This window comes from Arthrobacter sp. OV608, assembly GCA_900110595.1.
Lineage (GTDB): Bacteria > Actinomycetota > Actinomycetes > Actinomycetales > Micrococcaceae > Arthrobacter.
In genome coordinates, this window is sequence record FOEZ01000001.1 from 399,349 (window position 1) to 457,019 (window position 57,671).

Here is a 57,671-nt window from a genome sequence, read left to right on the forward strand (position 1 = left end):
GTGTCCGCCTCGAGAAGGACAGCCGGATTCTGGTGCTGGACCCCGGAACATTTTCTGAATCGGCGGAGGCGCTGGCCGGTGCCGACGCCGTGCTGGTCACGCACGAACATAACGACCATATCGACGTCCCGGCAGTGGTGAACGCTTTGAAGGAGAACGCGAACCTGGCGGTTTTCGCCCCGGCGGGTGTGGCGGAGAACCTGCGCAATGAAACCCCGGACGCGGCGGCCCGGATCAACACGGTGGAGCCGGGTTCATCGTTTGAAGCGGCAGGCTTCGACGTCCGGAGCTTTGGCGGCCAGCACGCCCTGATCCATCCGCAGATCCCGGTGGTGGCCAATATCGGCTATCTCCTGGACGGGAACGTCTACCACCCTGGTGATTCCTTCGTGATTCCTGACGGCATCGACGTGCAGACGCTGCTGGTGCCCCTGCATGCACCCTGGAGCAAAGCGGCAGAGGTGGTGGACTTCGTGATCGGCGTCCGCGCGCCGCGCGCATTCCAGATTCACGACGGCCTGCTCAATGACAACGGCCTGAAGATAGTGGAAGGCCATGTCCAGCGACTGGGCGCAAAGTACGGAACGGAGTACCGCCACCTGGCGGCGGGGGAGCAGGTAGAAGTCTAAACCGCGTCCCCGGCCCAAACACCCGTATCGAAAAAGCGATTGATCACCGCTTCATACGGAGCCGGATCCAGGCCCTTGGATGCCAGCCAGGCCGGGTTGTAGTAATTGCCGGCGTAGCGCTCTCCGCCGTCGCACATCAACGACACGATGCTGCCCCTGCGGCCCTCGGCGATCATCGCCGCGACGAGCTGCCAGACTCCCCAAAGGTTCGTTCCCGTGGAGGGGCCGGCGTGGAGTCCGGCGAGCGTGCGGAGGTGGCGCATGGCAGCGACGGACGCCGCGTCCGGAACCTGGACCATGTGGTCGATCACTGAGGGCACAAAGCTGGGCTCCATGCGGGGCCGGCCGATGCCCTCGATCCTCGAGGGCAGGCCCGTGGCAGGACCGGACGTGCTGCCGCGCCAGCTGGGAAGGAAGGCCGAGTTCTCCGGATCCACCACCAGCAACCGGGTGGGGTGGCTGTGGTAACGGAGATACCGGCCGATGGTGGCACTGGTGCCGCCGGTTCCCGCGCCCACCACGATCCACTCCGGTACGGGGTGCTCCTCCAATGCCAGCTGGCCGAAGATCGACTCGGCGATGTTGTTGTTCCCGCGCCAGTCCGTGGCGCGCTCGGCGTAGGTGAACTGGTCCATGTAGTGCCCGCCGCTGGTGGCGGCCACCTCCTCCGCCGTCGCGTAAACCTCGGAGGCATGGTCCACGAGCAGACAGGAGCCGCCGAACTGCTCAATCAGGTCAATCTTTTCCTGGCTGGTGCTGCGTGCCATGACCGCGATGAACGGCAGCCCCAGGAGCTGGGCAAAGTACGCCTCGGACACCGCGGTGCTCCCGCTGGACGCCTCAACGATGGTGGTGTCCTCCCGGATCCACCCGTTCACCAGTCCGAACAGGAACAACGAGCGCGCCAGCCGGTGCTTGAGGCTGCCGGTGCGATGCGTTGATTCATCCTTGAGGTAGAGCTGGACGCCCCAGTGCTCGGGCAGCGGCACCAAGTAGAGATGGGTGTCGGCGGAGCGGTTGTTTTCTGCCGTGATTTTCCGGATGGCTTCGTCCGCCCAGGCCCGGCCCGCGCTGCGCTCGATCTTCACCGCACCAGCCTACCTGCGGCTCCGCGGGCTGCCGTTAGAGTGGAAACGTTGTCCGCCTGACCGAAGGAGCACCGTGAAGCCACTGCTGGATGTCGCAGCCCTGGAGGAGCGCCGTGTCCGGGGCCTGCGCACGGTGCTGCTGGATGTGCGCTGGGCGCTGGGCGATCCGCACGGGCACGATCACTACCTGCAGGGGCACCTGCCTGGGGCCGTGTTTGTTGACCTGGCTACCGAGCTCGCGGACCCCGCGGTGCCGGAGCGCGGCCGGCACCCGCTGCCGTCGCCGCTCAGATTCGAGGATGCTGCGCGGCGCTGGGGTATCAACACCGGCGATGTTGTGGTGGCCTACGACGACAGCGGCAACATGGCCGCAGCCCGTGCGTGGTGGATGCTGCGGAACGCCGGCCACACCGAGGTTTACCTGCTCGACGGCGGCCTGACGGCTTGGCGCGCGGCACGCCTGCCGCTTGAGCAGGGTGAGGTCCTGCCTCCTGCCGGAAATGTGACACTGGCCGACGGGCAGATGCCGGTCCTGGACGCGGCCGCCGTGACCGGGTGGATGGAGAATCAAAACGTCCCGGACGGTGCCCGACCGGACAGGATCCTCCTCGATGCGCGCGCCTCGGAAAGGTACCGCGGCGAGATCGAACCTGTTGATCCGCGGGCCGGCCACATCCCCGGTGCGGTCAGCGCGCCCACTTCACAGAACATTGACGGCAACGGCCAGTTCCTGCCTTCGGCCGAGCTGCGCCGCCGCTTCGAAGCGCTGGGCATCAGCGACGACGTCGAGGTGGGGGTCTATTGCGGCTCCGGGGTCACCGCTGCGCACCAGGTGGCTGCCCTGGAACTGGCCGGTTTCCGCGCTGCACTGTACCCGGGCTCCTTCTCGGAGTGGTCCAACAACCCCCACTTGCCTGTGGCGACCGGTCCAGACCCCCGCGGTGAACGGGCTGTGGAGTGGAAAGACCAGGGCGGGCAAGGGTAGCGTCGCAGTATGACTCCTGGACGTCCTGTGCCGCCGCCCCTTGCCAACCCTGTCGCCCCCGGCGGCATCACCGCCGGATCCAGTGATTCCGACGGCGGCGTCCTGGCCGCCGCGTACGGCGCCACGTCCGCGGACAGCGGCCTGGTCCCGCTGACTCTTGCGCGGCGCACACCCAAACCCGACGACGTCGAAATTGCCATTGAATTCTGCGGGCTGTGCCATTCAGACGTCCACGCAGTGCGCGGGGAGTGGGGCGGCCAGGCCTATCCGCTGGTCCCCGGCCACGAGATTGTTGGAACGGTAAGCCGCGTCGGTTCCGGTGTCACCGACTTCGCCCCGGGGGACCGGGTGGGGGTGGGTTGCATCGTGGACTCCTGCCGCGAATGCGAGAGCTGCCTGGACGGCCTGGAACAGTACTGCGAGAACGGAATGACCGGCACCTATGGTGCCATTGACCGCCGGAACGGCGATGCGATCACCCAGGGCGGCTATTCCTCCACGGTGGTGGTGGACCGCCGCTATGTCCTTCGCGTGCCGGAATCCCTGGACCCGGCCGCCGTCGCCCCGCTGCTGTGCGCCGGCGTCACCACCTTCTCGCCGCTGCGGCACTTCGACGTCGAAGAGGGCGATGTTGTGGGAGTCGTGGGGCTCGGCGGGCTCGGCCACATGGCCGTCAAGCTTGCCAAGGCCATGGGCGCGAAAGTGGTGGTGTTCACCACCTCGGAGTCCAAGGTGCCGGCCGCCCTGGAACTGGGCGCGGACGAAGTTGTCCTGTCCCGGGACGAAGCGGCGATGGAGGCGGCAAACCGCACCATCGACCTGATCATCGACACCGTGGCAGCACCCCACGACCTGAACCCCCTGTTCCGCACCCTCCGGGTGGACGGTGCGCTCTTCCAGCTCGGACTGCCGTCCGAGGCAATGCCGCCGGTCAACCCGCGGGCACTGATCCGGCGCCGCATCGCCTACGCCGGCTCGCTGATCGGCGGGATTGCGGAAACCCAGGAAATGCTGGACTTCTGCGCGGAACACGGCGTGGTGGCGGACATCGAAATGGTCCGCGCGGACCAGCTGAATGAGGCCTATGACCGGATGGTCGCAGGCGATGTGAAATACCGGTTTGTGCTGGACACCAGCACCCTGCAGGCACCCGCCGAGGAGGCAGACGCATGAGCACGCTATTCACCAGGATCCTGAACGGCGAAATCCCCGGCCGGTTTGTGTGGCGCGAAGACGACGTTTCCGCGTTCCTCACCACGGGTCCGCTGGCGGACGGGCACACGCTGGTGGTCCCCACTGAGGAAGTGGACCGCTGGACCGATGCTTCCCCGGAAACCTTGGCGAAAGTCATGGAAGTGGCCCGCCGCATCGGCGCCGTCCAGGTGGACATCTTTGACGCGCCGCGCGCCGGGCTCATTGTGGCCGGCTACGAGATCAACCATCTCCACGTCCACGTGTGGCCGTCCCGGAGCATGGCCGACTTCAACTTTGCGTCCGCTGACCAGAATCCCGACCCCGAAGTCCTGGATGCCAATGCCGAAAAACTGCGGCAGGGCCTCCGGGACGCCGGGTACGGCGAGTTCGTCCCGGCATAGGCCGCCAGCCGGGACCGGTTGCCTGGATAGTTCGCCCCGGCCGTTTAGGCCGGGGCGAGCGCTTTGTTGAGCACGGCACGGATCCGCTTCTCGGACACTGAATAGGCGGTTCCCAGCTCGACGGCGAAAAGGCTCACCCGGAGCTCCTCGATCATCCACCGGACCTGCGCGAGCTCGCCCCCGGCCCGCCGGCCGGGAAGCAGGGCGGACACGGCGTCGTCGTAGTCATCCTCCAGCCGCTGCACCGCTGCCATGTTCAGGGCGTCGCGCTGGACGTTGCCGGGCAGGCGCTCCAAGCGTTTTTCAATGGCGGCGAGGTAGCGGGGGAGCTGGCTGAGCTGTGCGTAGCCGGTGCGGGCCACGAAGCCGGGGTAGACCAGTTGCTCCAGCTGGCTCTTGATGTCATTGAGCGCGCTAATGAGGGCCAGGCTGGTGGTGCCCTTGAGCTGCTTTTCGATCCGCCTGGTGCTGGCGAGGATGCGCTCCACCACCGCCGTCACGCTGAACACGGTATCGATCAGCTCGGCCCGGACCACTTCATACAGCGCGTCGAAGGACTTCCGGTCCCAGGGGAGTTCGGCCGGCGTGAGCTTGTCGATGGCGGCGAGGGCGCAGTCTGCGATCAGGGCCGAAACGGACCCATGCGGGTTCTGGCTGAACGTCAGCTTCTCGGTGTTGCTCAGGTGCTCCAGGACGTAGCGGTCCGGAGCTGGAACCCGCAAGGCCAGCAGCCTGATCACGCCGCCGCGCATGGCATCCTGCTGCTCGTCAGCGGTCTGGAAAACCCGCAGTGCCACGGACTTGCCTTCGTCCACCAGGGCCGGGTAGCCGGTGACCGTGTGGCCCTTGACGATGTTGCTGACCTGGCGCTGGATGGTTCCGAAGCTCCACTCAGTCAGGCCCTCCTGCTCCCGGAATCCGGCAGGGGCTGAGCCTGCCGGCACCTGGGCGGGGGCCTGCGAACGTGAAGCGCCGCCGTCGTCGGACGTTCCTGCGGCGCGACCCGCCTTGCCGCGGGGAGCTGTAGAAGCAGGCGTGGCACCCAGGGATTCGGCAATGGCGCGGCGGGTGGCTGGCGCCAGCTCCTCCTGCAGCGCCGCGAGGTTCTTGCCCTCACCAAGGACCCTGCCCTTGCTGTCCACAACCTTGAAGGTGACGCGCAAATGCGGGGGCACGGCGTCCCAGTTCCAGGAACCGGGCGGAATGATGTGCCCACGGATCCGGCGGAGCGCCAGCTCAAGGGATGGTTCGAGGTCGTCGGAGGCCGGGTCAAAATCGGACTCCAGCACAGCCACTGCCTGGCGCGCCACATCCGGGGCCGGCACGAAGTTCTTGCGGATCTGCTTCGGCAGGGACTTTATCAGGGCCGTCACCAGCTCCACACGCTGCCCGGGGATCAACCAGCGGAACGCCTTGTCATCCAGCTGATTGAGGAACAGGACCGGCACTTCGGCCGTGACGCCGTCGGACGGATCCGGCGGTGACCCCGGAGCGACCGGATGGAACTCGTAGGTCAGCGGGAGCTCAAAGCCCTTGTGCAGCCAGGTCTTCGGGTACGCCGAAACATCCAGGTTGTCCGCGTCATCGCTCAGGAGCAGGGACTTGTCGTAATCGAGGAGGTCCGGGTTCGCCTGCCGGGCTTCCTTCCACCACTTGTCAAAGTGCCGCTCCGACACCACATCCGGGCCGAGCCGGGCGTCGTAGAACTCGAAGAGCGTCTCGTCGTCCACCAGCAGGTCGCGGCGGCGCATCCTTGCTTCCAGCTCCTCAACTTCCTGCAGGAGGGCGCGGTTGCGGTGGAAGAACTTGTGGTGCGTTTTCCAGTCACCCTCCACCAAGGCATGCCGGATGAAAAGCTCCCTGGCGACGACGGGATCGACCCTGCCGTAATTGATCCTGCGCTGGGCGATGATAGGCACACCGTAGAGGGTGACCTTCTCGTAGGCCATCACTGCGCCTTGGCGCGTGGACCAGTGCGGTTCGCTGTAGCTGCGCTTCACGAGGTCCGGGGCCACCTGCTCCGCCCAGACCGGATCAAATTTTGCCGCCACCCTGGCCCAGAGCCGGCTGGTTTCCACCAGCTCCGCCGCCATCACGAACGTGGGTGACTTCTTGAACAATGCCGAGCCAGGGAAAATGGCAAACCGGGTGCCGCGGGCGCCGGCGTATTCGCGCTTGCGTTCGTCCAGGATGCCGATGTGGCTGAGCAGGCCGGACAGCAGGCTGATGTGGACGCCATCGTGGTTGCCCACGGGGTCCGCGAGGCGCTTGTTGTCCAGGCTGATGCCCAGCGGCCGGGCAAGCTGGCGCAGCTGGGCAAACAGGTCCTGCCACTCGCGCACCCGCAGGTAGTTGATGAACTCTGCCCGGCACAGCCTCCTGAAGGCCGAGGAGGAAAGTTCCTGCTGCTTTTCCTGCAGGTAGTTCCAGAGGTTCAGGAAGCCGGTGAAGTCCGAGTTCTCGTCCTTAAACCGGTTGTGCTTTTCGGCCGCGAGCTGCTGCTTGTCCGTGGGGCGCTCGCGGGGGTCCTGGATGGTGAGGGCCGCCGCCAGGATCATCACTTCCCGGACGCAGCCGCGTTTGCCCGCTTCCACGATCATGCGGCCCAGCCGGGGATCCACCGGCAGCTGGGCAAGCTTTTGTCCGACGGCGGTGAGGCCGCCGCCGCTCTTGGGGCCGCCTTTTCCGTTTTGCGGCGTGGCCGATGCCAGGGCGCCGAGTTCGCGCAGGAGCGTGACGCCGTCGTTAATTGCCCGTGTTTCCGGCGGCTCCACGAACGGGAAGTCCTCCACATCCTTGGGCCCGCGCGCCACTCCCATGGCGGTCATCTGAAGAATAACGGCGGCAAGGTTGGTGCGCAGGATTTCCGGATCGGTAAACAGGGGCCGGGACTCGAAGTCTTCCTCAGAGTACAGGCGGATGGCGATGCCGTCCGAGACGCGGCCGCAACGCCCGGACCGCTGGTTCGCCGACGCCTGCGATACACGCTCGATGGGCAGGCGCTGCACCTTGGTGCGGTGGGAGTAGCGGGAAATGCGGGCCGTGCCCGTGTCGATGACGTACTTGATGCCCGGCACAGTCAGCGATGTTTCCGCCACGTTGGTGGCGAGAACGATGCGCCGCTTGTTGCCGGGATGGAACACCTTGTGCTGTTCCTGCAGGCTGAGACGGGCGAACAGGGGGAGCACTTCGGTCCCGGCAAGCCTCCGGTTGGACTGGATGCGTGCGTTGAGAGCCTCGGCGGCATCGCGGATTTCGCGCTCCCCGGAAAAGAACACCAGGATGTCCCCGGGTGCTTCCAGGGCAAGTTCGTCGACGGCGTCACAGACGGCGTCGAGCGGGTCGCGGTCTTCCTTGAGTTCGTCGTCAGAGGCGTCCTCTTCGTCCGCGCCGGCCGGCGGCTGCGACAGCGGGCGGTAGCGGATTTCCACGGGATACGTACGGCCGGACACTTCAATGATGGGAGCGGGTTTTTCGGGCGTGCCGAAGTGGTTGGCGAACCGCTGGGGATCGATGGTGGCGGAAGTGATGATCACCTTCAGGTCCGGCCGCTGCGGCAGGATGCGCTTGAGGTACCCGAGGATGAAGTCGATGTTGAGGCTGCGCTCGTGAGCCTCGTCGATGATGATGGCGTTGTACCTGCGCAGCAGCTTGTCGCGCTGGATTTCCGCCAGCAAGATGCCGTCGGTCATCAGCTTTACCTTGGTGGCGCGGCTGACCTCGCCGGTGAAGCGGACCTGGAAGCCCACCTCCTGGCCAATGTCCACGCCCAGTTCCTCTGCGATGCGCTCGGCAACCGTGCGGGCTGCCAGCCGGCGCGGCTGGGTGTGGCCGATCAGGCCGTTCTCGCCCAGGCCGAGTTCAAGGCACATTTTGGGGATCTGGGTGGTCTTACCGGAGCCGGTCTCGCCGGCGATGATGGTGACCTGGTTCGCTGCGATGGCTGCCATCAGGTCTTCGCGGCGCTCGGAGACCGGCAGCTCGGCAGGATAGGAAATGTGAAGTGTCATAGCTGCTGCAAGTCTACTGCGGGAGCCCGGGCTTCCCGTTTCGACCCTATGCAGCTGTTCGACCCCGAGGGCTTGGTGGTGCGGTGGTTCGGTGGGTGGTTCTAGAAAATGCGGAGTGTGTAGTTGGAGCTGGGAAGGTCCAGGGCGGACCAGGCTTCGTGGGATTCCACGGGAGGTGTATGTCCCCGGCCGTCGCGCAGGAGCGCTGAAACGGTGGCGGCGAGGACAACGAGCAGGAGGACGATGAGGAGGGTTATGAGGATTTCCATGCCTCCATGCTTCTCCTGTCCAGGACCAAGAAAAAGTGGCAGAAATGCCCAAACAGCTATAATTCCTGCCACAATGGACGCATGCTGAAATCAGTAGCAGTCATCGTGGTTCCCAACTTCTCGATGTTCGAATTCGGCACTGCATGTGAAGTGTTCGGAATCGACAGATCTGGCCGGGGGAGTGGCGTCCCCGCCTTTGACTTCCGCGTGTGTACGCCCAATCCCGGCAGCGTGCGGCTCAAGAACGGCCTGTCCATGAACGTGGAGCTTGGCCTCGAAGCCACCGCCGACGCCGACCTGGTCATCATGGCGCCGTACGGCAGGGACGATGAGCTCCCTGAATCGGTCCTGGAAGCCCTGCGCGCTGCCGATGCCAGGGGAGCGTGGGTGATGTCCATCTGCTCCGGAGCTTTTGCCCTTGCCCGCGCCGGGCTCCTGGACGGCAGGCGCTGCACCACGCACTGGCACTATTCAGGCCAGCTGGCCGCCCAGTACCCGCAGGTGCAGGTGGACGAAAACGTCCTCTATGTACAGGACGGCAACATCATCTCCTCTGCCGGCACTGCCGCCGGGATCGACGCCTGCCTGCACCTGGTCCGTGTGGAACTGGGTGCGCAGGTGGCCGCCGCCATTGCCCGTGACATGGTGGTTCCGCCGCACCGGGACGGCGGCCAGGCCCAGTTCATTGACCGGCCCATGCCCACCTGTGGCTCGGCACCGATGGAGGAACTCCTTCGGTGGATGGTGGAGCATCTGGACCGTGAGCACACTGTAAATGAGTTGGCGGCCCGGGTGCACATGTCCGCCCGGACGTTTGCCAGGAAGTTCAGGTCCGAAACCGGCGCAACCCCGGCGGCCTGGCTTAATTCCCAACGGGTGCTTCGGGCCCAGGAGCTGCTCGAATCGAGCGACCTGAATATCGAGGAAATCGCACGGGAGGCCGGCTTCGGCCATCCGGTGCTGCTGCGCCACCACTTCGCCAAAGTCCTGGACACCAGCCCGCAGTCCTACCGCAGGGCTTTCCGTGGCCAGCTGGAGGAAGCGGTTTAGCCGTTCCGCTCCTCGGCGGCAACCTTCACTGGTCTCCTGCCCGCAATTCCTCAGCGGCAGCCCTGGTGCTGTCCACCAGCACGCGCCATGGGCCGGTGACCGCCTGCTCAGGAAGGGCGGCCCGACGCTGGCCCGCGCGGATGGAGTAGATGAACCGGTCCGGCTGGGCTCCGGAGAATTCTGCTGCGGCTGCCCTCGGTGTCCGCGGGACGGCGTCCCACGGACATGCTTCCACAATGGGCTGCCACTGGTTCCTTGCCGTCTCGGACTCAGCGTTGACAGTCCAAACCCGGGTCATCGCCGCGATGCCGCCGGTGCGTTCCACACTGATCTTCATGGCCTGGTTCCTGGGTGGTGCCTCGGGCCTGGTGGCCCGAAGAACGGCACAGCCAGGCAACCCGTTAAAGCTTGACCTTCACAGTTTCCCACGCGTTCCGCACGGCGTCATGCTCTTTTGATCCGGAACCGAAAAGCTCGGTGGCAGCAGCCGCAGTGGCGCGGGCGAAGACGGTGAAGGTGGCGCCGGAGGGCAGAGAACCTCCGGTGAGCGTCTCGTACCAGATGCGCCCTGGGGTGTCCCACGCGTTGCCGCCCAGCTGTTCGGCCAGCACGCAAAACGCGCGGTTGGGGATGCCGGAATTGATGTGAACGCCGCCGTTGTCGGCGCTTGTCTTTACGTACGAGTCCATGGAATCCGGCTGCGGATCCTTGCCCAGCACGTCGTCGTCGTACGCAGTTCCCGGAGCCTTCATAGAGCGCAACGCCTGTCCCTGAACCTGCGAGGTAAAGAGGCCCTCACCAATCAACCAGCTGGCTTCGGCGGTTGACTGGTTCCTGACATACTGCTCCACGAGGGCGCCGAACACGTCCGACATCGATTCGTTGAGCGCACCGGCCTGGTTCCGGTACAACAGCCCGGCTGAATACTGGGTGACCCCGTGCGCAAGCTCGTGACCGATGACAGTGAGGGACTTGGTGAAGCGCTCAAAAACTTCGCCGTCACCGTCACCGAAGACCATCTGCGTGCCGTCCCAAAAAGCGTTGTCGTACAGCTTGCCGAAGTGAACGGTGGCGTTCAACGGCAATCCCCGGCCATCGATCGAGTTCCTGCCGAAGACGTCCGCATACAGCCGGTGCGTATGGCCGAGCCCGTCATAGGCTTCGTCCGCTGCCGGATCTCCGGTAGCGGGCTCGCCTTCCTTGCGGACGAGTTTGCCGGGAAGGACTTCTGAACCCGCGGCGTCGAAAACGGTGCGGTTCGATGGTCCCGGTTTTGCCTGGCGCACTCCCGCGGGGGCCTCGGGAGCAGCCTGGGTACGTGCTGCCTGGACCGAGCGGACATGACCCAGTGCTTCCCTGGCTGCCCTCGCTGCCGCGGAGAATTCGGGCGCGTCCTGCCTGGCAAGACGACGCAACAGGTAGGGCGGAATGATGGAGCAGTACATGTGAGACCCCTTTGCTTCTGTTGGTGTGAACAGCCTACGAGGGGGCACCGACAAAGCGGTGGAGCAGGCAGGGCCACGCCGACAATGCATCTGCACACTGCGTCGGAGTCTGCCGCCTGCAAGTGTTTGCTGGCCGGTTTCATCGGGCGCACAGAGGCGTCTGGTTTTGTCAGACCCCCTCACGATGATGGGGCTATGGAAACGAACTCGGCGGTGGTGCAGGTGGAGGAGGTCGCTGGTGCGCTCGCTGCGTGTTCGGAGGCGTCTGGTTTTGTCAGACCCTCGCAGGATGATGGGGGTATGGAAACGAACTCGGCGGTGGTGCAGGCGGAGGCGGTGGTTGATGCTTCGGTCGCTGCGTTTATGGCTGCACTGAGAGGTCAGGATACTGCTGGGTCCGGCCCGGATGCTGCGAGGTCCTGCCCGGATACCTCCGGCGCTGTTGGTGGCACCGCTGGTGTTGAGCCGTTGGGGTTTGATGATCCGGTGCAGCGGTTGGCTGATGCGGCGGTGGATGTTCTCGCGGCGCTGGGCCGGTCGGAGGCGAAGATCGCGGCGGTGAAGGCGCTGGCGGTTGCAGTCCTTGCCGGGGCCACGAAGGCGTTGAACGGTCCGGCGTCGTCTCCTTATGAGGCGTCGGCGCAGGAGCGGAGCCTGGTGGCTGAGGTCGGGTGTGCGCTGGCGATCGGCGACCGGGCCGCGGGTGCGCTGCTGGCAGAGTCCCACGCGTTGACCACGTCGTTGCCGCGGGCGTTGGCGGCGTTGCAGGCCGGGACGATGTCTTGGGCGCACGCCCGGACCATGGTGGAGCAGACCTCCTGCCTGGACCCTGCTGCGGCGGCGGCGTTGGAGGCCCATTTCTTGGACCCGGATGCGCCGGGCGCGGCCCGCGGGTGCCCGGTCGGGGAAATGCCGGCGTACCGGTTCAAGGCCAGGGCCAGGACCTGGCGGGAACGCCACCACCCTGAAAGCCTGGAAAAACGCCACGCCAAGGGTGTGGCGGACCGGCGGGTGGAGTACTGGCCGGACAACGACGGGATGGCCTGGGTCGCTGCACTCCTGCCAGCAGACCATGCCTCAGCAATCTGGAACCGGCTCACCGCCATCGCCCGCGGCAAGCAAGGCCCCACCGAGCCCCGCAGCCTGCCCGAGATTAAAGCCGACACCTTCACCGAATCGCTCCTGAACACCGGCACCACAGCCGGCGACAATGGCGGCGGCGGCCGCGGGGCTGGCGATGACATCAGCGCAAGCGGTGTCAGCGATGGTGCTGACAGGACCGGCGGGCACGCCAGTGCCGGGAACGACGAGACGGACAATACTGGCGGCGACAGCAGTGTCGGCAGTTGCGGGGCTAACGACGCGGGTGGCGGCGAATTTGCCGGTGATGGAAGCGGTGCAGGAACAGCGTCCGGCCCATTCTCGGGGATCCGGGCGCAGGTGCTGGTCACGGTGCCGGTGTGCTCGCTGATGGGAATGACCGACGAGCCGGCGGTGCTGGACGGGCACGGACCCATCCCGCCTTCGATGGCACGCAGGCTCGTCGCCGATGGCGCGGCCTCGTTCTACCGGGTTCTGGTGGATCGGCGGGATGGGGCGCCGCTGGAGATCGGCCGCACGAACTACCGGGTGAGCAAGGCGATGCGGAACTGGCTTCGGTTGCGGGACGGCAAATGCCCGTTCCCCGGCTGCAACAACAACTCGCTCGACAACGAGGCTGACCATATCCTGGCCTGGCATCAGGGCGGCAGCACCGGGATCAGCAACCTGGGACAGCCCTGCCCGAAACATCACAAGCTGCGCCACACGAGCGGCTGGAAACCCACCCCGGCCAGCAAAACCGAACCACCCGGCTGGACCTCACCCACCGGCAGGCACTACAAAAGCGAACACCAGGACTGGGAACCACCCCACTGGCCAGACTCCGCCGTGCCGGAAAGCATCCGCGCCTTCGATGACCTCCTCGACCAATGGGAACCGGCCGATGACCTTGCCGGAGTACCGATACCGCCGGAGGACCCTTCCGAAGTCTGTCCTCCGCCGGACGAACCACCTTTCCCCCATGAACTTTTTCAAGATGAGATTCCAGAAGAGACCTTCGCGGACTGGTTCCTGTCGGGAGACAGCCCGCCCAACGACCCGCTATCACCCCTGCTAACCCAACCCTGTAGGCCGGCCACCTGGGGTTAGCGGATTAGGGGTTAGCGGGTTAGCCGCCATCTGATACGGAAAACAAAGAAGCACCCCGGCCGTGTGGCCAGGGTGCTTCAGATGGTGCCCTCGATAGGATTCGAACCTACGACCTTCTGCTCCGGAGGCAGACGCTCTATCCCCTGAGCTACGAGGGCAATCCGGGGTTCCTGCCGTTGCTGGCGGGACGTCCTAGAGCTTAGCAGTAAGGTGGCCCGCAAGGGAAAATCGCCCCCGCCGCGAGTCCTTCAAAGCCAGCCCAGGCCAGCAACTGCAGCCTGCAAAGGCCAGCTATCAAGACCACGAGGCTTCGGACATCAGTACCCGGAGAACGAGTCCACATGCACGCGCCGCGCGCCGGCCTGGCGCGCCGCCCGCCGCAAAGAGGCGACGCTGGCCGGGGAACCCGAAATATACACATCGCGCTCGGCCACATCCGGGACCGCGGCCTTGAGGGCTTCCCCCTTCAGCGCGGATCCGTCCGCCGGGAAGGCAGAGATGTGCGCGGGGGGCTCCGAGCCATCCGCGATCCGGGCGACCACGCGAACGCCTGCCGCGATCAGCTCGTCAGCGTAGGCAAGCTCGTCGGCACTCCTGGCGAGCAGGACGAGGACGGCGTCGCGGTCCCGCAGTCCGCCGGAGGAGATATGCGAAAGGAACGGCGTGATGCCGATCCCGGCAGCAATCAGAAGCACTGGCTTCCGGGGATCGCGGGGGAGCACAAAGTCGCCGCCCACCGATGTGGCTGTCACCGCATCGCCGTGCTTCAAGGAAAGCAGGACCTTCTTGGCGGCGGACACGGGCTCGGCTGTCCGCACGTCAAACTTCACCAGGCGATCACCCGGGGAACCGGTCAAACTGAACACCCGTCGTCGTCCCTTTCCGTCCGCCTTCGCGTGCGGAAGGTCCAGCTCCATGTACTGTCCTGGCAGGAAGCGGACCGGGCGGGAGGGCTCGAAGGAGAATTCGGTGGTGCTGGGCGTCAGTGGCCTGGACCCGGCGAACGTCAGCCTCACGCCGCCCCGCTGGCCCACCAAAAAGGCCAACAGATTGCCCAGCAACAGCGCAGCCTCGGGTGAATTCGCGAGGAACCCGAAATTGTAGGGAACCGCAAAGGCCACGCCCACCACAGCAGCCAACCCCAGTTGCTGCGACCTGCGGGGCGGCAAGGTCAGCGGCTCGGTAAGCATGAACCCCACAAAGAACAGCAGCGGCCGCTGGGCAAGAGCCTGCCACAAGGCCATTCCTGCCGACATGCCGGCCTGCAGCAGTTCCTGGCTGATGATGGCGATAGCCACCACGAGGAACACCGTGGCCATCAGGAACTTCCGGGTGCGGTACAGGACCAGGAGGACGCCGGGAACCAGCAGCCACAGCATGGCCGGTGTAGCCGCCCACCACGTTGCGATGTTGAGCCCCGTGAGGCCTGCCACGAAGGCGCCTGCAGCCGCGGGATTGAAGACGTGCCGCCCGCGCCAGGCGAGCGCGTACTTCGACGCCGACGCCAGCACGCATGCCAGCGCGATGCCGGCCACATCGGTGGGCACAAAAGACGGCCAGAACAGGAAGTACAGCAACAGGCCGGTGATCAGCGAGGACTCCGAGTGCGGCCGTACACCGAACAGCGCGGCCAGGGCCCTGTTCGAGGCGTAAGTCAAGCCAAGGCACAAAACCAGGTGGCCCAGCATCTCGGGGATACCAAAAGTCAGCCAGCCCAGGACATTGAGCAACAGGCTGTAGGCGGCAAGCGTCGCGAGGACCAGGAGGATCAGCCGGTACATCGTGAAGCGGCCCAGGATGGTATCCAGCCGTCCTGCCACGGAGGGGACCGATCCGGCTTTTGGTGTTTCAACAGGGCTCATGTGAACAGTGTCCCTTCAAAGTCGGCGGAGCGGGCCGCGCTGCCGTCGGAAAACACAGTGAGCCAGGAGAAATCGAATTCCTCCTGGAGCTGGTCTCCCGGGACAAAGAACAGGGCAGTGGCCAGTGCGTCCGCCAGCATCGCGGTGTCCGCCAGGGCCCAGGTGGCGACGGCGGTCCTGACTGATTGCCCGGTGGTGCCGTCCAGCATGTGGTGCAGTCCGTCACCCCAGGCACGGCGGTTGGAAGCAGAAGCACACAGGGCCCGGTCCGCCAAGGGAACGATTCCAATGGCCTGTGCAGGATTGTAGGGATGCTCCAACGCCACCTCGGTGGGCAGTGGACCGCACGCAAGCAAATCGCCGCTGGCATCGATGATGAATGCATCCAGCCCTTCGGCAAGAAGCTCGTCCGCGAGCAGGTCAACCAGCAGGCCTTTACCCGCAGCCCCGATATCCAGCACCACCGGGGCAGTGGTGGTGATGGTGGTACCTGCCCACTCCAGGACCGCGTCCCAGGGCGGCGCCGCCAAAGGGGAGCCCGAGGGCTTAAGGGAATATCCGGCGTCGTACCCCAGCCGCTCAAGGGAAGCGCCGATCAGCGGGGTCATCGCGCCGTCGGTCATGCCGTACAGGGTCCTGTACAGGGCACCCAGCCGAACGGCCTCATCCGCAAACTCATAACTTCCCGGCCTGCGGGCGAGGGCGCTGACGCGGGAATCGGAACGGAAACGGGACCACTCGGCGTCGAAACGCTCCACCCGTTCCGCCAGGCGCGCCCTGACCGGCCCGCTCAGCGGAACGGGCGTGGAAATCTCCCACTGCGTCCCGATCCCTTCGAACGCAAAATCCTCCCAGTCCGCATCCGGCACAGGCTACTGCGCCTCCTGCTTGATCTTGTCCACTGCCTGGTTGAACCCGCCGCTGGTCAGCGAAGAACCGGCCACTTTGGAGACATTAAGTTCGTCGATGTTCTTGCCCACGATCTGCGCCGCAATGCCGCCGGCGAATTGCCCCTGGAACTTGCGGGTGTTCGGGTTGGACGGGTGCTGGGTGATGTTGACGCCCGTGACGGTGTCACCGGCCAGGGTAAGTTCCACCCCCACCGTCTCCGTTCCATTGGGGGAAACGTAATTTCCATCAGCGCTGTAGGTTCCGTCCTTGTACGTGGAACCGCTGCTGGCCAGCGAGGACGTCCCGCCTGACGGGGTTGCGGCGGAAGTCTCCGCGGCGTTGCCTCCGGGGGCGGCGGGTGTGCTCTCGGCGGCGGAAGGCGCGCATCCGGCTACGGTTCCAGCGAGGGACAGGCCGGCGATTCCGGCGAAAACACTCTTGCGGACTGACGGTCTCATCAAGGCTCTCATTTCGTTTAAGTGTTCGTGGCAGTGTTTACGGAGGTGTCAACGTCAAACCCAGCGTATTGGTTCACCTTGTAGCTGGCTTGTGTATTTCCTGTGGAATGCCTGTCACGGCGCTGAACGTCCCAATTCTTTTGCTGTCACCAGCCCCGGTAGGCTAGAGGGGTGACTCCCGAAGAACTCTCCCTCGCCATATCCGCCTGCCTGAAAGACGCCGTCGCCGCCGGCGAGATCGCCCTTTCAGCATCAGCAGTGCCAGACGAGGTACGCGTGGAGCGGCCCAAGAACCGCGAGCACGGAGACTGGGCCACCAACATTGCCCTGCAGCTTGCCAAGCAGGCCGGCACCAACCCGCGCGAGTTTGCCACTATGCTGAGCGCGCGGCTTAAATCGATCGACGGCGTTTCCGCGGTGGATATCGCCGGGCCGGGCTTCCTGAACATCACCGTGGATGCTGCCACGGCCGGCGCGCTCGCCAAGGTCATCGTTGAGGCCGGCAAGCAGTACGGAACCAACACGGCGCTCGCCGGGCACACGGTGAATATGGAGTTCGTCTCCGCCAACCCCACCGGCCCCCTGCACATCGGCCATACGCGCTGGGCCGCGTTAGGCGACGCCATTGCGCGCGTGCTTCGCGCCTCCGGAGCGGACGTCACGGCCGAGTACTACATCAACGACGCCGGCTCGCAGATGAACACCTTTGCCACCTCCGTGTACTCCCGCCTGCACGGCCTCCCCGTGCCCGACGGCGGATACCCCGGACAGTACATCGCTGACCTTGGCCACGAGGTGCTCACCGCACACCCGGACATCCGCGAACTCACCGAAGTTGCCGCGCTGCCGGTCATCCGCACGGCCGCGTATGAAGCCCAGATGAAGGACATCAAGGACACCCTGGCGGACTTCGGCGTCGAGTTCGATGTGTTCTTCTCGGAGCAGGAACTGCACGACGCCGGCGCTATCGAAAGTGCCGTTGCCCGCCTTCGCGAGCAGGGCCACGTGTTCGACGACGGCGGTGCCGTCTGGCTGCGGACCACGGACTTTGGCGACGACAAGGACCGCGTGATGATCCGGGCCAACGGCGAACCCACCTACTTTGCCGCTGACGCTGCCTACTACCTTTCCAAGAAGGACCGCGGCTTCACCGAGAAGATCTACCTGCTCGGCGCGGACCACCACGGGTACATCAACCGCCTCAAGGCCATCGCTGCCGCTGCCGGAGACGACCCCGAGGTGAACATCGAGGTGCTGATCGGCCAGCTCGTGTCCGTGAACGGCGCCAAGCTTTCCAAGCGCGCCGGCAACATCATCGAACTCAAGGACCTCATCGACTGGCTCGGCAAGGATGCTGTCCGCTACTCGCTGGCACGCTTCCCGGCCGATTCGCCGCTGACGCTGGACCCCGAGCTGCTGAAGAAGCACAGCAACGAAAACCCGGTGTTCTACGTGCAGTACGCCCATGCCCGCTCCCGCGGCGCCGCCCGCAACGCGGTGGCTGCCGGGGTGGAGCGCCAGGTGGACGGCAAAGACAGCTTCGACGCCGCGCTCCTGGACCACGCTACCGAGAACGAACTGCTCTCCTACCTGGGCAGCTACCCTTCCATCGTGGCCAAGGCCGCCGAACTGCGCGAGCCGCACCGCGTGGCGCGACACCTCGAAGCGATCGCCGGCGCCTACCACCGCTGGTACGACGCCTGCCGCATTGCGCCGATGGGCGAGGAACCGGTGACCGACGTGAACCGCACCCGGCTATGGCTCAACGATGCCACCAGCCAGGTACTGGCGAACGGCCTGGACCTGCTCGGCGTTTCGGCGCCGGAACGGATGTGACGGAAATGTCTGTACAGACCGGCAACACTGCGTCCCCCTTGGCGCCCGAATGGCTTGCAGTCCCCGAGGACCTGAATGCCCTGCAGGAACCGATGTGGGCCAGGACCGTTGAACGGAACGACGACGGCGGCCTGGCAGTTGCCGGCGTTTCCGTTGCCGCCCTGAAGGAACAGTTCGGCACTCCATTGTTCGTGATGGACGAGTCGGACTTCCGTTCCCGGGCACGCGCGTTCAAGGATTCGTTCGATGCAGCCTTCGCGGACATTTGCGGCGGCGTGGACGTTTACTACGCCGGTAAATCGTTCCTGTGCACCGCTGTGGTGAAGTGGGTGGAGGAGGAAGGGCTGCGCCTGGACACCGCCTCCGGCGGCGAACTGGCCGTGGCCGCCCGAGCCGGGATCCGGGGGGAGCGCGTCGCCCTGCACGGCAACAACAAGTCCGACGCCGAGATCAACCGTGCGCTGGACATGAAGCTGGGCCGCATTGTGGTGGACAGCCTGGCCGAGCTGGAACGGGTCGGGGCCATCGCCCAGGCCCGTGGTGACCGGGCAAAGGTCATGCTGCGGCTCACTCCCGGCGTGCATGCCCACACCCACGAGTTCATCGCCACCGCCCACGAGGACCAGAAGTTCGGCCTCTCCATGGCGGAGGACACCACCGGGCAGGCAGGCCTGTCAGCCGCGGAGGAAGCCGTTGCGGCAGCGTCCGCCCACCCGGGCATCGAACTGCTGGGACTGCACTGCCACATCGGCTCCCAGATCTTCGAACCGGACGGCTTCGCCATGGCCGCCGAGAAGCTGCTCCGTTTCCTCGCCGCCATGCAGGAAAAGTACTCCATCGTGATGCCGGAACTTGATCTCGGCGGCGGCTACGGCATCGCCTACACCCCGGTGGACACCCCCCGCCCTGCCGCAGAGATCGCGACGGCGATGGCCGCCGTCGTGCGCTCCACCTGCGCTGAGCTGGGCATTGAGGCCCCCCGCATCTCCATTGAGCCGGGACGCGCCATCGTGGGCAGCACCACCTTCACCCTGTATGAGGTGGGAACCCTGAAGACCGTGCGTGTGGATGCGCCCGGAACTGCCAGTGACGGCGGCAACAACGTTACGTATCCGCGCCGGTATGTTTCGGTGGATGGCGGCATGAGCGATAACGCCCGTCCGGTGCTGTACGACGCGGATTATTCGGCCGTCCTGGCCTCCCGCACGTCCTCCGCCGCGCCCCAGCTGTCCCGCGTGGTGGGCAAACATTGCGAGAGCGGCGACATAGTTGTTAGAGATGTATATCTGCCCGAGGACGTGGCAGCCGGTGATCTGCTTGCTGTACCGGGGACCGGCGCCTACTGCTGGGCCCTGTCAAGCAACTACAACTATCTGGCCCGGCCGGGCGTTGTCGCGGTGCGCGACGGATCTGCCCGGCTGATTGTCCGCGGGGAAACCGAAGAAGATCTGCTGAACCGCGACATGGGAGCCTGAATGACGGAAATGCGAACCCTGAAAGTAGCCCTGCTGGGCTGTGGCAACGTTGGGGCCCAGGTTGCGCGGATTCTCATTGAGGATGCCGACGCCCTTGCCGCCCGCACCGGTGCCCGCCTGCAGCTCAGCGGGATTGCGGTGCGCAACGTCAACTCCCGCCGCGACGTGGACCTGCCCCAGGAACTGTTCACCACGGACGCCGAGACCCTGGTCAAGGACGCGGACCTGGTGATCGAACTGATGGGCGGCATCGAGCCTGCCCGCACGTTGATCCTCTCCGCGCTGCGCAACGGCGCCTGCGTGGTCACCGGCAACAAGGCACTCCTCGCCCAGGATGGCCCCACGCTCTACGAAGAGGCTGACAAGGCCCACGTCCAGCTGTCCTACGAAGCAGCCGTGGCCGGCGCCATTCCCATCCTGCGCCCCATCCGCGACAGCCTGTCCGGTGACCGGATCACCCGCGTGCTGGGCATCGTCAACGGCACCACCAACTACATCCTGGACCAGATGGACTCCACCGGGGCCCAGTTCGCCGACGCCCTGGCCGAAGCGCAGCGCCTTGGCTACGCGGAAGCGGACCCCACTGCCGACATCGAGGGCCACGACGCCGCCGCGAAGGCCGCGATCCTCGCGTCACTTTCGTTCCACACCCGGTTCGCCCTCGAGAATGTGCACTGCGAAGGCATCACCTCCGTCAGTGCCGCGGACATCGCCGCTGCCAAGGATGCGGGTTTCGTCATCAAGCTGCTGGCGATTGCAGAGAAGCTCAGTGATGCCGAAGGCGGCGAGGGCGTGTCCGTCCGCGTCCACCCCACGCTCCTGCCGCGCGAGCACCCGCTGGCCGCCGTCCGCGGGGCCTTTAACGCCGTATTCATCGAGGCGGAAAACGCCGGCGAGCTGATGTTCTACGGCCAGGGCGCCGGCGGAACCCCCACGGCATCTGCCGTACTGGGCGACCTCGTTTCCGCTGCCCGCCGCCTGGTCCTCGGTGGCCCGGGACGCACCGAAACCACCACCGGCCATGTACCTGCGCTGCCCATCGACGCGGCCGTCACCAGCTACTACATCGGCCTCGACGTTGCGGATGAGCCGGGCGTCCTGGCAAGGATCGCCCAGCTGTTTGCCGAGCACGGCGTGTCCATTGAAATCATGCGGCAGACCATCCACCGCGACGCCGAGTCCAACGTTGAGTCGGCCGAACTGCGGATCGTTACGCACCGCGCGTCAGAGGCTGCCCTTGCAGCCACCGTCGAGGCCGTGAAGGGCCTGGACGTCATCAATTCAGTTACATCCGTTCTGCGGGTAGAAGGAGTCTAAGTGGCTCACCAATGGCGCGGTGTCATCCGCGAATACGCTGACCGTCTGCCCGTGACGGAATCCACCAGGGTCATCACCCTGGGTGAAGGCGGCACCCCGCTGGTGCACGCGCAGAAGCTTTCAGAGCTCACGGGCTCGGAGGTGTACCTGAAGGTGGAAGGCATGAACCCCACGGGCTCCTTCAAGGACCGCGGCATGACCATGGCCATGACCGCCGCCGTGGCCGCCGGGGCCAAGGCCGTTGTGTGCGCCTCCACCGGCAACACCTCCGCCTCAGCCGCAGCATACGCAACCGCGGCCGGCCTGAAGTGCGCTGTGCTGGTGCCCGAAGGCAAGATCTCCATGGGCAAGCTCAGCCAGGCGATCGCGCACGGCGCCACGCTGCTCCAGGTGGACGGCAACTTCGACAACTGCCTGGACATCGCCCGGAAGCTGGGGGAGTCCTACCCTGTCTTCCTGGTCAACTCCGTCAACCCCGCCCGCATCCAGGGCCAAAAGACCGGTGCCTTCGAGATCGTGGACGCCCTGGGCGACGCCCCGGACATCCACGTCCTGCCGGTCGGCAACGCCGGTAACATCACCGCCTACTGGAAGGGCTACAAGGAGTACTCCGCTCCCTTCGAGTCCGAGACTGCCGGCACCCTGCCCGCCGTCTCCACCAAAACTCCCGCGATGTGGGGTTTCCAGGCAGCCGGGGCCGCGCCGTTCGTTGCCGGCCACCCCATCACGGAACCGGACACCATCGCCACCGCCATCCGGATCGGCAACCCAGCTTCCTGGGACGGCGCCATCGCTGCCCGCGATGAGTCCGGCGGATTCATCGACGCCGTCACGGACGAGGAAATCCTCAACGCCCACCGCTGGCTGTCCGCACGCGAAGGCGTCTTCGTGGAGCCCGGTTCCGCGGCCGGCGTCGCAGGCCTGCTCAAGAAGCACGCCGCCGGCGAGGTGCCGTCCGGCAAAACCATCGTCATCACGGTCACCGGCCACGGCCTGAAGGACCCCCAGTGGGCCCTGCGCACCGAGGACGGCAGCGACGTCCAGCCGGTCAAGGTCTCCAACGACGTTGTCACCGTTGCTGCTGAACTGGGACTGGAAGAAAAATAGCCTTGGACACCACCCCGCAGGCCACCGTCGGCGTGCAGCTCATTGAAGCCGGACAGAGCGTCACCGTGCGCGTTCCGGCCACCACCGCCAACCTGGGCCCGGGCTACGACAGCCTGGGCCTGGCCCTGGCGCTGCACGACACCCTGACGGTGGAGAGCCTCGAATCCGAGGAACTCCTGTTCGACCTCGCCGGCGAAGGCGCAGAAACGCTGCCCCGGGACGCCAGCCACCTGGTCATCCGTGCGATGGAAGCTGCCTTCGAACGGCTGGGCTTCCGGCACGGCGGGATCAAGGTGACAGCGGAAAACGTTGTTCCGCACGGCCGCGGCCTGGGTTCCTCAGCGTCGGCGGTGGTGGCAGCAATTTCGGCAGCCAACGCGCTGGTACCGGCGGCAAGCCGCCGTGGAAAGGACTGGATCCTCCAGCTCACCAGCGAACTCGAGGGCCACCCGGACAACGTGGCACCAGCCATTTTCGGCGGACTGGCGCTGTCGTGGCAGGACAGTGACCAGTACAGCAGCACCAGTGCGGCCGTGTCCGGGTCTGTGGTGCCGGTGGTCGCGGTTCCGGACTTCGAGCTGTCCACGGAAACGGCACGGGCGCTGCTGCCGGCATCTGTGGGGCACCACGCTGCAGCCATGAACGCCGGGCGCGCCGCCCTGCTGATCCACGCGCTCACCACCAAACCGGAATTCCTGCTTGCCGGTACCGAGGACTACCTCCACCAGAGTTACCGCGCAGAGGCCATGCGCCCCAGCGCCGCCCTCATCTCGGCGCTCCGCACGGCCGGCCACGCAGCAGTTGTCTCAGGCGCCGGGCCGACGGTGCTGGTCCTGGCCGACGGACAGGCTGAAGCGGCCGCCGTCGTTGCTTTCATCGAAGAGTTCACCGAAGCGAACACGCCGGACATCCGATGGCGTGTTCTGAAGCTGGCAGTGGACGTTGAAGGTGCTAAGGTGGAGTTGCACCGGCGGTAATTGACGCCTATCTGATCTGCTTCTGCACTTAGTTGCAACCTGATCTCCTACTGCGCAATCTATTCCGGTGCCACCTGCTTGGTCTGTCGCAGGAATCTGCAGCATTCGAAACTGCCCCTGAAACGTCAGTCCACAGTTCCACCTTGGGCGGAGCGCAGCGTGAATCAGTATCCGGCCCTGCTGGCCGATATTTCATCCGGCAAGGCCGTACAATCCCGGCTGCAGATCTGAACTGCAGCCCAGATCAAATCATCGCGCCCAGCTCCTCGTCTGGACGCCGTCGAGGGGGAAGGATCCTTCGTGACCGAAACCACTGAGCTGTCGCCAGCTGTGGAACTATCATCTTCTGCTGCCGATTCGGCAGCACCCGCCAAGAGCAGCGGCCTTGCCGGCCTGAAGCTCGCCCAGCTGCAGGCACTCGCCAGCCAGCTCGGGATCTCCGGCGGTTCCCGGATGCGCAAGGGGGACCTGGTTGCGGCCATCTCCGCCCACCGCGCCGGTACTCCCGTGACTAAGGCCCCGGCCAAGTCAGCCGCAAAGCGCACCGAAAGCGTCGCCGCACCGGCAGCTACCGCTGTTGCTGCACCTGCAGCCGCCGCGCCGGCCGAAACCACGGAAGCGCCCGCCGAAGGCACCCGTGCCCGGGGCCGCGGCCGCAGCCGCCGTGCCGTCAGCGACGGAGTTGTGGCACCGGCAGCTGCTGATGCAGCCGCCGAAGCCCCGGCCGCTCCGGTTGAGGCTCCCGCCGCCGCGGAAGCTCCCGAAGCAACTGAAGGCGCTGCCGAACGCCGCCAGCCCCGCACCCGCAACCGCCGCCGCGGCGAAGCAGTTGTGGCAGCACCGCAGGCGGCAGAAGCCGCCGAGGCACCTGCAGAGCAGGCCGACGCCGAGCAGCGCACAGCTGAACAGCGGACTGGTGAAGCGCGCACCACCGAGCAGCGTACGGCGGAGCCGCGCACAGAGCAGCGCACTGCCGACCGCACTGAAACCGAAGAAGCCGGCCAGCGCACCGACCGCCGCGAAGGCGGCCGCGGACGTGGCCGGGACACCCGTGACGGCGACAGCGGCCGGGACAACGCCGGCAGCCGCGAGGCAGGCCAGCGCGAAGGCGCCCGCCGCGAGGATGCCCGCGACACCCGCGACAGCGATGATTCCGACGGCGGCAGCCGCCGCAACCGCCGCAACCGCCGCGACCGGAACGACCGCAACGACCGCTCCGGTGGCCAGGACCGGGACAACAGCTCCCGCAACGACCGCTTCCGCGACCGCAACGACCGCCGCCGCGGACGCGCCCAGGGACCGGACGTCGACGACGTCGAGGTCACCGAGGACGACGTCCTGCTGCCCGTTGCAGGCATCCTCGACGTCCTCGAGAACTACGCCTTCATCCGTACTTCCGGCTACCTGCCCGGCCCCAACGACGTTTACGTCTCCCTGGCCCAGGTCAAGAAGTACAACCTCCGCAAGGGCGACGCCGTCGTAGGCGCCATCCGTGCCCCGCGTGACGGCGAAGACCGCAGCCAGCAGTCCGCCCGCCAGAAGTTCAACGCCCTCGTCCGCGTCACCTCCGTCAACGGCAAGACCGCCGAAGAGCTCAAGGACCGCGTCGAGTTCGCCAAGCTGGTCCCGTTGTACCCGTCCGAGCGGCTGCGCCTGGAGACCGATCCCAAGAAGATCGGCCCCCGCGTCATCGACCTCGTCGCCCCGATCGGCAAGGGCCAGCGTGGCCTGATCGTTTCGCCGCCGAAGGCCGGCAAGACGCTCATCCTGCAGTCCATCGCCAACGCGATCACCACCAACAATCCTGAGGTCCACCTCATGATGGTGCTCGTTGACGAACGGCCTGAAGAGGTCACGGACATGCAGCGCACCGTCAAGGGTGAGGTCATTGCCTCTACCTTCGACCGTCCCGCCGATGACCACACCACCGTGGCCGAACTCTCCATCGAACGCGCCAAGCGCCTGGTGGAAATGGGCATGGACGTGGTGGTCCTGCTGGACTCCATGACCCGCCTGGGCCGCGCCTACAACCTGGCAGCACCGGCCTCGGGCCGCATTCTGTCCGGTGGCGTGGACTCCGCCGCGCTGTACCCGCCCAAGCGCTTCTTCGGTGCAGCCCGCAACATCGAAAACGGCGGCTCGCTCACCATCCTGGCCACCGCCCTGGTGGAAACCGGCTCCAAGATGGACGAAGTCATCTTCGAAGAATTCAAGGGCACCGGCAATATGGAGCTCCGCCTGTCCCGCCAGCTGGCAGACAAGCGCATCTTCCCGGCCGTGGACGTCAACGCGTCCGGCACCCGCCGCGAGGAGAACCTGCTCTCGCCCGAGGAAGTCAAGATCATGTGGAAGCTGCGCCGCGTCCTCTCCGGACTCGAAACCCAGCAGAGCCTTGAACTCCTGACCAACAAGATCCGGGAGACCCAAAGCAACGTTGAGTTCCTGATGCAGGTTCAGAAGACAACACTTGGCGCGAAGTCCGATAACGACAAGTAGCTGAGTTAGGGGCGGGGTGTCGGAAGGTTCGTGCGGCTGGGTGCCGCACGGATTTTCCGCCCCCGCCTTCGTCGTTCGGTTTTGCCGCCCCGCCCCTACGCTGGGCGGCTTTCGATCTTCGATCGTTAGCCGCCCAGCTCCGGCAGGCCCGAAAGAGAGATGACGAGGGCCCCGACCTGAGCTTGCGAAGGTTGGGAGTCAGCGAACGCTCCCGGGGCGGCAAAACCGAACGGCTGTTCAGTCTGGTCGCCTTGCCGCCGCCTTCTGGCAACGCGGAGTCAGATATCGCCCAACTTTGCGGGTTTTGAGGGCTGTAAGTGACCCCGCGTTGCAGTTACTAGACTTGTACAAGTCGAAAGAGGTTTTGAAAAATGTTTGAGTCCGTACAGGGCCTGCTTGATGAGCATGATGCTATCCAGGCGCAGCTGGGGGATCCTGCTGTTTATGCTGACCAGCGGCTTGCGCGCAAGCTGGGGCGGCGGTCGGCTCAGCTTAATGGCATTGTTGAGGCCTACCACAAGTGGGAAGGCATCCGGGACGACCTTGCTGCGGCCAAGGAGATGGCTGACGAGGATCCCGAGTTCGCTGCCGAGGTTCCTGAACTGGAAGAAGCCCTTGAGCTTGCAGCCGCAAAACTGCGCCGCCTGCTCATCCCGCGCGATCCTGACGACGCCCGCAACGTGATCCTTGAGGTCAAGGGTGGTGAAGGCGGCGACGAGGCTGCCCTCTTTGCCGGCGACCTCCTGCGCATGTACACCCGGTACGCGGAATCGCGCGGCTGGAAGACTGAAATCATCTCCGCCACCGAATCGGACCTTGGCGGCTACAAGGACGTCCAGGTTGCCGTGAAGGGCAGTTCGAACGATCCCGCCGAGGGCGTCTATGCCCGGCTGAAGTTCGAAGGCGGCGTGCACCGCGTGCAGCGCGTTCCGGTCACCGAATCGCAGGGCCGTATCCACACCTCGGCCGCCGGCGTGCTGGTGCTGCCCGAAGTGGACGAACCCGAAGAGCTCGAGATCAACCAGAACGACCTCAAGATCGACGTCTACAGGTCATCCGGCCCGGGCGGCCAGTCCGTGAACACCACCGACTCAGCCGTGCGCATCACCCACCTTCCCACCGGCATTGTGGTGGCCATGCAGAACGAAAAGTCGCAGCTGCAGAACCGCGAGGCCGGCATGCGCGTCCTGCGTGCCCGCATCCTGGCCCACCAGCAGGAGCAGATCGACGCCGAAAACTCGGCCCAGCGGAAGTCGCAGATCCGCACCATGGACCGCTCGGAGCGCATCCGCACCTACAACTACCCGGAAAACCGCATCGCGGACCACCGCACCGGCTACAAGGCCTACAACCTTGACCAGGTCATGAACGGCGACCTGGAACCGGTCATCCAGTCCGCGATCGAGATGGACGAACAGGCACGCCTGGACGCCATCGGCGACTAGTTCCGCCCTGGACATCAGGACACGACATTCAGGACATGACATTCGGGCCAGGCCAGTCGCTCGCTGACGCCGTCACCGCGGCCACGGCAATCCTGCGCGACGCCGGTGTTCCCAGCCCGCGCGTGGACGCGGAACTGCTCGCCGACCACCTGCTGAACGTGGGACTGGGCCGGCTCCGCGCCATGATGCTCGGCAACACGCCGGCACCGGAAGGCTACGAAGCCCTCGTGGCCGAGCGGGCCAGCCGGATTCCGCTGCAGCACATCACCGGCGTGGCGCACTTCCGCTACCTCGAGCTGGCCGTGGGGCCCGGCGTGTTCATTCCCCGCCCCGAGACCGAATCCGTGGTCCAGCTGGTCATTGACCACGTCAAGGACATGGCGCATCCCCGGATCGTGGACCTGGGCACGGGATCCGGCGCCATCGCCGGTTCCATCGCCCACGAAGTGCCCGGCGCCGAAGTCCACGCCGTGGAGTTCAGCCCCTTCGCCCACGCCTGGGCCGCGAAAAACCTGGCGCCCCTGGGGGTCCACCTCGTGCTGGGGGACCTGCGGAACGCACTTCAGGAGCTGAACGGGACAGTCGACGTCGTGGTTTCCAACCCGCCGTACATCCCGTCCGAGGCCATCCCCAACGAGCCCGAAGTAGCCCTGCACGACCCGCCGGAAGCACTGTACGGCGGGGGAGCTGACGGTATGGAACTTCCGACGGCGGCAGCCGCCTCGGCTGCCCGGCTGCTGGTGCCGGGCGGCTACTTTGTGATGGAACATGCAGAAGTCCAGGCGGAATGGATCGCGGCAATGCTGGGCCGGTCAGGATCGTGGACCAGCATCAGCACCCGCCGGGACCTCAACGGCAAGGAGCGCGCCACCAGCGCCGTGCTCGCGGACCAGACCCTACGCAATGAAAGAATGGGCCAGTGACCACAACCTATAACTGCACCAGTGATGACGAGCGGGCACGGGGCCTGGAGCACGCACAGCGCGCGATCAGTGAAAAGAAGTGCGTCGTGCTCCCCACCGATACGGTTTACGGCATCGGGGCCGACGCCTTCTCACCGCAGGCCGTCACCATGCTGCTGGTGTCAAAAGGGCGCAGCCGCACCATGCCACCACCGGTGCTCATTCCGCGCCTCAACGCCCTGGACGGGCTCGCCACGGACGTCTCCGCTGACGCCCGCAAGCTGGCCGAGGCATTCTGGCCCGGCGGATTGACGTTGATCCTGCACGCGCAGCCGTCGCTGGACTGGGACCTCGGCGAAACCAAGGGGACCGTGGCCCTGCGCATGCCCGCCGACGACATCGCCCTTGAGCTGCTGACACTGACCGGCCCGCTGGCCGTCTCCTCTGCCAACCGCACCGGCCAGGCACCGGGACAAACTGCCGCCGCTGCCCGCGAGCAACTTGCAGAATCCGTTGAGGTCTACCTCGAAGGCGGCTTCCGGCCGAAGGAAGGCGAGACCGCCGTGCCCTCCACCATTGTGGACGCCACCGGGCCCCTCCTGCGTGTGGTGCGTAACGGAGCCGTCAGCCTGGACCAGCTCCGGGAACACGTTCCGGGTGTCCTGGGTTTGGGCGAGATCCCCATGGCGCCGGAAGAACCGGAGGAACCGGTGACTGCGGAGGCGTCCGACACTCCGGAGACAGCCGGGGATTCTGCGGCAGCGGGCCCTGCGGCTGCCGAAGCCCGCAGCGCGGCCGGCAGCAGTGCCGTCAGTACCAATGACAACAATGCGGAGAACTGACATGCAGCCCAAAGTCGCCGTCGCGGCCGTAACGTTCGACCGCCACGAGGAGCTTGCCCTGCTCCTGAAAGGGCTGGCGGAGCAGACCGCGCCCATCCATTCCATCGCCCTGGTGGACTCGGGCACCGTCCCGGCCACCGACGTCGTTAACGCCGGGGGAGCGCAGAACATCAACTACCTGCGCTCCGAAGCGAACCTTGGCGGCGCCGGCGGGTTTGCGTACGCCATCCTGGCCGCCATGGCCAGCGGCGCCGAGTGGATCTGGATGATGGACGACGACGGCCATCCCGAAGACGCCAGCTGCCTGGCCGAGCTCCTCCGCACCGCAGAGGAGCACCAGCTGGACATCATCAGCCCCCTGGTAGCAGCCACCGCCGATCCCAACCGGCTGTCCTTCAATTTCCGCATCAACGGGTTGCTCACCAACGACCGCTCCCGCCTGGCTCCGATGGGCTACCTGCCGGACATGGTGCACTTCTTCAACGGTGCACTGATCCGGACCGAGGTCTTCTACCGGATCGGTATCCCGGACGTGAAGTTCTTTATCCGCGGGGACGAAGTGGACTTCCTGTCGCGAGTGAAAAAGGCCGGGCTCAAGTACGGCACGCTGGCCACTGTTGCCGTGCAGCATCCTGCCACATGGACGGAGATGAAGCCCGTTTTTGGCGGGTTCATCACCCCGGTCATTCCCGAGGGCGAGTTCAAGCGCTACTGCTACTTCCGGAACCGTGGCTACCTGACCCGCAAGTACCGCAACCTTCGCTGGTTCAGCGCGGACATCGTCGGTTTCCCCTATTACTTCCTGAAGACTGGTGACCTCAAGGGCCTCGCACACTGGTTCAGGGCATATTCCACCGGCTTCCGCGGCAAGGGCTTCGGCTCGCCCGCGGAACTGATGTCCGCCAACAGCTAGGCCGCCGTGGAGAACCTGTACGCCGTCGTCGTCACCTATAACCGCGCCGACTTCCTGCGCAACCTGCTCGAGTCCTTCGCCCGGCTGGACACTGCCCCGACGCGGATCCTGGTGGTGGACAACGCGAGCAGCGACCACACGCCGGACGTAATTGCCCGGGCGGCTGCAGCCGGGCTGCCCATCCAGTACGAACGGCTGGAGCAGAACGTCGGCGGGGCCGGCGGGTTTTCCCGCGGCGTGGAACTGGCACTGGAGTCCGGCGCCGAATGGCTGTGGCTGATGGATGACGACGTCGAAGTGCTTCCCGGCGCGGTGGACGCCCTGGCGAAATTCACGCCGGATTACTCCTGCATGATCGGCCGCCGCTATGACGCCAACGGCAAACCGTTCTTCTGGCAGCACCATTTTGTCGAGGCACTCGGCATTTTCCTGCCGGTCTCCCGAGACGTGTTCCGGCATTCCGAGGTGTTCCGCACCAACGTGGGGAACTTTGAAGGCATGCTCATCAACGCCTCCGTGGCGCGGAACATCGGCCTGCCGGATCCGCGCTTCTTTATTACGTGGGACGACCTGATCTACGGCTGGCTGGCCGCGCAGCAAACCCCGGTGGTTTACGTCAACGCCTTTGTCATCAAGAAGGTCCGTGCCCAGCGCCAAGTGGACCTCGGCCTGCGCCACCTCAACGATTCATCCGACCTCAGCCGCCGCTACGTGATGCGAAACCGCGGGCATGTGGCGCACTACCTGCGGGCCCACGGCAAATTCAACCGGGCCGGTTTCGCCGCGGGCACCGCGCTGACCTTCCTCAAGGAACTTGTCCGCCTGGTCCTGGTTGAGCGGACCCTGAAGGGGTCCGGTGCGCTCTGGCAAGGGTGGCGTGAATCGCGCACCATCCTTGCCGACGCCGGGTGGAAACCCATGCCGCCGCTGCCGGTGTATCCGGGCAGCGGAACCCGAAGCGATTAGTATCGTTCTAAGCCCCGACGCCGTCCGACAGTTTCGCGGCGGGGTATTTTGAAACAGGCGCCTGGCCGCCGTGGTAGTGGAAGTCGGTTGCATCTTTCGTTGAGTACACAATCAGAAACGCGCGCACCTGCCGCAGTACGGGACGAGAAGCCCGCCCTCTGGATCTGGATCCAGCTCTTCCTCGACTCCATGTCGTGGGTGGTTGCGATCGGCCTGGCGCTGCTGCTGCGCTACGAAATGGGTATCCGGGTGGAACAGCTCGCCGGAGCCTGCCTCATCGCCGCGATCGCGGTGGTGGCCCAAATGCTGGCCGGCTACTCCCTCGCCCTCTACCGGGGCAGGTATCCGTTCGGCAGTTTCCAGGAGGCCAGGGCTCTGGTTTTCGTCACCGTCATCGTGGCGGCAACCATCACCGTGAGCCTGCTGGTGCTGTACGCGGAGATCAACATCGGCCGCAGCGTGGGCCTGATCGCCTTCCCCTTCGCCTGCCTCTTCATGTGCGCGGCCCGCTATGCCAAACGCCTTTATGTAGAGGGCAAGACCCGGCCCGGGGACGGAGCCCAAAACACCTTGGTGTACGGCGCCGGATTCCTCGGCAACTCCCTGGTGACCAGGATGCTGCAGGACCCGGACTCCCCGTACTTCCCGGTGGGGCTGGTGGACGACGACCCCGCCAAGAAGCACCTGCGGCTTTCCGGCGTCCAGGTGCAGGGCCGCGGCGACGACCTGCCGGCGATCATCCGCCGCACCCGGGCCAAAGTGCTGGTCCTTGCCTTCGCCAACGTGGAAGCCACCGTGGTGCGCCGCATCTCGGACGCTGTGGCCGGCCTGAACGTGCGCGTGCTGGTACTGCCCCCGCTGCGGGACATGCTGGGCACCGGTGCACCCGCCGGTTTCTCCGACTTCCGCGACGTCGCGGTGGAGGACCTGATCGGACGCCGTCCGGTGGACATCGAGGTTGACGAAATTGCCGGGTACATCAAAGGCAAACGGGTGCTGGTGACCGGAGCCGGAGGCTCCATCGGATCGGAACTATGCCGCCAGATCGTGCAGTTCGATCCGGCGGAACTGATCATGCTGGACCACGACGAAACAGGCCTGCAGCAGACCCAGATCTCCATCACCGGCCACGGACTCCTGGCAGGCCGGGATACCGTGCTGGCCAACATCCGCGACGGCGAAGCCCTGCTGGACATCTTCGAGGACCGCCGTCCGGAGGTGGTGTTCCATGCCGCAGCCCTCAAGCACGCGCCGCTGCTGCAGCAGTATCCGGTGGAAGCCTGGAAGACGAACGTCTGCGGCACCCTGAACGTGCTGCGCGCTGCCCAGCGCGCCGGCGTCACGCACTTCGTGAACATTTCCACCGATAAAGCGGCCAATCCCACCACCGCCCTTGGCCATTCCAAAAGGGTTGCCGAAAAACTTACCGCCTGGATGGCGGGGCAGACGTCCGGGAAGTACGTCTCCGTCCGCTTCGGCAACGTGATGGGCAGCCGCGGCTCAATGCTGCCGCTCTTTACCGAACAGATCCGCGTCGGCGGTCCGGTCACGGTGACAGACCCCGACGTTACACGCTTCTTTATGACTATCCCCGAAGCCTGCCAGCTCGTCATCCAGGCCGGTGCCATCGGTACCGGCGGGGACGTGCTGATCCTGGACATGGGTGAACCGGTCCGGATCCTCGATGTGGCGCAACGGATGATCGCGATGTCGGGCAAGGACGTGGAGATCATCTACACCGGCCTGCGGCCGGGGGAGAAGCTGCACGAGGAACTGGTGGGCACCGGTGAACTCGACAAGCGCCCCCTGCACCCGAAGATTTCGCACACCAGGGCCATGGAGCAGGATCCCGCCAAGCTTGACCTCAACATCTGGCTGGCCCGCTGTGAGGCAGAACAGGGCGCCAGCATCGCCGCCATTCCCGACGACGAGGCCACTGACGCCGGTGAAGTGCGGGTGGCATCGTGATGCCGTTGCTCCTCGTAGCAGGGATCACACTGGCAGCCAGCCTGCTGCTTCCCCTGGCCGTGAAGCCGCTCCTGGTCCGGATGGGAGTGGTGGATGTTCCCTCGGCACGCTCATCGCACGTGAAAGTAACAATCCGCGGCATGGGCCTGGCCACGGCACTGGCCACGGCGATTGGATACGCGGCAGCGCTGCTGCTGGGGTTTGTGACGGTGGACCGCTCCATCTCCGCCGTCGTGTTGGCCATTATTGCCGCCTGTGCCGCCGTGGGCTGGGTCGAGGACCTGCGCGGCATGTCCATCCGCGGCCGGGCAGCCGCCCAGCTCGGGATCGGTGCCGCCGGCTCCGCAGTACTCATCGTCCTCACGGGACAGTCGTTCTGGTGGCTTCCGCTGGGTGCACTGGCCATCGCCGCCTACGTCAACATCGCCAACTTCATGGACGGCGTCAATGGCATCTCCGGCCTGCACGGGGTGACAGCAGGGGTGGCCTACGCTGTTGCCGGGCTGCTGTCAGAACAGCCCTGGCTGACCGCGGGCGGCACGGTTCTGGCAATGTCCTTCCTCGGGTTCCTCCCATGGAACCTGGGCCGCGGCTCGGTATTCCTGGGCGACGTCGGCAGCTACCTGCTGGGTGCGTCGATAGCCGCACTCGCGGTGGCCGGCTTCCTCGGCGGCGTGTACGTCGAGTACGTCCTCTCGCCGATCCTGGTGTACGCGGCGGACACCGGTTACACCCTGCTCCGCCGGATCAAGGCGGGGGAGCGGTGGTACGCATCCCACCGGGAACACGTGTACCAGCGGCTCACGGACGTGGGCTTCTCGCACCTGATGTCGGCCGGAATCGTCACACTGTGCACGGCCGCAGTGATCATCCTCGGGTTCGTCGCGGCGACGGCCACGCTTCCGATTGTTGCGCTGTGCGTCGCTGCCAGCGTGCTGGTGCTGGCTTTGTACCTGGCCAGCCCGGACCTGATCCGCCGGTACCGCCGCCCGTCCAAGGTCACGCGCCTGCCCGTGACCTGAACCGTGTTCTATCTCGTGTAGAATTTGAGGGCAGCCAAAGCTGCCCTCCACACTGCCTTTTGGCCACCTGCCTTTTGGTGCCGACGATTGGGATCGAATGACCTCCAACGCCGAGTCCGGACCTGCGTCCGGCAACGGAAGAGTTGGCGCATCCGGTCCCACGCCGTCCCTCTGGCTGAACCTCCTCAAGCGCAGTTCGCTGGCCGCGGCGGCCGGACTTGTCCTGTGCGCCGTTCCTGCAGCAATCCTCGCAGGACCCGGCGGCGCCCTTTCCAGTACTGCCGGCGGGTTGCTGGTGATGCTGTTCTTCGGCATCAGCCTCCTGGTGGGGCACTTTGTGGGACGCAGCAACCCTTCCGGAGCCATCGGCATGTTCGTGGCCACCTACTTTGTCAAAGTGGTGGGCTTTGCCGCCGTCCTGTTTGTGGTCGGTGCTCCGGCGTGGCTGAACGGCCGCTGGTTCGTCGCCGGGGCCGTAACTGCCGTCGTCCTCTGGCAGGCTGCAGAAATCCATGGTTTCAGCAAAGCCCGCCTCCAGATCTACAACGATCCAGAAACCAAGGAAACCCCCGATGCGTGATCCCAGGAAGCCCACGGAAGGCACCAACGGCAACAGGGGATCAAAGGCTTCAGCTCCCGATGTATCAGGCGACGGAACCAGCGGCGGATACAACGCCGGCATGGCCGTATTCAGCTACATCATTGGCGGAATCATCGTCTGGAGTTTGATAGGGTGGGGACTGGATTATCTGTGGGGAACGCGCTGGATTGTGCTCGCAGGCGCTCTGCTTGGAGCCGTCGGAGGTTTTTACCTTTCCCACATGCATGGCCTGACCAGTTCTCGAAAAAATGCTGGGGAGCGCCATGCTGCCAGCGGGCCGTCCCAGGACGGCGACACTAATGCCAAATAATTTCACAGGGGGAACAGCAGGCCATCAGGCTGCCGGTCCCCGCCCAACGCCCAATGATGGACACTGCAGAGAGGAAACGCGTTGATCGCGCTTGCGCTCCCGGCCCAAGATTCAGGAGAGTTTACTCCTCCTGGTATTAACGAAATGCATTTGCCGGCAATCCTGCCGTGGGGTGCCGCAGAAGGATTCTCCAAGCAGATGCTGCTGGTCCTCCTCTCTGTCGTCTTTATCGCCGTCTTCTTCGTGCTCGCCGCACGCAAGCAGCAGCTGGTACCCGGCAAGCTCCAGTTCGCCGGCGAAGCCGCCTACGGCTTCGTCCGCAACGGAATTGCCAAGGACATCATCGGCGGCAGGGACTTCATCAAGTACGTCCCGCTGTTGTTCAGCCTGTTCTTCTTCATCCTGGTGAACAACATCTACGGCGCCATCCCGTTCTTCCAGCTCCCCACGTTCTCTCACGTCGGCGGCGCCTATGTACTGGCGGGCATTGTCTACTTCACCTGGATCGCCATTGGCGTCAAGAAGAACGGACTCCGTTACTTCAAGCTGGCCACCGTGCCCTCCGGTGTTCCCTGGTTCATCCTTCCGATCGTCATCCCGATCGAGATCATCTCCAACTTCCTGGTCCGGCCCGTCACGCACAGCCTCCGTCTGTTCGCGACCATGCTCGCAGGACACCTCATTGTGATGATCGCCGGCTACGGCATCGAGTTCCTCATCATGCAGGAGAACGTCCTGCTCAAGGGAACCTCCGTCCTGGTCCTGGCCGGTGCCATCGCCATGTACATGCTTGAAGCCCTGATCATGGTCCTGCAGGCCTACGTGTTTACCCTGCTGACAGCGATCTACATCGAAGGCGCGCTTCACGCCGACAGCCACTAAGGCACCCTAAGCTTCCCCTCGCGGGGATAGAGCAACCCAAACAACCTGCCACATGGGTGGCATCTTGAAAGGAAGAAAAATGGAAGGCAATCTCAACCTCGTAGGTTACGGTCTGTCCGCAATCGGCGGTGGTATCGGTGTTGGTCTCGTATTCGCTGCCTACATCAACGGCGTCGCCCGCCAGCCGGAAGCACAGCGTGTCCTGCAGCCGATCGCATTCCTCGGCCTTGCGCTGACCGAAGCCCTCGCCATCCTCGGCCTGGTCTTCGCCTTCGTTCTCTAGTCCTTAGAACGAAGCGAACTTACAGAACCGAGTAGAAAAGGACGGGTGAAATATGAATCAGCTGATCATCTCAGCCGCCACTGAGGGCGAAGTCAACCCCCTGGTTCCCAATGTCTGGGAAATGGGCGTTGTCCTCGTGGGCTTTGCCATCCTCATGTTCATCGTGGTCAAGTTCGTTGTCCCGATGTTCGAAAAGACCTTCGCCGAGCGTGCCGAGGCCATCGAAGGCGGCATTGCAAAGGCTGAAAAGGCCCAGGCTGAGGCGTCTGCTGCACTCGAAGAGTACAAGCAGCAGCTGACCGACGCCCGCGCCGAAGCCAACCGCATCCGTGAGGAAGCCCGCGCCGAAGGTGCCCAGATCCTCGCGGACCTGAAGGAAAAGGCAGCTGCAGAGTCTGCCCGCATCACGGCCCAGGCCCACGCCCAGATCGAATCCGAGCGCCAGGCGGCCGTTGTGTCGCTGCGTTCGGAGGTCGGCACCCTCGCCACTACCCTCGCCGGCCGCATCGTCGGCGAATCGCTGAACGACGACGATCGTGCAGCACGGGTTGTGGACCGCTTCCTGGCAGATCTGGAGACCCAGAACGCAGGTGCAGCTAAGTAATGGCAGGCGTATCGAGCGAATCGCTGGCAACAGCCCTGGCCGAGTTGGAAGCCAAGCTTCCGACGGCGTCGCTGCAGCTGGCAAAGGAACTCTTCGGAATTCTGGGAATGGTGGACAGCTCGGCTGGCTTGCGCCGCGCCCTGACTGACCCGTCCCGCAACGGAGACGAAAAGTCGGCGCTGGTCAGGCAGCTGGTTGGCGGAAAAGTCTCCGCTGATGCTGCAGAGATCGCGGGCGGACTGGCCAGCTCACGCTGGGCAAACGCGCGGGATATCGGCGATGCACTCGAGACTCTTGCCGCAACGGTGGTCATTTCCGTTGCTGAAAACAAGTCGGCCGTTTCTGCCTCCGGAATCTCTGGCCTGGAGGAGCTGGAGAACGATCTGTTCTCCTTCAACCAGGCCGTTGCCTCCAACCACGAGGTACAACGTGCTCTGTCCGAACCGCAGGCCAGTGCTGCAGCCAAGGCGACGCTGGCCGAAAGGCTGGTTCCCGGTGTGAGCGAGGAAGCAAGGGTCCTCATCACGCAGGCGGTCACCCAGCCCCGTGGCATCAAGGCCACCCGGCTGGTGGGTCGGTTCGCCGAACTGGCGGCCAAGCGGCAGCAGCGCTGGATTGCAACGGTCAGCGTGACCCGTCCCTTGACGCAGACGCAGCTGGCACGCCTCCAGGCGGGCCTGAATGCACTGTACGGGCGGGAACTGAAGGTCAACGTCAATGTTGACCCGGCACTCATTGGCGGCATCCGCGTCCAGGTTGGTGACGAAGTGCTCGACGCTTCGGTCATCACCCGCCTGGGCCAGCTGCAACGCCAGCTGGCCGGCTAGCCGGACAAGCACACCACAACTGATAGAAACCCCGGTCATCGTGACAACGATGATCACAAAACAGGAGAGCAGGGACTGCAGATGGCCGAATTGACCATCAACGCCGACGACGTCCGTAATGCGCTGAACGAGTTCGCGGCGTCCTACGAACCCGGAAACGCAGAACGCGTAGAGGTCGGCCGCGTAACCACCGCTAGTGACGGCATCGCCCGTGTTGAGGGCCTTCCCTCGGTCATGGCGAACGAGCTGCTGCGCTTCGAGGACGGCACCCTGGGCCTGGCCCAGAACCTGGACGTCCGCGAAATCGGCGTTATCATCCTCGGTGACTTCACCGGCATCGAAGAAGGCCAGGAAGTCCACCGGACCGGACAGGTTCTGTCCGTTCCCGTTGGCGACGCCTTCCTCGGCCGTGTTGTCGACCCGCTGGGCGTGCCCATCGACGACCTCGGCGAGATCAAGGCCGAGACCACCCGCGCACTGGAGCTCCAGGCTCCCGGCGTAACCCAGCGCAAGTCGGTGCACGAGCCGATGCAGACCGGACTCAAGGCCATCGACGCCATGATTCCGATCGGCCGCGGCCAGCGCCAGCTGATCATTGGCGACCGCCAGACCGGCAAGTCTGCGATCGCGATCGACACCATCATCAACCAGAAGGCCAACTGGGCTTCGGGCGATGTGACCAAGCAGGTCCGCTGCATCTACGTGGCAATCGGCCAGAAGGCGTCAACCATTGCCGCCATCCGCCAGACCCTCGAGGACAACGGCGCGCTGGAGTACACCACCATCGTGGCGTCCCCGGCATCCGACCCCGCAGGCTTCAAGTACCTGGCACCGTACGCCGGTTCGGCCATCGGCCAGCACTGGATGTACGGCGGCAAGCACGTCCTCATCGTGTTTGATGACCTGTCCAAGCAGGCTGAGGCTTACCGTGCAGTGTCGCTGCTGCTCCGCCGCCCGCCGGGACGCGAAGCGTACCCGGGCGATGTCTTCTACCTGCACTCCCGCCTGCTGGAGCGTTGTGCAAAGCTCTCCGACGAGCTGGGCGCAGGTTCCATGACCGGCCTGCCGCTGATCGAAACGAAGGCCAATGACGTTTCGGCCTACATCCCCACCAACGTGATCTCCATCACCGACGGCCAGATCTTCCTGCAGTCGGACCTCTTCAACGCCAACCAGCGTCCTGCTGTTGACGTTGGTGTGTCTGTGTCCCGCGTGGGCGGTGCCGCACAGGTCAAGTCCATGAAGAAGGTTTCCGGCACGTTGAAGCTGGACCTCGCCCAGTACCGCGACATGCAGGCTTTCGCCATGTTTGCCTCGGACCTGGACGCCGCTTCACGCCAGCAGCTGACCCGCGGTGCACGCCTGATGGAACTGCTGAAGCAGGGCCAGTACTCGCCGTTCCCGGTGGAGAACCAGGTTGTGTCCATCTGGGCCGGCACCAACGGCTACCTCGACGACGTTCCGGTTGAGGACATCAGCCGCTTCGAGTCGGAGTTCCTGGAGCACCTGTCCCACAAGTCCTCCATCCTCACCACGCTGGCGCAGACCAACGTGCTGGACGATGACACCGTTGCAGCTCTGAAGTCCGCCATTGTGGACTTCAAGAAGGGCTTTTTCGGCGAGGGTGACAACCACCTGGTAGGTGCCGGCCACGAGGAGCATGACGCTATCTCCGAGGGCGACGTTGACCAGGAAAAGATCGTCAAGCAGAAGCGCTAATTCCATTGACCGGGTGTGCCGGGCCGCCAAGGTCCGGCACACCCGGTTTAGGGAATGTTAGGAAAGGATAAGTATGGGAGCCCAGATTCGGGTCTACCGCCAGAAGATCAGCTCGACCACGTCGATGCGCAAGATCTTCAAGGCGATGGAACTGATCGCTACCTCGCGCATCGGCAAGGCCCGTGCGCGCGTAGCAGCTTCACTGCCTTACGCGAACGCGATCACGCGCGCCGTTTCTGCTGTCGCCAGCCAAAGCGAAATCGACCACCCGCTGACCACTGAGCCGGAGCAGATCCGCCGTGCCGCCGTCCTGGTAATCACCTCGGACCGCGGCCTGGCCGGATCCTACTCGGCAAGCGTGCTCAAGCAGGCGGAAGGTCTCAACGAGCTGCTCCACGCCGAAGGCAAGGAAGTCAAGACGTACCTCGTCGGACGCAAGGCGCAGGCCTACTTCGAGTTCCGGAACCGCGAATATGCACGGGTCTGGACCGGAGGCACCGACGCACCGGAGTTCGCCACCGCCCGTGAAATCGGCGAGGCGCTGCTCACGGAATTCGCCACCGACTATGAAGAGGGCGGCGTGGACGAGATCCACGTGGTGTACACCCGCTTCAAGTCCATGGTCACCCAGGAGCCCACGGTCATCCGCCTGCTTCCCCTGGAAGTAGTGGAAGAGCAGGCAGCTTCTGAATCGGACCTGTTGCCGCTGTACGAGTTCGAGCCGGAAACCGAGCGTGTTCTTGACGCCCTGCTGCCGCGCTACATCGAGTCACGCATCTTCGCGGCCATGCTGCAGGCAGCAGCTTCCGAGCTCGCTGCACGCCAGCGCGCCATGAAGTCCGCCGGCGACAACGCCACGGACCTCATCAAGAAGTACACGCGTCTGCGCAACACGGCCCGCCAGGCTGAAATTACGCAGGAGCTTTCCGAGATTGTTGCCGGCGCCGACGCCCTCGCGTCCTAGCCTGCTGCAGCCGGTTCCGCTGGACCTGCACCACCACAGATAAACTTAAACCCACGCCATCTACTGAGTGAAGTGAGAGAGATGACTGCCACTGCTACCGAACACGTAGCCGCAACGTCCGGTGCCACCGGCCGCATTGCGCGCGTAATCGGCCCGGTTGTCGACGTCGAATTCCCGGCCGACGCAATCCCGTCCATCTACAACGCCCTCACCACCGAGATTACTCTCAACGGTGTAACCAAAACGATCACGTTCGAGACCTCCCAGCACCTGGGTGACAACCTCGTCCGCGCCATCTCCCTGCAGGCCACCGACGGACTCGTCCGCGGCACGTCCGTAGTGGACAGCGGTGCCCCCATCTCCGTGCCGGTCGGCGACGGTGTCAAGGGCCACATCTTCAACGTCCTGGGCCAGCCCCTGGACGTTACCGAGTCGGAACTGGAGATCAGCGAACGCTGGCCCATCCACCGCAAGGCACCGAGCTTCGCTTCGCTCGAAGGCTCCACCGAGATGCTCGAAACCGGCATCAAGGTCATCGACCTCCTCACCCCGTACATCAAGGGTGGAAAGATCGGCCTGTTCGGCGGCGCCGGCGTCGGCAAGACCGTTCTGATCCAGGAAATGATCACCCGTGTTGCCCGCAACTTCGGTGGTACCTCGGTATTCGCCGGCGTGGGTGAGCGTACCCGTGAAGGTAACGACCTCTGGGTTGAAATGGAAGAGGCAGGCGTCCTCAAGGACACCGCCCTTGTGTTCGGCCAGATGGACGAGCCGCCGGGAACGCGTCTGCGCGTGGCCCTGTCCGCACTGACCATGGCGGAGTACTTCCGCGATGTGCAGAACCAGGACGTGCTGCTCTTCATCGACAACATCTTCCGCTTCACCCAGGCAGGTTCCGAGGTTTCCACCCTCCTCGGCCGCATGCCCTCGGCTGTGGGCTACCAGCCCAACCTGGCTGACGAAATGGGCCTCCTGCAGGAGCGCATTACGTCCACCAAGGGCCACTCCATCACCTCCATGCAGGCCATCTACGTTCCCGCAGATGACTACACGGACCCGGCACCGGCCACCACCTTCGCACACCTCGACGCGACCACGGAACTTTCCCGTGAAATCGCCTCCCGTGGTCTGTACCCGGCTGTTGACCCGCTGACGTCCACCTCCCGCATCCTGGATCCCCAGTACATCGGCAAGGACCACTACAACACGGCTGTCCGTGTGAAGCAGATCCTGCAGAAGAACAAGGAACTCCAGGACATCATCGCCATCCTTGGTGTTGACGAACTCTCCGAAGAGGACAAGATCGTCGTGTCGCGTGCACGCCGTATCCAGCAGTTCCTCTCGCAGAACACCTACACCGCCAAGCAGTTCACCGGCGTCGAGGGCTCCACGGTTTCCATCAAGGACACCGTCGAAGGCTTCTCAGCCATCTGCGACGGCGAGCTGGACCACATCGCGGAGCAGGCGTTCTTCAACGTCGGCGGCCTCGATGACGTTGAGCGCCAGTGGGCCAAGATCCAGGAACAGACCAAGTAATATGGCTGAGCTTGAGGTTGAGATTGTCGCAGCGGACCACTTCGTGTGGTCCGGAGCGGCCAAGATGGTCAAGGCCCGCACCAGCGATGGTGAAATCGGAATCCTGCCCGGCCACTCGCCCCTGCTGGCGATCCTGGCCGAGGGTGAGCTGGCTATCCAGCCGGTTTCCGGGGACCGTATTGCGGTAGATGTCGACGGCGGGTTCTTCTCCGTGGACAACAACCGTGTGGTTATTGTTGCTGACAACGCCCACCTGGGCGGCTCGGCTACCGCTGGGATCCGCTAGCACCACCTTGATGGACGCACCGAGTCTTCCGTTCATCGCCATGGCAATCACGTTTGGATTGCTGGTATTTGCACTGTGCCTTTCGGGGGTGCGCCGCTTCAACCTGCGGCGTGCCCTCGGCACGGTGGACGCCTCCATTTGCACGGCTGGAAACAGCTGGCAGGTGGGGGTTTGTCGTTATCAGGACAACGACCTCGAGTGGTTCCGCCTGTTCTCGTTGAGTGTCCGGCCGAAGCACAAATTCAAAAGGCATTCACTGGAGCTGCTGGGCCGCCGCAAGCCCACGGAGGCCGAGGCAGTGAAGGTCCAGCCCGACGTCGTTATTGTTGAACTCCGCTACGAGGGGCAGGATCTCCGCCTTGCCATGAAGTTCGACGCCTACGCCGGGCTGTCCTCCTGGCTGGAAGCCGGGCCGGTCATCGGCGTGGGCACCTGGCGCTAGCCACTGTGGACTGGGTTTTTGACGTCCGTCTCACCGACGGCCCGGTGTACTGGGCTTCCCTGGTCCTGGGCCTGGCGGGTGCCGTGTATCTGCTCGCACCTCCCGCACCGACGGGCCGACGGCGCTGGCTTGTCCAGGTGGTTGCCGCCGTTGCAGCAGCCTTCGCCCTGGTGGCCACGGTCCACTGGGCGCTGATTAATCTTTTCTCCGTCTTCCCGGAAAACATCCCCGATGCCGTCCTGCTCTGGGTGGTGCCCGCCGTGGCCGCCCTGCTCCTGCTCCTGCTCCGGCTGCCCCGAAGCAGCTGGCCCCGCCGCGCCACCGGCCTGGCCGCGGTTCTGCTGGTCGCGGCCCTGTCCTGCGTACAGGTCAACGCCTACTTCGGCCTGAACCGGACCGTCAGTGACCTTCTCGGCACTGCCGTGGCCCGAATCCCCATGCTTGAACCTGGGCTGATGCGGCAGGACGGAGCGGCCGACGGCGTCCCGCTCCACGGGTGGGCGCCGCAGGGTGAGCTTCCGGCCGGGGGAGTCCTGCGCAAGGCTGCCATTCCGGGCACCGCTTCCGGCATGGCCACCCGCGACGCGTATATCTACCTGCCGCCTGCGTACTTCGCCAGGAACCGGCCTGCCCTGCCCGTGCTGGTGCTGATTGCCGGCCAGCCGGGCGGGCCCCCGGACTGGCTCACCGGCGGGGCGCTGGACGGACACATGGACTCCTTCGCCGCAGCCCATGGAGGCCTGGCGCCGGTGGTGGTCATTCCCGATCCCAACGGTTCCCAGTCCGCAAACACCATGTGCATGGACAGCCGGATCGCGCAGGCCGATACGTTCCTTTCCCGCGATGTCCCCGACTGGATCAGTTCAACGCTGGCCGTAGACACCAACCACCACCAATGGGCTATTGGCGGCTTTTCCTTCGGCGGCACCTGCGCGCTGCAGATGGGAACCCGGCACCCCGACCTGTTCCCCGCCATCCTTTCGTTCTCCGGCGAAGCCGAGCCGGCGCTTGCCAAGGAGCGGCAAAAGACGATTGATGCCGCCTTCCCCGGGAAACCGGAGGAGTTCGACTCGCAGACCCCCCTGGCCCTGATGAAAGAGCGGCGCTTCGACTCCAGCGGCGTGTACCTGACGGCCGGACAGGACGACCCGGAATTCGTGGCCTACCTTAATACGCTTGCCGCTGCCGCCCGGGAGGCCGGCTTCGACGTCCGCGCTTACACGGTGGAACATACGGGCCATTCCTGGGACACGTCCTCCAAGCGGATTGCCGATGCCCTGCAGTTCCTTTCCGACAGATGGGGGCTGGGCCAGTGACTTCCGGACAGCAGATACGAACGGCATCCCTGGCCTGGACAACAGTGGTACGCCCCGCACGGGACCGGATCCTTACCGGACTGAAATCGATGCCGTTCTCGGTGGCGGTGCTCGCGGTGCTCCTGGTCACCGGCGCCGTCACGGGCAGCTTCCTGGCAGGGCCGCCGGAGCAGTTGCTCGACGGGGCCGGAGTCAGCGGACCGGGCCTGCGTGCCGGGAACTGGTGGTCCCTCTTTACCAGCCTCTTCTTCGCCACCAACCCATTGGCCTACATCTCGGCGTCGCTGATGATCCTCGTGCTGTTGGGCCTGGCGGAGCGGAGGCTGGGAACACCTGCCACTGTGGCGCTGTTCCTCGGCGGCCAGTTCGGGGCCGTCACGATCTTCCTGCTGATCACCCAACTGGCCGGCTACGTTGGTGACGGATGGCTCGACCGGATGGCAGACGACATCCTGATTGGACCCTACCCGGCAGTCCTGGCGGCAGGCCTTGCTGCCACCGGACGGCTGCCCGTCCTCTGGCAGCGCCGGCTGCGGACCGGCGTGCTTTCGATTTCGCTCCTGCTGGTGTTGTATGTCGGGCATGCCGAAACGGTCATCGGCCTGATTGGCGCCGTCCTGGGACTCCTCGTGGGCTGGTGGATCCAGGGTGACCACGGCCAGCTGCACCGGCACCGTTCCACCGGCCGTGAGGCGCGGAACCTGCTTGCCCTCACGGTTGCCGTCTTTGCGGTGGGCCCGATCCTGACGGGCATTGCGCGTGCGCCCACAGGTCCGCTGGCACTCCTGCGGGAGGTGGTCCTGAATCCGATGCCCACCCTTGCTCAGCTCGCATTCAACTGCGGCACCACGGTGGAGGCATCCTGCCTGGAAGCCGGAAGGGCGGGTTTCGCCGGGCCCTTCGGCCTCGCCCTGGCGGTGGTCCCGGTGGTGCTGCTGCTGATCTGCGCCGACGGGATACGCCGGGGCCGCCGCCTTGCGTTGAACATCGCCATTGCCATCCAACTAGCCGTGACCGCGCTGGCGGCCGTCTATCTCGCCCTTTTCGCCCTGGTTCCGTCCCGGCCCCACGGTACCTCCGCGCCGCCCATGGGTTCGGCCTTTGCCCACGTGCTTCCACTGGTCTGCGTACCCCTGCTGCTGGCGGTGCTCCTCTGGCTGAACCGGCGTCAGTTCCGCGTCCAGACAGTTCCGGCCGCACGCCGGATGCTGGCCTTCGTGGTGGGAGGTTCGTGGCTTGTCCTGGCCGCCGGCTACGCCATCGCCTGGTTGTGGGCCGGGGGACTGATGCGCGACGGCGGCCTGCTGGGACTCTTTGCCGAGCTGGCCCGGCAGTACGTGCCGGTACCTATTCCGCAGCAGTACCACCGCGTTTTTGCCGACCGGAACACGGTGGAAGCGGTCCTCTTTGCCTACTCGGGCCCCGTGTTCTGGGTTATTGCGCTGGTGACTGTCTGGTGGGCCCTGCTGAGCGGACACCATGGCAACGATTCCGGGCGGCAGGACAGGATTAAGGCGCGTCAGCTGCTCCACCAGGGCGGCGGACCGCTCTCCTGGATGGCGCTGTGGGAACCCAACACGTACTGGTTCAGCCCCGACGGGCTGGGCGCGTTCGCATTCCAGCGGCACGGCAGCGTGGCACTGACGCTCGGCGGCGCTTTTGGGCCTGCAGACGCACAAGTGCGCGTAACGGAGGAGTTTCTTGGTCACTGCAGGGGCGAGGCCATGATCCCGGCCCTCTACTCCTGCGACGATGCAGTCTGGCCCATGCTGCAGGAGCGCGGGTATTCCCGCGTTGCCGTGGCGCAGGAGACACGTCTGGCCATCCGCGAACTGGAGTTCAAGGGCAAGGAATGGCAGAACGTCCGGACTGCCCTGAATCGGGCCGCGAAGCTGGGGGTCGAAGCCGTGTGGGGAACATATGCCTCCCTGCCGGCCGTACTGCGTTCAAAGCTCAGCGAAGTCTCGGAGGAATGGGCAGCCGGAAAAACAGTTCCCGAAATGGGCTTCACCCTGGGCGGGATCGACGAGCTCGACGACCCTGAGGTGCTGTGCTGCCTCGCCGTGGATGCCAATGGTACAGTCCATGGCGTGACCAGCTGGCTGCCGGTGTACGACGGCGGGCGGCTGGTCAGCAGGACGCTGGATGTTATGCGCCGGGGTGCTGATGGATTTCCGGGCGTGATGGAATTCCTGATCGCCTCCGCGGTACTTGAGCTGCGCGATTCCGTTGAGGTCATCTCCCTCTCGGGGTCTCCGCTGGCGAGCCTTCCCGGCTCCGGGGCGGAGGCCAATCCGGACGGGCAGGACCGGGCGGACAACCTGGTCCGCATCCTGGACCTGGTGGGGCACGCCCTTGAACCGATCTACGGATTCCGATCACTGGCCGCATTCAAGTCGCGGTTCAAACCCGAGTACCGCGCCCTATATCTTTACTATCAGGATCCGTTGCACCTGCCGGCTATAGGCCGGGCATTGACGCGGGCCTACCTGCCCGGGCTTTCCCTTCCGCAGGGCGCCCGGCTGGTCGGCAAATTGGTGAACTGATCCGGCTGCATTCACACGCACAATCCGCATTGCCCCGGATAAAACAGTCCGCTAGTGGTGCAGGACGGGTTTGAATTAAGCAACAAAGGCCTCCGGCAGAATTGCCGGAGGCCTTTGTTTCGCTACCGGCCGCATTAAGCGGCCGGCAGGCGGGACTAAACCAGCGTGACGCCGGTAGCCTGGGGACCCTTGGCGCCCTGGCCGATCTCGAACTGAACGCGCTGGTTCTCGTCGAGGGTCTTGAAGCCGCCGGTCTGGATCTCGGAGTAGTGAACGAAGACATCACCATCGGAGTCATCCGGGGTAATGAAGCCGAAGCCCTTTTCAGCGTTGAACCACTTGACGGTTCCCTGTGCCATTTATTTCTCCTCATTGTGGAACTTTTTAAGATCGGCACACCTCGTGCCGGCCTTGGTCACTCCGCGAGAAGAATCCTGGATTGCCTGTCCGGAAAGGGACTGGCGCTGCAGGAGCTTCGCGCTCGCAACATGTCTTGCGAGCATGAAAAACACCTACACAAAGACTGAGATAAGAATTTCATGCCAGTAGGCGGAGGTCAACGGTTTGGGCGGTCAAACGCATAAATTTTAGGTAAAAGGCCGGTTAAATGTCCTTGTTGGAACGAATTCAACGCCCCGGGAAGGGCAGTCTGCTGATTATCTGAGTCCTGATTAAAAGCAGCGTCAGAAAAGCCGGGACTCAACGTCGTCCACGCCGCGCATTGCATCGTAGTCGAGGGTTATGCAGTCGATGCCGCGGTCGTTTGCCAGGACCTTGGCCTGGGGCTTGATCTGCTGGGCCGCGAAGATTCCGCGGACCGGCGCCAGCAGCGGATCCCGGTTCAGCAGTTCAAGGTACCGGGTGAGCTGCTCAACGCCGTCGATATCGCCGCGCCGCTTGAGTTCCACGGCCACCGTTGCACCGTCCGCGTCCCTGGCCAGGATGTCCACAGGCCCAATTGCCGTGAAGTATTCCCGGCGGATCAGCGAATACCCTTCGCCCAGCGTTTCAATCTGCTCGGCCAGAAGCCGCTGCAGGTCCGCCTCCACGCCGTCCTTGATGAGGCCGGGGTCCACGCCCAGGTCGTGGGAGGAGTCGTTCAGCTTTTCGTGGATGTTGATGATGAGGCGGTCATCGGTCTTGGCAGACTGCACGGTCCACTGCTCAACGACGCCCAGTTCCAGGTCCACGTCTTCCGGGGACGAAACCCGCAGGGTGGCCGGCGGGCTCATCCAGTTCAGCGGCTTGTAGGAGCCGCCATCCGAATGGACCAGGACCGAGCCGTCGGCCTTGACCAGCAGGAGCCTGGTGGCAAGGGGAAGATGGGCTTTGAGCCGGCCAACGTAATCAACAGAGCATCGGGCTATGACAAGTCGCACGCCGTACAGACTACCGTCTGGCGCGGCAAGTGCCCGCCCTGGATGGTTCTGCGGACGGGATTTTGCCACGGCGGCACCAGCCGTCCGGGAGAAGGCCGGCGGGAGCTGGCACGGGCCGGCCTGGGGCAGAATGGAGGCATGCCGCGTTCCAACCGACCCCGCCGTCCAGTGTCCGGAAAAGCCGGAGCCGGGTCCGGCCGGGCGGGGGGAAAGAAAGGGAGCGCTGACGTTCCCGAGCTGGACCTGGAACGCGCGCGTGCAGGCATTGCCCGCCGGGAGAGTGCTCCCGACGGCGAGTGGATGGTCCGCACCATGACCGCCAAAAACGCGGAAAAGACCTACATCTGCCCTGAGTGCTCCACCGCCGTGCTGCCCGGAGTTGCCCACCTGGTGGTGTGGAAGGATGACCATCTTTTCGGCGCGGCAGCCGGCCTGGCGGAACGGCGGCACTGGCACACCAACTGCTGGAAGACCCGCAGCTACCGGTACCGGTAACGGCACGGGGCGCGGCTGTCGCTAAGCTGGCAGGCATGACTTTTGATCCGTCGTCGTACGAATTCAGCCAGTCCACGGGCCCCACGCCCATCCGTGCTTCCACTGTCCTGCCGGCCAGGCGTGAAAACGTGGAGCTGAAGACGCAGGACGGGCATACCCTGGTGGGAGAACTGGCGCTTCCGGAATCCGGACCGGTCAACGCCACCCTTATTACCCTGCATCCGCTGCCCACCCACGGCGGTTTTATGGATTCGCATGTGTACCGCAAGGCCTCCTACCGGCTGCCGGCGCTGGCCGGAATCGCGGTGCTCCGGTTCAACACCCGCGGCACGGAGTCCCCCCGTGGTACCAGCACGGGAGCCTTTGAAGAAGGCATTGGGGAGCAGCACGATGTGGAGGCGGCCGTCCGCTTTGCCGTGGAACGCGGCCTGCCCAACCGGTGGCTGGTGGGCTGGTCCTTCGGCACCGAGCTTGCCCTGATGTACGGGGCGGTTGAACCGGTGGCGGCGCAAATCGAGGGTGCCATCCTGCTCTCGCCCCCGTTGCACCGGGCCAAGGATTCCCACCTTAGGCAGTGGGCACAGTCCGGGAAGCCGCTCACGGTGCTGGTGCCCGAGCATGACGACTACCTGCAGCCGGAGGCCGCGAAGGAGCGCTTCAGCCTGGTGCCGCAGGCCCGCCTGGTGGGCGTCAAGGGTGCCAAACACTTGTGGGTGGGGGAGAAGTACGCCGGGCGGGTCCTGAACGAGATAGTGCATGAAGTGACCGGCGCAGGATCAGCGGGAACCAGCCTTCCGCAGGAATGGGACGGGCCGGTGGCCAACGCGCCGGCCTAGCGGTTTGGCCGCTCCGGTGCCCTGGGAACTCCGGTGCCCCGGTTCCTAGTGCTTGTCCTGCCGCACGATATAGATTTCCTTGATCAGCAGCAGGATGGCCGCCGCGGTGGGAATGGCGATCAGGGCGCCCAGGACCCCCAGCAGGCTGCCGCCTGCGATGACCGAGATGACGGCCACCGCGCCGGGGACGGCCACGGCCTTCTGCATGATGCGCGGCGAGATGAAGTACGCCTCGAACTGCAGGTAGGCAAAGTAGCAGATGCCGTAGACGACGGCGGTCTGCCAGCCCACGGTGAGGGCGATGAGGACCACCACCACGCCGGCGATCATGGCCCCGACTAGGGGGATGAAGGCAAGCAGCGCCACCACAAAGGCAAGGAGCAGGGCGAACGGAACCCCCGCAATCGTCATCACGATAAAGGCGAACGTGGCATTCAGCAGTGCCACGCAGGCCTGGCCGATGACGTAGTTGCCCACCGACTTGGTGATTTCCTCGGACAAGGCCTCCACCCGGTGGCGGCGCGAGCGTGGTGCAAGCCTGTAGCCCCACCTCTTCATGGCTGGCAGCGCCGCCAGGAAGTACAGGCTCAGCACCAGGACGATCAGGGCACCGAACAGTCCGTTGGCCACCGTAGAGCCGAAACCCACCACTCCGCCCGCGATGCCGCCCACGGCTTCGGGGTCGTTGACGAACTTGTTGACTTCCTCGGCGATCCGGTCCCGGACGCCGAACTGGTCATCGAGGGTACGGAACAGGTCCGAGTTCATAAAGTCCCTGACCCATACCGGTGCCTGCTCCACAATCTCGGTGACCTGGTCCACGATGGTGGGGATGAGGGTGGCGAAAAAGCCGACGACGGCCGCCACCAGCACGCTGACGGACACCAGGATGCCGGCCGGGCGGGGAATCCTGCGGCGTTCCAGCCACCCGACCACCGGTTCAAGGCCCAGGGCGATGAAGAGGGCGGCGACGATCCACAGCAGCAGCTGGGTGGTGTGGGACCCGATCCAGTAGACCAGCAGCGCCACCCCTACGCCCACGGTGCCCATAAAGCCCATATACAGCGGGTGCTGGGGGGACATGCGGGGCCCGGGGTCACCGAACTGCGGCCGGCTCACGCCGTCGGGATCCGCGCTGGGCTCCTCGTGCTGTGAATACTCCGGCGGCATCTCGAACCGGAGCCTCGGCTGGGCTCCGGGCAGCGGCTGGCGAAGGCGGCGGACCACCAGTCCGAGGGCAGCAGCCGCCCCCCTCCGGTGCGCCGGGGCAGGGTCCTGGGGCGCCTTCGCCGAAGGCTCTGCACCCTCCGGATTCTCGTATGCCGCGGAGGACTCGTCCGTCTTGTCAGTCACTGGGATGTGGGGCCTGTTCGGTGCGTGGCGCCGCTGCTGCGGGCCGGTGTGATGATCATCGCAAACACTATCAGCAGCCTTGTCAACACCCGCGGAAGGGCGTTCTCCGTGGGCCCCGCCGGACGTGGTTACCCCTGCCGGTCCGGGGCCGTGGTAACAAAACCGTTACTATTGAAGCTAAACCCCCGCTGATGATAGGTGTTCCCTTGCGTTTAAAGACTGCAGTCGCACTCGTGCTGCTCGGCCTCCTGACACTGCTGGCCGGCATCGGCCAGAGAACCATCTGGGCCCCTTCCGAAACGTTTACGGCCTCTGCGCCTGCAGACGGGCAGGCGGCGCCGCTGACCGTCATAGACCAGAAGCTGCGCACGCTGCACGGCGGCACCGTCAAGATCAACGTCGAGGGTGACGGCAACTTCCTGCTCACAGCCGGCCGCCCCGACGACGTGGACGCCTGGGTGGGTCAAACCGCGCACAACACCATCACGGGGGTTTCGGAGGACGGAAAGTCCCTCCAGGTTGATCACGCCGACGGCGAAGCCACGGCTCCCAGCCCGGCCGGCTCCGATCTGTGGGTCTCCACCGAGAACGCAAGTGGTGAGCTGGAATACTCCTGGACACCGCCTGCCGACGGTGACTGGACGCTCCTGCTGGCCTCGGACGGAACCCGGCCCGCGCCGGCCTCCATCTCCATGACGTTCCCGAACGATACCTCCACCCCCTGGGCCATCCCGCTGATGGTCTTGGGCTCGCTCCTGATCCTGGCCGGCATCGTCCTGGCCCTGCTCTCGGCCCGCAAGCGCGACGGTGAAGGCAGCGGCAAGGGCAGCGGGTTTGCCCAGCGTGCCCGTGCCCGGTCCGAAGCCCGCACGTCCTCCCGGCTGGGCATGGTGGCCGCCGGAGTGGTCACGGTGGCTGTGGTTGCCGGAGCCGGCACCGCCGCGCAGGCAGCGTCGCCCGCACCCTCATCGGATCCGGCATCAACAGCACCGGCCGCCGGGCAGGAGCAGGCCGGCTCCCCGGTGCTGCTGGATGCGCAATTCCGCCGCATCCTGGAGCAGGTCTCCAGTGCAGCGGACACCGGTGACGCAGCCAAGGACGCAGCGAAGCTGGCAGAGCGCGTCGGCGGAACCGAGCTTGAGGTCCGGACGCAGAACTACAAGATCCGCTCCCAGGTGGGATCGTACGAGCCACGCATGCCCGTCCGCTCCACCAAGCTCCTCACCACGGTGGTCACAAAGGACCGCGAGTGGCCCCGGTCCGTGCTGGCCGTGACCCAGGGTGACGGCAACGTGGTGCCGCAGCTGCTGACCCTCGTCCAGGCGTCACCGCGCGAAAACTACAAGCTGGTGGAAACCAATCCGCTGCAGCCCGGCACTACCTTCCCCAGCATCAACCGCGGGACCGAAACACTGGCCGCGGCGGACAAGACAGGGCTGCTCTACAGCGGTGAAGAAGCCATGTCCGGCCTGGCCGACCGCCTGACCAGCGCCGATTCCGCCTTCAAGGACAAACTGGTGGAAGGCGAGTCCTCGCCGTACATCGCCGACACCCTGTCCTACCAGTCCGAGGTGGTCAAGGCCGGCGAGAACGGAAACTTCTCGTTCACGCACAAGGTGGTTCCGGAAAGCACCGTTGTGTTCCGCACCGCAGACGGCGGCGCGCTGGTCCTGGGCCGGATCAACTTCGGCTTCGAGGGAACCCCCAAGGCTGCCGGCGACAAGCTGACCATCGGCGACGACGCCGCCGCCCTGGCCGGCGGCAAGGAAACCACCACCGGGATGGTCCTCAGCTTTGCCGAATCAATGGCCGTTTACGTTCCGCCCGCAGGCTCCAGCGACCCCATGAAGCTTGTGGCGGCAACCCGCGGGCTCGTAGGGGCCAGCTTCAAGTAGTCCCGATTGTGCTGTACCCCCGGCAGCGGCCGGAGTGGCTAGAGTGGAAAGCATGAGTTCGCCAGCTTCCCGCCCAGTCCCTCCTGCCGCTGCCAACCTGCTTAACCTGCGCGGCGCCGTCGATCTTTCCTCCCTGAAGCAGCGCCCGGCCCCGTCCGCCCCGCCCCCTGGAAACGGCGGTGACCAGCCCGGCCAGGCCCCCGGTGGCCCGGAACTGAAGGTCGACGTCACCGAGGCCAATTTCCAGCAGCTCGTGGAGCTCTCAGCGCAGGTCCCCGTGGTGTTTGCACTGTGGGCCTCCTACTCGCCCGAGTCCGCCGGCATGCTGGACGTCCTCGAACAGGTAGTGGACAGCTACGGCGGCCGGCTGGTCCTTGGCGCAGCCGACATCGAAGCCTTCCCGCAGCTGGCCCAGGCGTTCCAGGTGCAGGCGGTGCCCACCGCCGTTGCCGTGCTGAAGGGGCAGCCGGTCCCGCTCTTCCAGGGCGGTGCCGACGAACAGCAGGTCCGCAGCCTCTTTGACGAACTGCTGAAAGTCGCCGCAGCCAACGGCGTGACGGGCAGCCTCGGCGGGGGAGCCGGGGCAGAAGCGGAGCCCGCGCCGCTCCCGCCGCTGCACCAGGCCGCATTTGATGCCATCGAAGCCGGCGACTACGCTGCCGCGGCTGACGCTTACCGCCAGGCGCTGAAGGACATGCCGGCCGACCATGAGGCCAAGGCCGGGCTGGCCCAGGTGGAGCTGATGCTGCGGCTCCAGCCGCTTACCGCCCAGGACAGCGAAGCCCTCCGCACCCGGGCAGCGGATGAACCGGACAACCTGGACGTGCAGTTTGCAGTCGCAGACCTGGACGTTGCCGGCGGACATGTCGAAGATGCACTGAACCGCCTGGTCAGCTTCATTGGCCGGAACTTCGGTCCTGAGCGGGAGACCGCCCGCGTCCGCCTGCTCGAGCTGTTCGAGGTGGTGGGAACGTCGGATGAGCGCGTTGCCAAGGCGCGCCAGGCCCTGGCCCGGGTGCTCTTCTAGTGTCCGCACTGTTTGAGCCGCTCAAACTCCGTTCGCTGGAGCTCCAGCACCGCGGCTGGGTGTCGCCCATGTGCCAGTACAGCTGCGATCCCGACGACGCGCCTGGGGTTCCGCACGACTGGCACCTGATGCATCTGGGCTCCTTCGCCGCCGGCGGCGCGGCGCTAATACTCACCGAGGCGGCCGCCGTCAACCCCGAAGGCAGGATCAGCCCCCGGGACGCGGGCCTGTACAACGACGCCCAGGCGGAGGCCTGGCAGCGGATCACCTCCTTCGTGCACCGTTATGGTGCGGCGGACGTAAAAATCGGCGCCCAGCTGGCCCATGCCGGCCGGAAGGCTTCCACCTACTGGCCCTTCTCCGGCCAGCACGGCAGTGTCCCGGAGCCCGACGGCGGCTGGGCCACCCTGGGACCCTCACCCTCGGCGTTTGACGGGTATGCCCAGCCCGCCGAAATGACGGAAGAGCAGATCCAGCAGGTCATCAGCGACTTCGCCGCCGCGGCAGTCCGTGCCGTTGATGCCGGATTCGACACTGTGGAGATCCACGGGGCCCATGGCTACCTGCTGCACCAGTTCCAGAGCGCGCTGATCAATGCGCGGACTGACGCCTGGGGCGGGGACGAAGCGGGCCGGAACAGGCTCATGCTTGCAGTGGTGGGTGCGGTGCGGGATGTCATTCCTGATTCGATGCCCCTGCTGCTGAGGATCTCGGCCAGCGACTGGGCCGAGGGCGGCGTGGATCTTCCCGCCTCCGTGCGTCTGGCCCGCCAGGCTGCCGAGCGCGGCGTGGACCTGGTGGACGTTTCCAGCGGCGGAGCAGTGGCCCATCAGCAGATCAAGGCCGGTCCCGGCTACCAGACCGGATTCTCCGCCGCGATCCGCAGTGAGGCCGGGGTGCCCACCGGTACCGTGGGCCTGCTGACCTCCGCAGGCCAGGCCGAGCACGCCGTCGCCACCGGTCAGGCCGACGGCGTTTTTATCGCCCGCGCCGCCCTGCGGGATCCGCACTGGTGGCTGCGGGCAGCGTTCGAACTGGGCCACGCCATTCCGTGGGTGCCGCAGTACGAGCGTGCGGTGCCGCGCCGGACCTTCTGACCGCCGGTGTGTGACATGGCGGACGGGAAACGCGAAGAGGCACAGCTCCCTGATGGCAGCTTGGACCGGCAACTCGAGGCCACGATCCTGGCGCTCCTGGCTGCCAGGGCCGCCACGTCCACCATCTGCCCGTCGGATGCAGCCCGCGCTGTTGGCGGCGACACCTGGCGGGACCTGATGGAACCTGCCCGCAAGGCTGCGCGCCAGCTGGTGGACGCCGGCGAGGTGGAGATCACCCAGGGCGGGTCAGTGGTTGATCCCGCCACCGCCAAAGGTCCCATCCGCATCCGCCGTAAGCGATAGGACCGGCGGTCTAAGACCAGCCCGGCAGGACCGGGAGGCTTCGGGCCCGCGCCTGCTTTTCTACTCCTGCAGGAGGACCCCGAAGCCGGAGGGTGAGGACTAGTCTGGCTTCATGACAGCCCAGCACCCTGAACCGGTACAGCACGCTGATCCGGTACAGCTCACTGCTCCAGTACAACCCTCTGATCCAGTACAGCCTGAAACGGTACCGCAGCCTCCGCTACAGCCGGCTCCCATAGCGGCACTGTCCATCCGCGGGCTGGCCAAGCGCTTCGGGCAGAAGATCGCCGTGGACGGCATCAGCCTGGACGTGCCGGCCGGTTCCTTCTTCGGGATCGTGGGCCCGAACGGCGCCGGCAAGACCACCACGCTTTCGATGGCCACGGGGCTCCTCCGCCCTGACTTCGGCACAGCTGTGGTCCACGGGGTTGACGTTTGGGCCCGGCCGCTGGAGGCCAAGCGGCTGATGGGCATCCTGCCCGACGGCGTGAGGCTGTTCGACCGGCTCACCGGTGAGCAGCTGGTCACCTATGCGGGGCTGCTGCGGGGCATGGACAAGGACGTGGTGGCCAGCCGCGTGGGGGAACTGCTCACAGCCCTGGACCTGGCCCAGGACGCGGGCACGCTGGTGGTGGACTACTCCGCCGGCATGACCAAAAAGATTGCCCTGGCTTCGGCGCTGATCCATGCTCCCCGGCTGCTGGTGCTGGACGAACCTTTTGAAGCAGTGGACCCGGTCTCGGCGGCCAATATCCGCTCCATCCTGGACAGCTACGTGGCCTCGGGCGGGACAGTGATTGTCTCCAGCCACGTGATGGACCTGGTGCAGCGCATGTGCGACCACGTTGCCGTGGTGTCCGCCGGGCGGCTTTTGGCCGCGGGCACCGTGGACGAGGTCCGGGCCGGGGCCTCGCTGGAGGACCGCTTTGTCCAACTGGTGGGCGGGCGCAGCCATACGGAAGGGCTGGAATGGTTGCGCACCTTCTAAGGCTCAAACTCACGCTGCTGCGCAACGGCCTGCGGCGCAGCCCCTGGCAGCTGGTGGGCATTGCGTTTGCCGGACTGTATGCACTGGGCGTGGTGGCCACGCTGGTGGTGGTGCTGGTGCTGCTCCGCCGCGCCGAACCCGAACTCGTGCAAACCGCCGTGGTGCTTGGCGGCGCAGCTGCCATCCTGGGCTGGGGCATCATTCCCGTGGTTGCTTCGGCCACGGACATGACGCTCGATCCTGCCCGCTTCACCACCTTTGCCATTCCCATGAAACAGATGCTGGCAGGGCTGGCACTCGGCGGGCTGATCGGAATTCCCGGGCTGGCCACCACCCTGGTGGCATTGGCCACTGTAGTCAGCTGGTCCCGCGGCGTTCTGCCCGCGGTCGCAGCCCTCGTGGGAGCAGTGCTGGGAGTACTGACCTGCATTGTGCTCTCCAAGGTGGTCACCACAGCAACCGCGAGCCTCGCCGCATCCCGGCGCTTCAAGGACGTCAGTGCCATCGCGTTTATGGTGCCCCTGGTCCTCCTGGGTCCCATCGTGGCGGGAGTCAGCCGCGGAATCTCCGCCTCTGCAGGCTTCCTGCCCGAGTTTGCCCAGGCAATGTCCTGGACTCCGCTGGGTGCCCCCTGGGCTATCGCCGGGGATCTCGAAGCAGGCCAACCGGGAGCGGCCGCCCTGAAGCTCCTGATATCCGTTGCGGTCTTGGCCGGACTCACCTGGTGCTGGAAGCTGCTGCTGGAGCGGGCACTGGTCAGTCCGCCGTATTCGGGCAGCGGCAAGCGCAAGGGCGGAAAGCTGGGCCTGTTCGGTCTCCTGCCGGCTGTTCCTGCCGGCGCCGTGATGGCCCGGTCCCTCACGTACTGGATCCGCGACCCCCGCTACTCCGGCTCACTCATCGTGGTACCGCTGCTCCCGGTGGTGCTGGTGTTCCAGGGCAGCCAGACCGGCGACTTCAGCACGCTTGCCCTCCTGGCACCCCTGACGGCGTTTATCCTCGCCTGGTCCATCTCCGCCGATGTCTCCTATGACAACACCGCCTTCGCACTGCACCTTGCCAGCGGCGTCCGGGGCGTGCACGACAGGCTGGGCCGGGCGCTCGCCTGCCTGGCCTTCGCCCTGCCTGTTGTCCTGGCGTTCGCCATTGGCCACGCTGCATTCGCCGGGGAGTGGGCTTCCCTTCCGGCCCAGCTGGGGTTGAGCCTTGGGATCCTCCTGACGGGGCTGGGACTGTCTTCCGTGGTGTCGGCCCGCTACACGGTGGCCGTTCCGCTGCCGGGGGACAGCCCCTTCAAGAAGCCGCCCGGAAACGTGGGCCAGACCCTCGCAGTGCAGTTCGCCGGGATGGGGATCCTCTTTGTCCTGGTCCTGCCCGAGGCGGCGCTGCTGATCGCCCAGCTGGTCACGGGCAACAGTCTCTTTGGCTGGCTCAACCTGGCTGTGGGGCTCCTGCTGGGGCTTGCGCTTCTTGTCACTGGCGTGAGGCTTGGCGGGAAATGGCTGGACGCCCGCGGGCCGGAGCTGCTGGCCCAGGTCACGGTCAACCGCTGAAAAGGCCCTGGAAGGAAGAAGATGGAAGTCGTTATCCTCAACGGCAGCAAACAGATCGGCAAGCTGGCAGCTGACGCCATCGGGGAACTGCTCCGGCACAAGCCGGACGCTGTCCTCGGCCTTGCCACCGGATCCTCGCCGTTGCCCATCTACGATGAACTGGCCGGCCGCCACGAGCGCGATGGCCTGGACTTCAGCCGGGCGCACGGGTTTGCCCTGGACGAATACGTTGGACTGCCCGCCGGCCACCCGGAATCCTACCGCGAGGTGATCCGGCGCGAGTTCACCAACCGGGTGAACATCGCCCCGGAGAACGTCCACGGCCCGGACGGCACGGCCGCCGACATTCCCGCTGCCTGCCAGGCGTACGAGGACTCCATCGCTGCAGCGGGCGGCATCGACCTGCAGCTGCTGGGCGTGGGCACCGACGGCCACATCGGATTCAACGAGCCCGGATCCTCCTTCGCCTCCCGCACCCGGATCAAGAGCCTCATCGAACAGACACGCCGGGACAACGCCCGTTTCTTTAACAGCCTGGCCGAAGTCCCACACCATGTCCTCACCCAGGGGCTGGGCACCATCATGGAGGCCAGGCATGTGATCCTGGTGGCAACGGGGGCACAAAAGGCGCAGGCAGTGCGGGAATTCGTTGAAGGGCCGGTGGCTGCCATCTGCCCGGCATCGGTGCTGC

General features: G+C 65.4%; 52 protein-coding genes and 1 tRNA gene (2 of these 53 only partly in view). 41 read left to right on the plus strand and 12 right to left on the minus strand.

Annotation, left to right across the window (positions count from 1 at the left end):
* Positions 1-629, plus strand: partial view of an MBL fold metallo-hydrolase gene (locus BMX78_RS01895; protein ID WP_091415659.1) — the 3' portion only. The gene continues 28 nt to the left of window position 1, outside the view; 629 of the gene's 657 nt are visible here — the last part of the coding sequence; the start codon falls outside the window, past its left edge; the stop codon is at positions 627-629.
* Here BMX78_RS01895 and BMX78_RS01900 read toward each other — a convergent pair.
* Entirely contained in the window at positions 626-1,717 is a 1,092-nt protein-coding gene (locus BMX78_RS01900; protein WP_091415661.1) for a PLP-dependent cysteine synthase family protein, read from the minus strand. The two genes, BMX78_RS01895 and BMX78_RS01900, sit on opposite strands and share 4 nt — an antisense overlap.
* A 73-nt stretch (positions 1,718-1,790) precedes the next feature.
* Between BMX78_RS01900 and BMX78_RS01905 the strand changes: the two genes are divergently transcribed.
* The 3 genes from BMX78_RS01905 to BMX78_RS01915 are packed head-to-tail and all read left to right on the plus strand — an operon-like array spanning position 1,791 to position 4,297.
* Positions 1,791-2,702, plus strand: a complete 912-nt coding sequence (locus BMX78_RS01905; RefSeq protein WP_091415662.1) for a sulfurtransferase — start codon at positions 1,791-1,793, stop codon at positions 2,700-2,702.
* Positions 2,703-2,711: 9 nt separating this feature from the next.
* Positions 2,712-3,875, plus strand: coding sequence for an NAD(P)-dependent alcohol dehydrogenase (locus BMX78_RS01910; protein ID WP_091415664.1), 1,164 nt, complete (start codon positions 2,712-2,714; stop codon positions 3,873-3,875).
* Positions 3,872-4,297: an HIT family protein gene (locus BMX78_RS01915; RefSeq protein ID WP_091415666.1), complete on the plus strand. Its 426-nt coding sequence runs from the start codon at positions 3,872-3,874 to the stop codon at positions 4,295-4,297. Before BMX78_RS01910 ends, BMX78_RS01915 begins: the two co-directional genes overlap by 4 nt.
* A 44-nt stretch (positions 4,298-4,341) precedes the next feature.
* On the opposite strand, the gene hrpA is transcribed toward BMX78_RS01915, so the two are convergent.
* Both hrpA and BMX78_RS22980 read right to left on the minus strand, forming a co-directional pair.
* A complete protein-coding gene (gene hrpA / locus BMX78_RS01920; protein WP_091415668.1) occupies positions 4,342-8,307 on the minus strand; it encodes an ATP-dependent RNA helicase HrpA in 3,966 nt (1,321 codons plus the stop codon).
* A 101-nt stretch (positions 8,308-8,408) separates the two neighbouring features.
* On the minus strand, positions 8,409-8,576 hold the full coding sequence (locus tag BMX78_RS22980) for a hypothetical protein (RefSeq protein WP_170850656.1): 168 nt from the start codon (positions 8,574-8,576) through the stop codon (positions 8,409-8,411).
* An 81-nt stretch (positions 8,577-8,657) separates the two neighbouring features.
* On the opposite strand from BMX78_RS22980, the gene BMX78_RS01925 reads away from it, so the two are divergent.
* Positions 8,658-9,626, plus strand: a complete 969-nt coding sequence (locus BMX78_RS01925; RefSeq protein ID WP_091415670.1) for a GlxA family transcriptional regulator — start codon at positions 8,658-8,660, stop codon at positions 9,624-9,626.
* A gap of 25 nt (positions 9,627-9,651) precedes the next feature.
* Here the strand turns inward: BMX78_RS01925 and BMX78_RS01930 are convergent, their stop codons facing one another.
* Both BMX78_RS01930 and BMX78_RS01935 read right to left on the minus strand, forming a co-directional pair.
* Positions 9,652-9,963 carry a protealysin inhibitor emfourin gene (locus BMX78_RS01930; protein WP_091415671.1) on the minus strand — a complete coding sequence of 104 codons (312 nt, stop codon included), beginning with the start codon at positions 9,961-9,963 and terminating at the stop codon, positions 9,652-9,654.
* Between the two features lie 64 nt (positions 9,964-10,027).
* A complete protein-coding gene (locus BMX78_RS01935; RefSeq protein WP_091415673.1) occupies positions 10,028-11,071 on the minus strand; it encodes a M4 family metallopeptidase in 1,044 nt (347 codons plus the stop codon).
* Between the two features lie 300 nt (positions 11,072-11,371).
* On the opposite strand from BMX78_RS01935, the gene BMX78_RS01940 reads away from it, so the two are divergent.
* On the plus strand, positions 11,372-13,261 hold the full coding sequence (locus tag BMX78_RS01940) for an HNH endonuclease signature motif containing protein (RefSeq protein WP_286138743.1): 1,890 nt from the start codon (positions 11,372-11,374) through the stop codon (positions 13,259-13,261).
* Positions 13,262-13,343: 82 nt separating this feature from the next.
* On the opposite strand, the gene BMX78_RS01945 is transcribed toward BMX78_RS01940, so the two are convergent.
* The 4 genes from BMX78_RS01945 to BMX78_RS01960 all read right to left on the minus strand — a co-directional run bounded on the left by BMX78_RS01945 (position 13,344) and on the right by BMX78_RS01960 (position 16,472).
* Positions 13,344-13,419: transfer RNA gene (locus BMX78_RS01945), tRNA-Arg, on the minus strand.
* A 159-nt stretch (positions 13,420-13,578) separates the two neighbouring features.
* Complete coding sequence (locus BMX78_RS01950; RefSeq protein ID WP_091415675.1) at positions 13,579-15,123, minus strand: FAD-dependent oxidoreductase; 1,545 nt, start codon at positions 15,121-15,123, stop codon at positions 13,579-13,581.
* Entirely contained in the window at positions 15,120-15,992 is an 873-nt protein-coding gene (locus BMX78_RS01955; protein ID WP_091415676.1) for an FAD:protein FMN transferase, read from the minus strand. Before BMX78_RS01955 ends, BMX78_RS01950 begins: the two co-directional genes overlap by 4 nt.
* A gap of 3 nt (positions 15,993-15,995) precedes the next feature.
* Positions 15,996-16,472 (minus strand): FMN-binding protein, encoded by a 477-nt coding sequence (locus tag BMX78_RS01960; protein WP_091415678.1) that lies wholly within the window; start codon positions 16,470-16,472, stop codon positions 15,996-15,998.
* 171 nt (positions 16,473-16,643) lie between these two features.
* Here BMX78_RS01960 and argS point away from each other — a divergent pair, with 171 nt between their 5' ends.
* The 26 genes from argS to BMX78_RS02090 all read left to right on the plus strand — a co-directional run bounded on the left by argS (position 16,644) and on the right by BMX78_RS02090 (position 46,054).
* Positions 16,644-18,308: an arginine--tRNA ligase gene (argS, locus tag BMX78_RS01965; protein ID WP_091415681.1), complete on the plus strand. Its 1,665-nt coding sequence runs from the start codon at positions 16,644-16,646 to the stop codon at positions 18,306-18,308.
* Between the two features lie 5 nt (positions 18,309-18,313).
* Entirely contained in the window at positions 18,314-19,783 is a 1,470-nt protein-coding gene (gene lysA, locus BMX78_RS01970) for a diaminopimelate decarboxylase (protein ID WP_091416048.1), read from the plus strand.
* Complete coding sequence (locus tag BMX78_RS01975) at positions 19,784-21,100, plus strand: homoserine dehydrogenase (protein ID WP_091415683.1); 1,317 nt, start codon at positions 19,784-19,786, stop codon at positions 21,098-21,100. It begins immediately after the preceding gene.
* Complete coding sequence (gene thrC / locus BMX78_RS01980; protein ID WP_091415685.1) at positions 21,101-22,207, plus strand: threonine synthase; 1,107 nt, start codon at positions 21,101-21,103, stop codon at positions 22,205-22,207.
* Positions 22,208-22,209: 2 nt separating this feature from the next.
* Complete coding sequence (gene thrB / locus BMX78_RS01985) at positions 22,210-23,184, plus strand: homoserine kinase (protein ID WP_091415686.1); 975 nt, start codon at positions 22,210-22,212, stop codon at positions 23,182-23,184.
* A 300-nt stretch (positions 23,185-23,484) separates the two neighbouring features.
* On the plus strand, positions 23,485-25,680 hold the full coding sequence (gene rho / locus BMX78_RS01990; protein ID WP_091415688.1) for a transcription termination factor Rho: 2,196 nt from the start codon (positions 23,485-23,487) through the stop codon (positions 25,678-25,680).
* A 371-nt stretch (positions 25,681-26,051) separates the two neighbouring features.
* Positions 26,052-27,125 carry a peptide chain release factor 1 gene (prfA, locus tag BMX78_RS01995; RefSeq protein WP_091415689.1) on the plus strand — a complete coding sequence of 358 codons (1,074 nt, stop codon included), beginning with the start codon at positions 26,052-26,054 and terminating at the stop codon, positions 27,123-27,125.
* Positions 27,126-27,160: 35 nt separating this feature from the next.
* Positions 27,161-28,048, plus strand: coding sequence for a peptide chain release factor N(5)-glutamine methyltransferase (prmC, locus tag BMX78_RS02000; protein WP_091415691.1), 888 nt, complete (start codon positions 27,161-27,163; stop codon positions 28,046-28,048).
* A complete protein-coding gene (locus BMX78_RS02005; RefSeq protein ID WP_255470826.1) occupies positions 28,045-28,869 on the plus strand; it encodes an L-threonylcarbamoyladenylate synthase in 825 nt (274 codons plus the stop codon). The genes prmC and BMX78_RS02005 overlap by 4 nt, the downstream gene beginning before the upstream one ends.
* Position 28,870: 1 nt before the next feature.
* On the plus strand, positions 28,871-29,782 hold the full coding sequence (locus BMX78_RS02010) for a glycosyltransferase (RefSeq protein ID WP_091415692.1): 912 nt from the start codon (positions 28,871-28,873) through the stop codon (positions 29,780-29,782).
* Between the two features lie 6 nt (positions 29,783-29,788).
* A complete protein-coding gene (locus BMX78_RS02015; protein ID WP_091415694.1) occupies positions 29,789-30,748 on the plus strand; it encodes a glycosyltransferase in 960 nt (319 codons plus the stop codon).
* A gap of 99 nt (positions 30,749-30,847) precedes the next feature.
* Positions 30,848-32,716 (plus strand): polysaccharide biosynthesis protein, encoded by a 1,869-nt coding sequence (locus BMX78_RS02020; protein WP_091415696.1) that lies wholly within the window; start codon positions 30,848-30,850, stop codon positions 32,714-32,716.
* The gene (locus BMX78_RS02025; protein ID WP_170850657.1) at positions 32,716-33,738 is read left to right on the plus strand and encodes an MraY family glycosyltransferase; all 1,023 of its coding nucleotides are present in this window, start codon (positions 32,716-32,718) and stop codon (positions 33,736-33,738) included. Before BMX78_RS02020 ends, BMX78_RS02025 begins: the two co-directional genes overlap by 1 nt.
* Positions 33,739-33,835: 97 nt before the next feature.
* The gene (locus BMX78_RS02030; RefSeq protein ID WP_091415699.1) at positions 33,836-34,318 is read left to right on the plus strand and encodes a hypothetical protein; all 483 of its coding nucleotides are present in this window, start codon (positions 33,836-33,838) and stop codon (positions 34,316-34,318) included.
* Positions 34,311-34,649 (plus strand): AtpZ/AtpI family protein, encoded by a 339-nt coding sequence (locus BMX78_RS02035; RefSeq protein WP_091415700.1) that lies wholly within the window; start codon positions 34,311-34,313, stop codon positions 34,647-34,649. The genes BMX78_RS02030 and BMX78_RS02035 overlap by 8 nt, the downstream gene beginning before the upstream one ends.
* A gap of 81 nt (positions 34,650-34,730) precedes the next feature.
* The gene (gene atpB, locus BMX78_RS02040) at positions 34,731-35,531 is read left to right on the plus strand and encodes a F0F1 ATP synthase subunit A (RefSeq protein WP_091415702.1); all 801 of its coding nucleotides are present in this window, start codon (positions 34,731-34,733) and stop codon (positions 35,529-35,531) included.
* 79 nt (positions 35,532-35,610) lie between these two features.
* Complete coding sequence (gene atpE / locus BMX78_RS02045; protein ID WP_009356484.1) at positions 35,611-35,814, plus strand: ATP synthase F0 subunit C; 204 nt, start codon at positions 35,611-35,613, stop codon at positions 35,812-35,814.
* 52 nt (positions 35,815-35,866) lie between these two features.
* Positions 35,867-36,418: a F0F1 ATP synthase subunit B gene (locus tag BMX78_RS02050; protein ID WP_091415703.1), complete on the plus strand. Its 552-nt coding sequence runs from the start codon at positions 35,867-35,869 to the stop codon at positions 36,416-36,418.
* On the plus strand, positions 36,418-37,245 hold the full coding sequence (locus BMX78_RS02055; RefSeq protein ID WP_091415705.1) for a F0F1 ATP synthase subunit delta: 828 nt from the start codon (positions 36,418-36,420) through the stop codon (positions 37,243-37,245). Before BMX78_RS02050 ends, BMX78_RS02055 begins: the two co-directional genes overlap by 1 nt.
* 81 nt (positions 37,246-37,326) lie before the next feature.
* Positions 37,327-38,964 (plus strand): F0F1 ATP synthase subunit alpha, encoded by a 1,638-nt coding sequence (gene atpA, locus BMX78_RS02060; protein WP_050054632.1) that lies wholly within the window; start codon positions 37,327-37,329, stop codon positions 38,962-38,964.
* Between the two features lie 73 nt (positions 38,965-39,037).
* Complete coding sequence (locus BMX78_RS02065; RefSeq protein WP_050054633.1) at positions 39,038-39,928, plus strand: F0F1 ATP synthase subunit gamma; 891 nt, start codon at positions 39,038-39,040, stop codon at positions 39,926-39,928.
* Positions 39,929-40,009: 81 nt separating this feature from the next.
* A complete protein-coding gene (gene atpD / locus BMX78_RS02070) occupies positions 40,010-41,464 on the plus strand; it encodes a F0F1 ATP synthase subunit beta (RefSeq protein ID WP_050054634.1) in 1,455 nt (484 codons plus the stop codon).
* Between the two features lies 1 nt (position 41,465).
* On the plus strand, positions 41,466-41,750 hold the full coding sequence (locus BMX78_RS02075) for a F0F1 ATP synthase subunit epsilon (RefSeq protein WP_013601509.1): 285 nt from the start codon (positions 41,466-41,468) through the stop codon (positions 41,748-41,750).
* A 10-nt stretch (positions 41,751-41,760) separates the two neighbouring features.
* Positions 41,761-42,192, plus strand: a complete 432-nt coding sequence (locus BMX78_RS02080) for a DUF2550 domain-containing protein (protein ID WP_091415706.1) — start codon at positions 41,761-41,763, stop codon at positions 42,190-42,192.
* Positions 42,193-42,197: 5 nt separating this feature from the next.
* A complete protein-coding gene (locus BMX78_RS02085) occupies positions 42,198-43,508 on the plus strand; it encodes an alpha/beta hydrolase (RefSeq protein ID WP_091415708.1) in 1,311 nt (436 codons plus the stop codon).
* A complete protein-coding gene (locus BMX78_RS02090; protein ID WP_091415710.1) occupies positions 43,490-46,054 on the plus strand; it encodes a bifunctional lysylphosphatidylglycerol flippase/synthetase MprF in 2,565 nt (854 codons plus the stop codon). Before BMX78_RS02085 ends, BMX78_RS02090 begins: the two co-directional genes overlap by 19 nt.
* 155 nt (positions 46,055-46,209) lie before the next feature.
* Here the strand turns inward: BMX78_RS02090 and BMX78_RS02095 are convergent, their stop codons facing one another.
* Together BMX78_RS02095 and nucS are read right to left on the minus strand one after the other, a co-directional pair.
* The gene (locus BMX78_RS02095) at positions 46,210-46,413 is read right to left on the minus strand and encodes a cold-shock protein (RefSeq protein ID WP_011692441.1); all 204 of its coding nucleotides are present in this window, start codon (positions 46,411-46,413) and stop codon (positions 46,210-46,212) included.
* A gap of 324 nt (positions 46,414-46,737) precedes the next feature.
* Positions 46,738-47,433 carry an endonuclease NucS gene (gene nucS / locus BMX78_RS02100; RefSeq protein ID WP_091415711.1) on the minus strand — a complete coding sequence of 232 codons (696 nt, stop codon included), beginning with the start codon at positions 47,431-47,433 and terminating at the stop codon, positions 46,738-46,740.
* Between the two features lie 138 nt (positions 47,434-47,571).
* Here nucS and BMX78_RS02105 point away from each other — a divergent pair, with 138 nt between their 5' ends.
* The gene (locus BMX78_RS02105) at positions 47,572-47,928 is read left to right on the plus strand and encodes an Rv1322 family protein (RefSeq protein ID WP_091415713.1); all 357 of its coding nucleotides are present in this window, start codon (positions 47,572-47,574) and stop codon (positions 47,926-47,928) included.
* Positions 47,929-47,963: 35 nt separating this feature from the next.
* A complete protein-coding gene (locus BMX78_RS02110) occupies positions 47,964-48,764 on the plus strand; it encodes an alpha/beta hydrolase (RefSeq protein ID WP_091415716.1) in 801 nt (266 codons plus the stop codon).
* A gap of 45 nt (positions 48,765-48,809) precedes the next feature.
* Here the strand turns inward: BMX78_RS02110 and BMX78_RS02115 are convergent, their stop codons facing one another.
* On the minus strand, positions 48,810-50,117 hold the full coding sequence (locus tag BMX78_RS02115) for an AI-2E family transporter (protein WP_091415719.1): 1,308 nt from the start codon (positions 50,115-50,117) through the stop codon (positions 48,810-48,812).
* Positions 50,118-50,308: 191 nt separating this feature from the next.
* On the opposite strand from BMX78_RS02115, the gene BMX78_RS02120 reads away from it, so the two are divergent.
* The 7 genes from BMX78_RS02120 to nagB all read left to right on the plus strand — a co-directional run.
* The gene (locus tag BMX78_RS02120) at positions 50,309-52,012 is read left to right on the plus strand and encodes a DUF8094 domain-containing protein (protein ID WP_170850658.1); all 1,704 of its coding nucleotides are present in this window, start codon (positions 50,309-50,311) and stop codon (positions 52,010-52,012) included.
* Between the two features lie 52 nt (positions 52,013-52,064).
* Positions 52,065-53,039, plus strand: coding sequence for a tetratricopeptide repeat protein (locus BMX78_RS02125; RefSeq protein WP_091415724.1), 975 nt, complete (start codon positions 52,065-52,067; stop codon positions 53,037-53,039).
* Complete coding sequence (locus BMX78_RS02130) at positions 53,039-54,136, plus strand: NADH:flavin oxidoreductase/NADH oxidase (protein WP_091415726.1); 1,098 nt, start codon at positions 53,039-53,041, stop codon at positions 54,134-54,136. The genes BMX78_RS02125 and BMX78_RS02130 overlap by 1 nt, the downstream gene beginning before the upstream one ends.
* A 15-nt stretch (positions 54,137-54,151) precedes the next feature.
* Positions 54,152-54,439 carry a DUF3253 domain-containing protein gene (locus BMX78_RS02135; protein WP_091415728.1) on the plus strand — a complete coding sequence of 96 codons (288 nt, stop codon included), beginning with the start codon at positions 54,152-54,154 and terminating at the stop codon, positions 54,437-54,439.
* A gap of 112 nt (positions 54,440-54,551) precedes the next feature.
* Complete coding sequence (locus tag BMX78_RS02140; RefSeq protein WP_285314453.1) at positions 54,552-55,427, plus strand: ABC transporter ATP-binding protein; 876 nt, start codon at positions 54,552-54,554, stop codon at positions 55,425-55,427.
* Positions 55,409-56,980, plus strand: a complete 1,572-nt coding sequence (locus BMX78_RS02145; protein ID WP_091415730.1) for a transporter — start codon at positions 55,409-55,411, stop codon at positions 56,978-56,980. Before BMX78_RS02140 ends, BMX78_RS02145 begins: the two co-directional genes overlap by 19 nt.
* A 21-nt stretch (positions 56,981-57,001) precedes the next feature.
* Positions 57,002-57,671: the 5' portion of a glucosamine-6-phosphate deaminase gene (gene nagB / locus BMX78_RS02150; protein WP_091415732.1), read on the plus strand. Its footprint extends 113 nt past the window's final position; the window shows 670 of its 783 coding nt (coding positions 1-670); it begins with the start codon at positions 57,002-57,004; the stop codon falls past the right edge of the window.

Excerpts from the sequence above, each read along its gene's own strand:
- BMX78_RS01910 (WP_091415664.1), top strand. The coding sequence starts at position 2,712 with ATGACTCCTGGACGTCCTGTGCCGCCGCCCCTTGCCAACCCTGTCGCC.
- BMX78_RS01915 (WP_091415666.1), top strand. The coding sequence starts at position 3,872 with ATGAGCACGCTATTCACCAGGATCCTGAACGGCGAAATCCCCGGCCGG.
- hrpA (WP_091415668.1), bottom strand. The coding sequence starts at position 8,307 with ATGACACTTCACATTTCCTATCCTGCCGAGCTGCCGGTCTCCGAGCGC.
- BMX78_RS22980 (WP_170850656.1), bottom strand. The coding sequence starts at position 8,576 with ATGGAAATCCTCATAACCCTCCTCATCGTCCTCCTGCTCGTTGTCCTC.
- BMX78_RS01925 (WP_091415670.1), top strand. The coding sequence starts at position 8,658 with ATGCTGAAATCAGTAGCAGTCATCGTGGTTCCCAACTTCTCGATGTTC.
- BMX78_RS01930 (WP_091415671.1), bottom strand. The coding sequence starts at position 9,963 with ATGAAGATCAGTGTGGAACGCACCGGCGGCATCGCGGCGATGACCCGG.
- BMX78_RS01935 (WP_091415673.1), bottom strand. The coding sequence starts at position 11,071 with ATGTACTGCTCCATCATTCCGCCCTACCTGTTGCGTCGTCTTGCCAGG.
- BMX78_RS01940 (WP_286138743.1), top strand. The coding sequence starts at position 11,372 with ATGGAAACGAACTCGGCGGTGGTGCAGGCGGAGGCGGTGGTTGATGCT.
- BMX78_RS01950 (WP_091415675.1), bottom strand. The coding sequence starts at position 15,123 with ATGAGCCCTGTTGAAACACCAAAAGCCGGATCGGTCCCCTCCGTGGCA.
- BMX78_RS01960 (WP_091415678.1), bottom strand. The coding sequence starts at position 16,472 with ATGAGACCGTCAGTCCGCAAGAGTGTTTTCGCCGGAATCGCCGGCCTG.
- lysA (WP_091416048.1), top strand. The coding sequence starts at position 18,314 with ATGTCTGTACAGACCGGCAACACTGCGTCCCCCTTGGCGCCCGAATGG.
- BMX78_RS01975 (WP_091415683.1), top strand. The coding sequence starts at position 19,784 with ATGACGGAAATGCGAACCCTGAAAGTAGCCCTGCTGGGCTGTGGCAAC.
- prfA (WP_091415689.1), top strand. The coding sequence starts at position 26,052 with ATGTTTGAGTCCGTACAGGGCCTGCTTGATGAGCATGATGCTATCCAG.
- prmC (WP_091415691.1), top strand. The coding sequence starts at position 27,161 with ATGACATTCGGGCCAGGCCAGTCGCTCGCTGACGCCGTCACCGCGGCC.
- BMX78_RS02010 (WP_091415692.1), top strand. The coding sequence starts at position 28,871 with ATGCAGCCCAAAGTCGCCGTCGCGGCCGTAACGTTCGACCGCCACGAG.
- BMX78_RS02025 (WP_170850657.1), top strand. The coding sequence starts at position 32,716 with ATGCCGTTGCTCCTCGTAGCAGGGATCACACTGGCAGCCAGCCTGCTG.
- BMX78_RS02030 (WP_091415699.1), top strand. The coding sequence starts at position 33,836 with ATGACCTCCAACGCCGAGTCCGGACCTGCGTCCGGCAACGGAAGAGTT.
- BMX78_RS02035 (WP_091415700.1), top strand. The coding sequence starts at position 34,311 with ATGCGTGATCCCAGGAAGCCCACGGAAGGCACCAACGGCAACAGGGGA.
- atpE (WP_009356484.1), top strand. The coding sequence starts at position 35,611 with ATGGAAGGCAATCTCAACCTCGTAGGTTACGGTCTGTCCGCAATCGGC.
- BMX78_RS02050 (WP_091415703.1), top strand. The coding sequence starts at position 35,867 with ATGAATCAGCTGATCATCTCAGCCGCCACTGAGGGCGAAGTCAACCCC.
- BMX78_RS02055 (WP_091415705.1), top strand. The coding sequence starts at position 36,418 with ATGGCAGGCGTATCGAGCGAATCGCTGGCAACAGCCCTGGCCGAGTTG.
- atpA (WP_050054632.1), top strand. The coding sequence starts at position 37,327 with ATGGCCGAATTGACCATCAACGCCGACGACGTCCGTAATGCGCTGAAC.
- BMX78_RS02065 (WP_050054633.1), top strand. The coding sequence starts at position 39,038 with ATGGGAGCCCAGATTCGGGTCTACCGCCAGAAGATCAGCTCGACCACG.
- atpD (WP_050054634.1), top strand. The coding sequence starts at position 40,010 with ATGACTGCCACTGCTACCGAACACGTAGCCGCAACGTCCGGTGCCACC.
- BMX78_RS02075 (WP_013601509.1), top strand. The coding sequence starts at position 41,466 with ATGGCTGAGCTTGAGGTTGAGATTGTCGCAGCGGACCACTTCGTGTGG.
- BMX78_RS02080 (WP_091415706.1), top strand. The coding sequence starts at position 41,761 with ATGGACGCACCGAGTCTTCCGTTCATCGCCATGGCAATCACGTTTGGA.
- BMX78_RS02090 (WP_091415710.1), top strand. The coding sequence starts at position 43,490 with ATGGGGGCTGGGCCAGTGACTTCCGGACAGCAGATACGAACGGCATCC.
- BMX78_RS02095 (WP_011692441.1), bottom strand. The coding sequence starts at position 46,413 with ATGGCACAGGGAACCGTCAAGTGGTTCAACGCTGAAAAGGGCTTCGGC.
- BMX78_RS02105 (WP_091415713.1), top strand. The coding sequence starts at position 47,572 with ATGCCGCGTTCCAACCGACCCCGCCGTCCAGTGTCCGGAAAAGCCGGA.
- BMX78_RS02110 (WP_091415716.1), top strand. The coding sequence starts at position 47,964 with ATGACTTTTGATCCGTCGTCGTACGAATTCAGCCAGTCCACGGGCCCC.
- BMX78_RS02120 (WP_170850658.1), top strand. The coding sequence starts at position 50,309 with ATGATAGGTGTTCCCTTGCGTTTAAAGACTGCAGTCGCACTCGTGCTG.
- BMX78_RS02125 (WP_091415724.1), top strand. The coding sequence starts at position 52,065 with ATGAGTTCGCCAGCTTCCCGCCCAGTCCCTCCTGCCGCTGCCAACCTG.
- BMX78_RS02135 (WP_091415728.1), top strand. The coding sequence starts at position 54,152 with ATGGCGGACGGGAAACGCGAAGAGGCACAGCTCCCTGATGGCAGCTTG.
- BMX78_RS02140 (WP_285314453.1), top strand. The coding sequence starts at position 54,552 with ATGACAGCCCAGCACCCTGAACCGGTACAGCACGCTGATCCGGTACAG.
- BMX78_RS02145 (WP_091415730.1), top strand. The coding sequence starts at position 55,409 with ATGGTTGCGCACCTTCTAAGGCTCAAACTCACGCTGCTGCGCAACGGC.